Origin of the sequence: Mucilaginibacter sp. OK283 (assembly GCF_900110415.1) — a bacterium.
Lineage (GTDB): Bacteria > Bacteroidota > Bacteroidia > Sphingobacteriales > Sphingobacteriaceae > Mucilaginibacter.
In genome coordinates, this window is the sequence record NZ_FODR01000001.1 from 1 (window position 1) to 57,671 (window position 57,671).

General features: G+C 44.4%; 51 protein-coding genes, 1 tRNA gene and 1 riboswitch (1 of these 53 running past the window's edge). Of the genes, 28 read left to right on the plus strand and 24 right to left on the minus strand.

All coding sequences use genetic code 11. The features are described from left to right. Positions 1 to 306 precede the first annotated feature (306 nt). From BMX56_RS00005 to BMX56_RS00025, 5 genes are all read left to right on the plus strand, one after another. Complete coding sequence (locus tag BMX56_RS00005; RefSeq protein ID WP_090641504.1) at positions 307 to 1,017, plus strand: pirin family protein; 711 nt, start codon at positions 307 to 309, stop codon at positions 1,015 to 1,017. Positions 1,018 to 1,108: 91 nt separating this feature from the next. Further along, complete coding sequence (locus BMX56_RS00010) at positions 1,109 to 1,885, plus strand: MlaE family ABC transporter permease (protein ID WP_090637821.1); 777 nt, start codon at positions 1,109 to 1,111, stop codon at positions 1,883 to 1,885. 1 nt (position 1,886) lies between these two features. Then, positions 1,887 to 2,678: an ABC transporter ATP-binding protein gene (locus BMX56_RS00015; protein WP_090637828.1), complete on the plus strand. Its 792-nt coding sequence runs from the start codon at positions 1,887 to 1,889 to the stop codon at positions 2,676 to 2,678. Next, a complete protein-coding gene (locus BMX56_RS00020; protein ID WP_090637831.1) occupies positions 2,675 to 3,463 on the plus strand; it encodes an MlaD family protein in 789 nt (262 codons plus the stop codon). The genes BMX56_RS00015 and BMX56_RS00020 overlap by 4 nt, the downstream gene beginning before the upstream one ends. A 167-nt stretch (positions 3,464 to 3,630) precedes the next feature. Further along, positions 3,631 to 4,626 carry a virulence RhuM family protein gene (locus tag BMX56_RS00025; protein WP_090637837.1) on the plus strand — a complete coding sequence of 332 codons (996 nt, stop codon included), beginning with the start codon at positions 3,631 to 3,633 and terminating at the stop codon, positions 4,624 to 4,626. A 123-nt stretch (positions 4,627 to 4,749) separates the two neighbouring features. On the opposite strand, the gene BMX56_RS00030 is transcribed toward BMX56_RS00025, so the two are convergent. Then, a complete protein-coding gene (locus BMX56_RS00030) occupies positions 4,750 to 6,174 on the minus strand; it encodes a DNA/RNA non-specific endonuclease (RefSeq protein WP_255369730.1) in 1,425 nt (474 codons plus the stop codon). A gap of 525 nt (positions 6,175 to 6,699) precedes the next feature. On the opposite strand from BMX56_RS00030, the gene thiL reads away from it, so the two are divergent. Both thiL and BMX56_RS00040 read left to right on the plus strand, forming a co-directional pair. After that, on the plus strand, positions 6,700 to 7,746 hold the full coding sequence (gene thiL / locus BMX56_RS00035) for a thiamine-phosphate kinase (protein ID WP_090637842.1): 1,047 nt from the start codon (positions 6,700 to 6,702) through the stop codon (positions 7,744 to 7,746). After that, complete coding sequence (locus BMX56_RS00040; RefSeq protein ID WP_090637847.1) at positions 7,747 to 8,172, plus strand: hypothetical protein; 426 nt, start codon at positions 7,747 to 7,749, stop codon at positions 8,170 to 8,172. Positions 8,173 to 8,244: 72 nt separating this feature from the next. Here the strand turns inward: BMX56_RS00040 and BMX56_RS00045 are convergent, their stop codons facing one another. The 4 genes from BMX56_RS00045 to BMX56_RS00060 all read right to left on the minus strand — a co-directional run bounded on the left by BMX56_RS00045 (position 8,245) and on the right by BMX56_RS00060 (position 14,821). Continuing rightward, positions 8,245 to 9,897 (minus strand): M28 family metallopeptidase, encoded by a 1,653-nt coding sequence (locus BMX56_RS00045; protein WP_090637851.1) that lies wholly within the window; start codon positions 9,895 to 9,897, stop codon positions 8,245 to 8,247. A 162-nt stretch (positions 9,898 to 10,059) separates the two neighbouring features. Next, entirely contained in the window at positions 10,060 to 11,472 is a 1,413-nt protein-coding gene (locus tag BMX56_RS00050) for a glycosyl hydrolase 53 family protein (protein ID WP_090637856.1), read from the minus strand. A gap of 101 nt (positions 11,473 to 11,573) precedes the next feature. After that, positions 11,574 to 12,914 (minus strand): APC family permease, encoded by a 1,341-nt coding sequence (locus tag BMX56_RS00055; RefSeq protein ID WP_090637860.1) that lies wholly within the window; start codon positions 12,912 to 12,914, stop codon positions 11,574 to 11,576. A gap of 104 nt (positions 12,915 to 13,018) precedes the next feature. Continuing rightward, positions 13,019 to 14,821, minus strand: coding sequence for a M61 family metallopeptidase (locus BMX56_RS00060; protein ID WP_255369731.1), 1,803 nt, complete (start codon positions 14,819 to 14,821; stop codon positions 13,019 to 13,021). A gap of 70 nt (positions 14,822 to 14,891) precedes the next feature. On the opposite strand from BMX56_RS00060, the gene BMX56_RS00065 reads away from it, so the two are divergent. Genes BMX56_RS00065 through BMX56_RS00090 form a run of 6 tightly spaced genes read left to right on the plus strand, consistent with a single transcriptional unit; the run spans position 14,892 to position 22,225 of the window. After that, entirely contained in the window at positions 14,892 to 15,398 is a 507-nt protein-coding gene (locus BMX56_RS00065) for a MarR family winged helix-turn-helix transcriptional regulator (protein WP_090637864.1), read from the plus strand. Between the two features lie 13 nt (positions 15,399 to 15,411). Continuing rightward, entirely contained in the window at positions 15,412 to 16,491 is a 1,080-nt protein-coding gene (locus BMX56_RS00070; RefSeq protein ID WP_090637871.1) for an efflux RND transporter periplasmic adaptor subunit, read from the plus strand. A gap of 4 nt (positions 16,492 to 16,495) precedes the next feature. After that, positions 16,496 to 19,624, plus strand: a complete 3,129-nt coding sequence (locus tag BMX56_RS00075; RefSeq protein WP_090637875.1) for an efflux RND transporter permease subunit — start codon at positions 16,496 to 16,498, stop codon at positions 19,622 to 19,624. Between the two features lie 5 nt (positions 19,625 to 19,629). Beyond that, positions 19,630 to 20,949, plus strand: a complete 1,320-nt coding sequence (locus BMX56_RS00080; protein ID WP_090637879.1) for a TolC family protein — start codon at positions 19,630 to 19,632, stop codon at positions 20,947 to 20,949. A gap of 44 nt (positions 20,950 to 20,993) precedes the next feature. After that, entirely contained in the window at positions 20,994 to 21,374 is a 381-nt protein-coding gene (locus BMX56_RS00085; protein WP_090637883.1) for a response regulator, read from the plus strand. Further along, a complete protein-coding gene (locus BMX56_RS00090) occupies positions 21,371 to 22,225 on the plus strand; it encodes an N-acetylglucosamine kinase (RefSeq protein ID WP_090637891.1) in 855 nt (284 codons plus the stop codon). Before BMX56_RS00085 ends, BMX56_RS00090 begins: the two co-directional genes overlap by 4 nt. A gap of 678 nt (positions 22,226 to 22,903) precedes the next feature. Here the strand turns inward: BMX56_RS00090 and BMX56_RS00095 are convergent. Then, positions 22,904 to 23,419 (minus strand): DinB family protein, encoded by a 516-nt coding sequence (locus tag BMX56_RS00095; RefSeq protein ID WP_090637895.1) that lies wholly within the window; start codon positions 23,417 to 23,419, stop codon positions 22,904 to 22,906. Then, positions 23,394 to 24,602, minus strand: coding sequence for a sensor histidine kinase (locus BMX56_RS00100; protein ID WP_090641514.1), 1,209 nt, complete (start codon positions 24,600 to 24,602; stop codon positions 23,394 to 23,396). Before BMX56_RS00100 ends, BMX56_RS00095 begins: the two co-directional genes overlap by 26 nt. Positions 24,603 to 24,784: 182 nt before the next feature. On the opposite strand from BMX56_RS00100, the gene gltX reads away from it, so the two are divergent. Continuing rightward, positions 24,785 to 26,305, plus strand: coding sequence for a glutamate--tRNA ligase (gene gltX / locus BMX56_RS00105; protein WP_090637901.1), 1,521 nt, complete (start codon positions 24,785 to 24,787; stop codon positions 26,303 to 26,305). Positions 26,306 to 26,417: 112 nt separating this feature from the next. Here the strand turns inward: gltX and BMX56_RS00110 are convergent, their stop codons facing one another. The 3 genes from BMX56_RS00110 to BMX56_RS00120 all read right to left on the minus strand — a co-directional run bounded on the left by BMX56_RS00110 (position 26,418) and on the right by BMX56_RS00120 (position 29,271). Beyond that, positions 26,418 to 28,109, minus strand: coding sequence for a hypothetical protein (locus BMX56_RS00110; RefSeq protein WP_218152355.1), 1,692 nt, complete (start codon positions 28,107 to 28,109; stop codon positions 26,418 to 26,420). Between the two features lie 150 nt (positions 28,110 to 28,259). Then, the gene (locus BMX56_RS00115; protein ID WP_090637905.1) at positions 28,260 to 28,682 is read right to left on the minus strand and encodes a hypothetical protein; all 423 of its coding nucleotides are present in this window, start codon (positions 28,680 to 28,682) and stop codon (positions 28,260 to 28,262) included. A 28-nt stretch (positions 28,683 to 28,710) separates the two neighbouring features. Continuing rightward, the gene (locus BMX56_RS00120) at positions 28,711 to 29,271 is read right to left on the minus strand and encodes a cytochrome c oxidase subunit 3 (protein ID WP_090637909.1); all 561 of its coding nucleotides are present in this window, start codon (positions 29,269 to 29,271) and stop codon (positions 28,711 to 28,713) included. A gap of 149 nt (positions 29,272 to 29,420) precedes the next feature. On the opposite strand from BMX56_RS00120, the gene BMX56_RS00125 reads away from it, so the two are divergent. After that, on the plus strand, positions 29,421 to 32,684 hold the full coding sequence (locus BMX56_RS00125; protein WP_090637913.1) for a S41 family peptidase: 3,264 nt from the start codon (positions 29,421 to 29,423) through the stop codon (positions 32,682 to 32,684). A 114-nt stretch (positions 32,685 to 32,798) separates the two neighbouring features. Here the strand turns inward: BMX56_RS00125 and BMX56_RS00130 are convergent, their stop codons facing one another. The 8 genes from BMX56_RS00130 to BMX56_RS00165 all read right to left on the minus strand — a co-directional run bounded on the left by BMX56_RS00130 (position 32,799) and on the right by BMX56_RS00165 (position 41,541). Further along, entirely contained in the window at positions 32,799 to 33,212 is a 414-nt protein-coding gene (locus tag BMX56_RS00130) for a YeeE/YedE family protein (protein WP_090637917.1), read from the minus strand. Next, the gene (locus BMX56_RS00135; RefSeq protein ID WP_090637920.1) at positions 33,209 to 33,769 is read right to left on the minus strand and encodes a YeeE/YedE family protein; all 561 of its coding nucleotides are present in this window, start codon (positions 33,767 to 33,769) and stop codon (positions 33,209 to 33,211) included. The genes BMX56_RS00130 and BMX56_RS00135 overlap by 4 nt, the downstream gene beginning before the upstream one ends. A 38-nt stretch (positions 33,770 to 33,807) precedes the next feature. Next, positions 33,808 to 35,226, minus strand: coding sequence for an MBL fold metallo-hydrolase (locus tag BMX56_RS00140; RefSeq protein ID WP_090637924.1), 1,419 nt, complete (start codon positions 35,224 to 35,226; stop codon positions 33,808 to 33,810). 78 nt (positions 35,227 to 35,304) lie between these two features. Further along, positions 35,305 to 36,105: a sulfite exporter TauE/SafE family protein gene (locus tag BMX56_RS00145; RefSeq protein WP_090637928.1), complete on the minus strand. Its 801-nt coding sequence runs from the start codon at positions 36,103 to 36,105 to the stop codon at positions 35,305 to 35,307. A 694-nt stretch (positions 36,106 to 36,799) separates the two neighbouring features. Continuing rightward, positions 36,800 to 37,315 carry a glutathione peroxidase gene (locus tag BMX56_RS00150; RefSeq protein ID WP_090637932.1) on the minus strand — a complete coding sequence of 172 codons (516 nt, stop codon included), beginning with the start codon at positions 37,313 to 37,315 and terminating at the stop codon, positions 36,800 to 36,802. A 41-nt stretch (positions 37,316 to 37,356) separates the two neighbouring features. Further along, positions 37,357 to 37,788, minus strand: coding sequence for an rRNA maturation RNase YbeY (gene ybeY, locus BMX56_RS00155; protein ID WP_090637937.1), 432 nt, complete (start codon positions 37,786 to 37,788; stop codon positions 37,357 to 37,359). Then, positions 37,788 to 38,210 (minus strand): ATP-binding protein, encoded by a 423-nt coding sequence (locus tag BMX56_RS00160; protein ID WP_090637941.1) that lies wholly within the window; start codon positions 38,208 to 38,210, stop codon positions 37,788 to 37,790. Before BMX56_RS00160 ends, ybeY begins: the two co-directional genes overlap by 1 nt. A 1-nt stretch (position 38,211) precedes the next feature. Next, complete coding sequence (locus BMX56_RS00165; protein ID WP_090637946.1) at positions 38,212 to 41,541, minus strand: DUF4175 family protein; 3,330 nt, start codon at positions 41,539 to 41,541, stop codon at positions 38,212 to 38,214. A 256-nt stretch (positions 41,542 to 41,797) separates the two neighbouring features. Here BMX56_RS00165 and BMX56_RS00170 point away from each other — a divergent pair. After that, positions 41,798 to 41,871 (plus strand) — tRNA-Pro (locus BMX56_RS00170). A 147-nt stretch (positions 41,872 to 42,018) separates the two neighbouring features. On the opposite strand, the gene BMX56_RS00175 is transcribed toward BMX56_RS00170, so the two are convergent. Next, positions 42,019 to 43,398, minus strand: a complete 1,380-nt coding sequence (locus tag BMX56_RS00175) for a voltage-gated chloride channel family protein (protein ID WP_090637949.1) — start codon at positions 43,396 to 43,398, stop codon at positions 42,019 to 42,021. Between the two features lie 213 nt (positions 43,399 to 43,611). Continuing rightward, positions 43,612 to 43,676: riboswitch (Fluoride riboswitch) on the minus strand. 380 nt (positions 43,677 to 44,056) lie between these two features. On the opposite strand from BMX56_RS00175, the gene BMX56_RS00185 reads away from it, so the two are divergent. Further along, the gene (locus BMX56_RS00185) at positions 44,057 to 44,536 is read left to right on the plus strand and encodes a hypothetical protein (protein WP_090637957.1); all 480 of its coding nucleotides are present in this window, start codon (positions 44,057 to 44,059) and stop codon (positions 44,534 to 44,536) included. A gap of 15 nt (positions 44,537 to 44,551) precedes the next feature. On the opposite strand, the gene BMX56_RS00190 is transcribed toward BMX56_RS00185, so the two are convergent. Genes BMX56_RS00190 through BMX56_RS00210 form a run of 5 tightly spaced genes read right to left on the minus strand, consistent with a single transcriptional unit; the run spans position 44,552 to position 48,041 of the window. Beyond that, positions 44,552 to 45,220, minus strand: a complete 669-nt coding sequence (locus tag BMX56_RS00190; RefSeq protein WP_090637962.1) for a 4'-phosphopantetheinyl transferase family protein — start codon at positions 45,218 to 45,220, stop codon at positions 44,552 to 44,554. Further along, positions 45,217 to 45,474: an acyl carrier protein gene (locus BMX56_RS00195; RefSeq protein ID WP_090637967.1), complete on the minus strand. Its 258-nt coding sequence runs from the start codon at positions 45,472 to 45,474 to the stop codon at positions 45,217 to 45,219. Before BMX56_RS00195 ends, BMX56_RS00190 begins: the two co-directional genes overlap by 4 nt. After that, on the minus strand, positions 45,449 to 46,750 hold the full coding sequence (locus tag BMX56_RS00200) for a beta-ketoacyl-[acyl-carrier-protein] synthase family protein (protein WP_090637971.1): 1,302 nt from the start codon (positions 46,748 to 46,750) through the stop codon (positions 45,449 to 45,451). Before BMX56_RS00200 ends, BMX56_RS00195 begins: the two co-directional genes overlap by 26 nt. Beyond that, on the minus strand, positions 46,747 to 47,205 hold the full coding sequence (locus BMX56_RS00205) for a 3-hydroxyacyl-ACP dehydratase FabZ family protein (protein WP_090641519.1): 459 nt from the start codon (positions 47,203 to 47,205) through the stop codon (positions 46,747 to 46,749). Before BMX56_RS00205 ends, BMX56_RS00200 begins: the two co-directional genes overlap by 4 nt. A 20-nt stretch (positions 47,206 to 47,225) precedes the next feature. Beyond that, the gene (locus BMX56_RS00210; RefSeq protein ID WP_090637976.1) at positions 47,226 to 48,041 is read right to left on the minus strand and encodes an SDR family oxidoreductase; all 816 of its coding nucleotides are present in this window, start codon (positions 48,039 to 48,041) and stop codon (positions 47,226 to 47,228) included. Between the two features lie 312 nt (positions 48,042 to 48,353). Between BMX56_RS00210 and BMX56_RS00215 the strand changes: the two genes are divergently transcribed. The 11 genes from BMX56_RS00215 to BMX56_RS00265 all read left to right on the plus strand — a co-directional run. Next, positions 48,354 to 48,866 carry a hypothetical protein gene (locus BMX56_RS00215; RefSeq protein ID WP_090637980.1) on the plus strand — a complete coding sequence of 171 codons (513 nt, stop codon included), beginning with the start codon at positions 48,354 to 48,356 and terminating at the stop codon, positions 48,864 to 48,866. Beyond that, complete coding sequence (locus BMX56_RS00220) at positions 48,866 to 49,768, plus strand: hypothetical protein (protein WP_090637985.1); 903 nt, start codon at positions 48,866 to 48,868, stop codon at positions 49,766 to 49,768. Before BMX56_RS00215 ends, BMX56_RS00220 begins: the two co-directional genes overlap by 1 nt. An 8-nt stretch (positions 49,769 to 49,776) precedes the next feature. Further along, a complete protein-coding gene (locus tag BMX56_RS00225; RefSeq protein ID WP_090637990.1) occupies positions 49,777 to 50,925 on the plus strand; it encodes a dialkylresorcinol biosynthesis protein DarB in 1,149 nt (382 codons plus the stop codon). Positions 50,926 to 50,943: 18 nt separating this feature from the next. Further along, positions 50,944 to 51,351 carry a flexirubin biosynthesis protein DarG gene (locus tag BMX56_RS00230; protein WP_090637995.1) on the plus strand — a complete coding sequence of 136 codons (408 nt, stop codon included), beginning with the start codon at positions 50,944 to 50,946 and terminating at the stop codon, positions 51,349 to 51,351. Then, on the plus strand, positions 51,341 to 52,351 hold the full coding sequence (locus BMX56_RS00235) for a BtrH-related acyltransferase DarH (protein WP_090637999.1): 1,011 nt from the start codon (positions 51,341 to 51,343) through the stop codon (positions 52,349 to 52,351). Before BMX56_RS00230 ends, BMX56_RS00235 begins: the two co-directional genes overlap by 11 nt. Positions 52,352 to 52,353: 2 nt before the next feature. Beyond that, the gene (locus tag BMX56_RS00240; RefSeq protein ID WP_090641522.1) at positions 52,354 to 53,100 is read left to right on the plus strand and encodes an ABC transporter ATP-binding protein; all 747 of its coding nucleotides are present in this window, start codon (positions 52,354 to 52,356) and stop codon (positions 53,098 to 53,100) included. Further along, positions 53,100 to 54,383 (plus strand): ABC transporter permease, encoded by a 1,284-nt coding sequence (locus BMX56_RS00245; protein WP_090638004.1) that lies wholly within the window; start codon positions 53,100 to 53,102, stop codon positions 54,381 to 54,383. Before BMX56_RS00240 ends, BMX56_RS00245 begins: the two co-directional genes overlap by 1 nt. Positions 54,384 to 54,390: 7 nt before the next feature. After that, on the plus strand, positions 54,391 to 54,654 hold the full coding sequence (locus tag BMX56_RS00250; protein ID WP_090638009.1) for a phosphopantetheine-binding protein: 264 nt from the start codon (positions 54,391 to 54,393) through the stop codon (positions 54,652 to 54,654). Between the two features lie 13 nt (positions 54,655 to 54,667). Beyond that, positions 54,668 to 55,858, plus strand: coding sequence for a beta-ketoacyl-[acyl-carrier-protein] synthase family protein (locus BMX56_RS00255; protein WP_090638013.1), 1,191 nt, complete (start codon positions 54,668 to 54,670; stop codon positions 55,856 to 55,858). Beyond that, positions 55,858 to 56,916 (plus strand): beta-ketoacyl-[acyl-carrier-protein] synthase family protein, encoded by a 1,059-nt coding sequence (locus BMX56_RS00260; RefSeq protein WP_143065335.1) that lies wholly within the window; start codon positions 55,858 to 55,860, stop codon positions 56,914 to 56,916. Before BMX56_RS00255 ends, BMX56_RS00260 begins: the two co-directional genes overlap by 1 nt. A gap of 222 nt (positions 56,917 to 57,138) precedes the next feature. Then, positions 57,139 to 57,671 carry the 5' portion of a serine hydrolase domain-containing protein gene (locus BMX56_RS00265; protein WP_177183672.1) on the plus strand. Its footprint extends 529 nt past the window's final position, so the window shows 533 of its 1,062 coding nt (coding positions 1-533); the start codon lies at positions 57,139 to 57,141; its stop codon lies off the right edge, out of view.

The following is a 57,671-nucleotide window of genomic DNA, read 5'->3' on the forward strand; positions in this document are numbered from 1 at the left end:
TGTGAACTTCCTAACTTCGTTTTAATCAATAGTTCAAAGAACGGACGAACAGGCTCACGTCTGTATAATAGTCTCAATAGTTGCGCAACGACCACCTTTGCCGGAAAGAGGGGGCTCGAATACGGATAAATTACCGGCAATTAGTAATAGTAGTTAATATTCAAGCCCCTCTTTCCACCCGCAGGGTGAAGAGAGGGTGACGGGCGCAGCCTCGTCGGGTGAGTCTTCGTCGCCATATTAACACGCCAGGCCAGCCTCTTGGCACGCCTATTGATGTTTAAACATATAAAAAAGGAACATATAACAATGAAAACAATATTTTATCCCGAAAACGAACGTGGAAAAAATGATATAGGCTGGTTAAAGGCAAATTTCTCTTTCAGCTTTGGCCCTTACTATAATCCCGAACTGATGAGTTTTGGAGCTCTTCGGGTTTTAAATGACGATATAATAGCCGGGGGCAAAGGTTTTGGCTTGCATCCGCATGATAATATGGAAATTGTTACCATCCCGCTGGCAGGCGGCCTTGAACATCAGGATAATATGGGCAACAATGGCGTTATTAATGCCGGTGATGTACAGGTAATGTCGGCCGGAACCGGTGTTTATCATTCAGAATATAATGCATCTAAAACAGATGCCGCTAAAACATTACAGATATGGTTGTTTCCTAAAGAGCGAAATGTAGCACCAAGATACGATCAAAAGAGTTTTAGTGGTCAGTTTAAGTTAAATGAACTAACCGTGCTGGTATCACCGGATAGAAGCGAAGGCAACCTTTGGCTGCACCAGGATGCCACTTTTAGCATGGGTACTTTCGAGGCAGGAAAGGCCTTAAATTATGCTATAAAAACACCCGGTAACGGCGCTTATGTGTTCTTGTTAGACGGCCTTGCTAAAATAAATGGCACCCTACTAAACAAACGGGACGCTATAGGTGTTTATGATGGTAGTTCATTTACAATTGAAGCCCAAGAAGAATCCCGTTACCTGATCATTGACGTACCCATGTCATAAATCCTGCAAGCCGACCGCCAAGAGCCGATTTTTTCTGAACTGCAAAACATTTTGACAATACGTTGTTGTATGTCAAATTATAACCTAATATATGGCAGAACAGGTAATTACCGGCTGGCGAAGGTGGATGCTAAACATTGGCGAACAATGTGTCTTCTTCGGCAGATTTTTTAGAAATATTTTTGCAGGCGGCTTCGAGTGGTCGGAGTTTGTGCGGCAGTGTTACGAAATTGGCTACAGGTCCCTGATGTTGGTGGGCATTACCTCCTTCATCATGGGCTTTGTCCTAATTCTTCAGCTCAGGCCATCGCTGGTCTCGCTTGGTGCGGCAAGCATGCTGCCTAAAACCCTCGCCGTATCGTTTGTGCGCGAAATGGGCCCTGTTATTACCGCCATTATTTGCGCCGGTAAAATAGCCTCCAGTATTGGCGCCGAATTGGGCAGTATGAAGGTTACCGAGCAAATAGATGCCATGGAAGTTTCCGGCGCCAACCCCATACAATACCTGGTAGTAACCCGCATTATAGCAACCAGTTTAATGGTGCCATTATTATCGGTAATTGGTGATGTAATAGGCTTAGCGGGTGGTTTCCTGGCCCTTAACACCAACGACAAAATAAGCTTCACCCTGTATTTTCAGAAATGTATTGGCTCGCTTGATTTTTCAGACTTTTTACCAGCTGTAGTTAAAACAGTATTCTTTGGCTTCGCGATAGGCTTTGTGGGATGCTACAAGGGCTATCACTCCAATAAAGGAACTGAAAGTGTGGGCATTGCCGCAAATTCTGCTGTGGTAACCGCTTCGCTTTGGATCTTCGTTATCGACGCTATTGCTGTACAAATCACCAGTATGTTATATTATAGGTAAGATGGCAGTAGCAAAGGAAAATATTGAAAGGGCAGAAAAACCACTTGAATCTAAGGATGAGGTGGTTATACACGCCAAAGGTATAAAGAAGTCGTTCGGGGAGAAGGAGGTATTAAAAAATATCACTTTCGACCTGAAGAGGGGCGAGAATATGGTGGTGCTGGGCCGATCGGGTCAAGGCAAATCGGTTACCATACAATGTGTGGTTGGCATGCTAAAACCCGATGGCGGAGAATTAATGGTTTTTGACGATGAGGTAGCCGAAATGAGCGACGAAGAGCTTAAGCAGCTGCGTATTAAAATAGGTTTCCTGTTCCAGAGCGGTGCTTTGTATGATAGCATGACCGTACGCGAGAACCTCGAATTTCCGCTCACCAGGGTACTTAAACTAAAAGACCAGGCCGAGATTGATAAAAAAGTAGAAGAGGTATTAGATAACGTAGGATTGCTTGATGCGATTGATAAACTGCCCTCTGATCTGTCGGGCGGGATGCGCAAGAGGGTGGGCCTGGCCCGTACGCTTATTGTGAACCCCGAGATTATGTTATACGATGAGCCCACTACGGGATTAGACCCAATAACTTCCCGCGAGATAAGTGAGCTGATACTCCACATGCAAAAAAAATATAAAACATCATCCATCATCATTACCCACGACCTGGAGTGCGCCCGCATTACAGCAGACAGAATTATGGTTATGAACGATGGAGAATTTATAGCCGAAGGCAGCTGGGCAGCGCTACAAAAATCAGAAAACGAACTTGTCCGATCATTTTTTAACAAAACAACATGAAAACCACATCATCACAAAAAATAAAAATCGGCCTTTTTACATTTCTTGGCCTTGTAATACTGGCACTCGCCGTATTTTTCATCGGGAGCCAGAAAAGTATGTTTAACTCCACCTTTACTGTTTATGGCACCTTTAAAAATGTAAACGGATTGCAGGTGGGCAACAATGTACGCTTTGCGGGTATTAACGTTGGTGTGGTTCAATCCATCAACATCATAACCGATAGCTCTGTACGGGTTGATCTTACCCTGAACGATAAGGTAAGGCAATTTGTAAAAACCGACTCGAAACTGAGCATCGGCAGCGATGGTTTAATGGGCGATAAGCTGGTTGTTTTGGCTCCCGGCGGTATCGCCAGTAACCAGCAGGTTGCCGATGGTGGCCGGCTTGCTTCAGTAAACCCGGTTGATGTGGATAAAATAATAACCAAACTAACTAAGGTGGCCGATAATGCCGAAGAGATGACCGGCGACTTAGCTGAAATTGTAGGCAAAATAAACAGTGGAAAAGGGAGTATTGGCAGGCTATTAAATAACGATAACCTATCCAGGAGCCTGGAAAGCACTGTTGCCCAGGCCCGTACAACTATGAAAAATGTGCATGCTACCACAGGCACCTTAAATGAGGATCTGAAAGCTGCGCAATCAAACTTTTTATTAAAGGGTTTCTTCAACAAAAAGAAAAAAGCAGCCAAAGCCAAGCAGGACTCTATCAAGAAAGCCCAGGAAAAATTGCAGAAGGGCCAGGATAAGGCCGCGAAAGAAAAGGCAGACGATAATAACTAAAAAAGATTCAATTAAAAGGGCTGTGTTGTACTGTAAAAGACATTAATTGGGAAGGAACCTATTTCAGATATGTTGCGGCAATCGGAACGGGTGTTATAGGTAAAAAGCCTTTACAATGCTATTGTTTTTAGTATCTTCGTTTAAACCTTGAACGGAGATACTAATTCATGGACGATAGCAATATTATTATATATCAAACCGAAGACGGCAATACAAAAATTGAAACGCGCCTGGAGGGCGAAACCGTTTGGCTTACGATTGATCAAATGGTCGAACTTTTTCAAAAATCGCGATCAACAATTAATGAACATATTTTAAATATTTTTGAAGAACAGGAACTCAATAGTGAGTTATCTATAAGAAAAATCGGAATTTCCGATTTTTCTACCAAACCAACTAATTACTATAACCTCGACGTAATCATTTCCGTCGGCTACCGTGTAAAAAGTCACCAGGGTACCAAATTTCGTCAATGGGCCACTGCCAGGCTAAGGGAATACATTGTAAAAGGTTTTACAATGAACGACGATATGTTGAAGCAAGCCGGAGGCGGAAACTACTTTGAAGAGTTACTTGCCCGCATCCGCGATATCCGGTCGTCCGAAAAGGTATTTTGGAGTAAGGTACTTGATATTTACGCTACCAGCATAGATTACGATCCCAAACTCGAAATATCAGTCCTCTTTTTCCAAACGGTACAAAATAAAATGCATTGGGCTGCCCACGGCCATACCGCAGCCGAAATTATTTATCAGCGTATTGATGCCCAAAAAACAAACCTTGGCCTTACCCATATCAAGGGGAACAAACCAACACGGCAGGAAATAGAAGTTGCAAAAAACTACCTTAACGAAAATGAATTGAACGTACTTAACCGCATGGTAACAGCCTATTTAGAATTGGCCGAGCTGCAGGCGCTTAACCGGAAACCTATGTACATGAGTGATTGGATAGCACGTTTAGACGAATTTGTAAGAATGACCGGTAACGACATTTTACAAAATGCCGGCAGTATCAGTCACGATCAGGCCTTAAAAAAAGCGAAAGAGGAATTCGAAAAATATAAAGAGCAAACCAAAAATGGCCTTTCTGAAGTCGAAAAGCATTTTTTGACCCAGATTGACAAGACCATTAAAAAAATAAAACCTAAAAAAACCGGATAAGCACGGTGTTATCCAATTAAGGTATGCAAACAACCCCGCTTTTATTTTCAATTAAAAAAAGGGCCCATCCTTTATACTATACTGTTAGTTAAAGTAGGCCCTCTTTTGTGTTTGTGGATATTGTTACAGGTTATCCTTTTTAGTTTCTACGGCATCCTGTACCGCTTGCGGCAGGTTTGATAGCAGATTATAACCGGTGGCTTTCTCAATGTCCCGCACGGTTACGCGGTATTGTTTCCAATCGGCATTAATGGTGTTAATATTGGGGGTATTTACGGCGATTACCCTTGTCGATGTTGTAATCCTGTTAACGTCGCCATCGCCGGTTGGCACAACAACAGCCACTTTCCACACGTTACTTGGCACCGTTACATGGCCGCTGGTAATAGTACTTACAGACCCATTTGAGCCCGTTCCGCCGGTTCCGTAACTTCCCATTACTATGTATACTTCATTCCCGGCAACAACCTGCTCGCGCAGGTAATTTTCAAGATTGGCCCAGGTTTGCTGGTTGTTTTGCGGCGCCTGTGGTATCATATTGGTCATCAGGAATGTGGCCGAATTGGCGTTAACCGAGCTTGTACGGTCGGCCGAAGGGCAGTTATGTCCCCTATCGAACCCGGAGCCAGAATAGCTGTTGCTTTCTACCTCGTAAAAACCTGCAGGCAAGCCGTTAAAACCTGCAAAATTGTCAAGTCGTGCGGTGGCATTGGTAATATTGGTAGCATCAAGATGCCAGCTTACCCAATTTGGTGTGCCGCGTGTGCTGTTATACGATTCTTCGTAATATTTTTGATCGATGAGGTAGTTGTTCGCCATAACAATAGCTGGCTGTGCATCTGAGGGATTGCCCAGCAAAATGTTGCTATTGTCGCCGGTTGCCGGCTGCGCATCGGTGCCTGCAATAACTCCCCTGTCGGGCGCTGCTGTACCGGTGTTGCCCGTAGTATCGCTGCCGCCGGTATCGGGTGGGCCAACAATAATTCCAGGATCGCCAAGGCCTTTAAAGGTTATATCATCAATGTTAATGCGGGTTGTACCCAGTTTCCTGATCTGAAAACGGACTTTTGCTGTTGTAGTCACCTTAAATGAGTCGGTAACCAGGCTGGTGCTGTTTTCGGCGATGTCCGTACCCAGCTGCGTAAATGTCGCACCGCTATCTGTCGAGATCATCAGTTGCCAGGTTGATGCTGCATCATTCCCGTATTTGGCATGTTTGATGCTGATTTGCTTTAAGCCTTTCACATCAAATTTCATAGTGATATCGCCGGTGCGCAGCCTTACTGCTTTATTGCCGTCTTTAACATCAGCAGCCAGGCTGCCGATCAATGCATCGTTAAAACTCCACAAACCAGTACTTAGCTGGACGTTTGCAATTGCATAGGCCATTTTGCTGCCGTTTTCAAAATTTTCAACAACTGTATAAGGCACAGGCTGTTGTATAACCGTGGTATCACCGGGCGGGATGTGCGGATTTTGAAGGTCTTTTTTACAGCCGGCCATAGCCAGCATTAAGCCAATGCAGATAAATAAATTTCGTAATTTCATAGGATAGTTTTTAATGAGGCAAAAATCAGCTATTTATATTAACTAAATATTAATAAACTATAGTAATGCTATAGTTGCGAGTTGTCTACCGAAATAATCACAAATTCAAGGCCTTACTAAGGCAAATGCATCTAAATACTTAGCACGATGAACCTTTATTTAATAGTAGTTGACGGAGTAAACTTAGGAGGTGAAGAAGATATAAGCATCAACCATAACTTGCGTTATTCCCCGGTTCTGATTAAAAAATCCATGTCCATCCGGTACTTGTTTTAACCAACAACAGACGCAAATATTTGTATGCGCTTACATTGCGTAAAGTACCCGTTTTTGTGTTAACCATGCAAAACAATAAGATATTGATAATCAAATATTTGAAAAGAATTTTACTCGAAATGTGTTAAGTTATGTTAACCCAACTTAGATGCGTTTGCCCCGAAACCGTTATCTTCTATCGCTTTACCTAATGGGAATAATTGTATTTTTGCCAATTGATGGCAAGATGCCGGCGTAATTACAAAAAACATGTTTGAAAATCAGGAAAGAACAAATCTGGAAGAATTAGGCGAATTTGGCCTGATAAGCCATTTAACCAAAAATATAAAACTAACGCAGCCAAGTACCAATAAGGGAGTAGGGGATGATGCCGCTGTGCTTGATTTTACAGGTAAAAAAGTGCTGGTAAGCACAGACATGCTGTTGGAGGGCATTCATTTTGATTTGGCTTACACACCCTTAAAGCATTTGGGTTACAAGGCGATACAAGTTAACCTGAGCGATATTTACGCCATGAACGGCACGGCTTCGCAGGTTACAGTATCTATAGGCATGTCGAGCAAATTTCCGTTGGAAGCCATTGAAGAACTGTACGAAGGCATTTACATAGCCTGCGAAAAATATAACGTGGATTTGGTTGGCGGCGACACCACATCATCAAAACAGGGTCTGGTAATCAGCGTAACATCTATTGGTTATGCCGACGAAGCCGATGTTGTTTACCGCAATGGAGCCGGCGAAGGTGATTTGATTTGCGTATCAGGCGATTTGGGCGGCGCTTACACCGGCCTGCAATTACTGGAACGCGAAAAGCTGATTTATTTGGAAAATCCCAATATTCAGCCCGACCTGGAAGGCAAGGATTACATTGTAGAGCGCCAGCTAAAGCCGGAAGCCCGCCGCGATATAGTGGAGCTGCTTAAAAGCATCGAGGTAAAACCTACGGCGATGATAGATGTATCTGACGGCCTTGCTTCCGAGATACTGCACATTTGCAAGCAAAGCGACAAAGGCTGCAATTTATACGAAGAAAAGATCCCGCTTGACCCGATGACCTACGAAACAGCCCGCGAGTTTAACCTCGACCCAACGGTTTGCGCTTTAAGCGGCGGCGAAGATTACGAACTGCTGTTCACCGTAAAACAATCAGACTACGATAAGATCAAGTTTAAAATGGATATCACCATTATTGGGCACATCACCGAGGCATCTGCAGGCTGTAACCTGGTTACAAAATCCGGAAATTCGCACCCCCTGAAAGCACAGGGATGGAACGCGTTTAAAAAAGCAGAATAAATGTTGAGGAGGCTTTTAGATAGGTTTTATTTAAATAATCACCCCGAGGGCAATGTACCTGTAGTCGTAAAAAGGGGCGTAGCATTGCTTTATTTAGCATTGATTATTCAAATGGCCAATAACTCGCTTGATCATATCCACCTGTTTGAATTTATTACCGAATTGCTTTTGGCTATCTATATCATATTTGCTACAGGTGAGGGTCGCAAATGGGCCAGGATCGTAACATTGATTTTTATTGTTTTTAATTTACTATCGTTCATATGGGCTGCGATAGTTTTCTTTCAAAAAAATCCGGCTGTAAAATTAAGTCCGGTAGTAATGGGGTTGTTTTTAGCAGAGATCCTGTTAGAAGTTACTGCCATTACCATGCTTTTTTCAAAGAGCGTGTCCGTTTGGTTTAACAGGCCAAGGGTTGTCTTATAAATATAAAATGGCCGGGTGCTATAGCACCCGGCCATTTTATGTTGCTTTAAGCCTTCGGCGTTCTGCTGAAGCTTATTTACCCATAGATTTATCCCTTATCGCTTTAAACTCCGAACCAGGCTTCCAGCCAGGGAAGGTGCTTTCATTACCCAGTTTGGTACCTATCCTGAAAAGAATATCGGCAATTTGGGCCATACCTGTTGCATCCATATCCGGCATGTAATTATCGGCCTGCTGATGGTAGCGGTTTTCGTTATAATCTTTTTCTTTATCGGCACCATAGGTACCATCATGTAACTTGCTGATGCTACCTATATTAATATCAAGCGCAGGCACACCGAGTTTGGCAAAATTGAAATGATCTGACCGGTAATAGCTTCCGGAGCCGGGTGTACGGTCACCAACCGTGGTTAGCCCGTCCTGCTGTGCGATAGCTCCGACGTAGTCTTCCAGTTCATTTTGCCCTTTACCGGTTATGGCTATGTCTTTAGTTTCGCCATAATCGCCAATCGCGTCGATGTTTAAATCGGCTACGGTTTTGTTAAGGGGATAAATAGGATGGGTTGCATAATATTCAGATCCTAATAAACCCTGTTCTTCGCCAGTAACCGCTAAAAATACAATGGAACGCTGCGGTTTTGCCGCCGATTTTTTAAACGCGTTGGCTATCCCGATAATGGATGCCACGCCATCAGCATTGTCAATTGCTCCATTGTAAATGCTATCGCCCCTGGCGTTGGGTTTGCCAATGCCCAAATGATCCCAATGGGCAGTATATAGTACGCATTCGGTGGGCCTGGCGCTACCTTTTAAAATGCCAATGACGTTATGAGATGTAGAATATTTTAGTTTGGTGTTAACGGATAAGTTAACAGTCCTGTTAAGTGGAATAGCCTTAAAATTTTTATCGCGGGCAATGGCGCGAAGATCTCCGTTTATACCGGCATCTGCGAAAAGCTTTTTGGCGGCGTCTTCTGTAATCCATCCCTCAACCTTACAGCGGTTCATGTGCTTGTCGGGTTGTGTTAAATAAAGTTTTGCTCCCGAGTTACTGTTTGAAACAACATTCCAGCCATAGCTTGCAGGCGCTGTTTGGTGAATAATGATAACCCCGGCTGCGCCCTGGCGCGCGGCTTCCTCAAATTTATAGGTCCAGCGGCCATAATAGGTCATGGTATCCCCCTTAAACAAATCTTTCCGGCCCGATTTAAAGCCCGGATCATTTACCAGCACCACTACCGTTTTGCCTTTTACATCCAGCCCTGCGTAATCATTCCAATGATATTCGGGTGCTACAACACCATATCCGGCAAAAACCAAAGGAGAGTTTTTAAGCTCAACAGTAGCCACCTCGCGGCGGGTGAAAGCTACAAAATCGCTGGTAACATGCAGGCTTAACGGCGATTTGCCTCCGCTGATCTCCATGGTTGGCGATGGCGTACTGGTAACCTCAACCATAGGAACATCCTGGTAGTAACTGCCATTATTTCCTGGCGCTAACCCTGCTTTTTTAAACTCAGATGAGATGTAGGCAATGGCTTTGTCCTCTCCGGCGGTAAACGGCTTGCGGCCCATCATCGAATCGGCTGCCAGTACCGCTATTTTTTCTTTGATTTCTTCGGGGCTGATGGCCTTGGCTGCCTCTTCCGTTTTTTTATCGTGTTTACAACCCGTAAATACAACGGCGCCGAATAATAATAAAAAACAAGATTGTTTAATATTCATATAGGTGGTGTTTTGTCAAATGTAATTAATTGGGGTTGATTATAAAAGCCGCCCCAATTGTCGTATCAACGATAAATTGACGGATTGTATTTAGCCCAAAGCCCTAAGTGCTAATTCAAAAAATCAACTTTAGACTTACGACTTAGTACTTTAGACTTACCACTATTGCTTAATGCCGTATTTGCGCGCAATTTGCGGGTACACATCAATCAGCGCGTTTGATTTTCCGTCCCTGTCAAAAATCTGTTCCCAGGTGCTCAGCGGTTCCCATATAAATGAACCGATACCTTTTCCGCCAGGTACAGTAAATGCAATATCGTTAACTTCTTTTTTTAGTTGAGTATACTCGGCAACCATAACCTGTTTATGATAACGAAGGGCCATATCGGCCATGTTGGCTTTCAAATCATCCGGGGTGCCATGCCATTTGGGATAGTATGACAGCCCTATCACATCAAACGGCAAATTTCTCGCTGCCATGTTATCCATAAAAAAGCGGGACTCGAGGTTTTGACCGCCCAGGGCAATATGCACCATGATGATGGTTTTCGGGCTAACGGCCTTTACGCCTTTTATCCCGGCATAAATGAGCTGCGCCAGGCTATCCAGGTTGTTAATCTGCCCTTCGGGCCAAATCATTCCATGATTAATCTCGTTGCCAACCTGTACCATATCGGGCGTGGTGTGTTGATCTTTCAGCTGTTGCATCACCATAGTGGTATAATCCTGCACCGATTTTTTTAGGGTCATAAAGTCCTGCCCAACCCAGGCTGCCGGTTTGTTTTGCTGCTGCGGATCGGCCCAGTAATCGCTGTAATGAAAATCCAGCAGTAGCTTCATACCCGCAGCTTTTACGCGTTTAGCCATTTGCCTGGTATGCTCCAGGTCGCAAAATCCTTTTGTTGGCGAATATCCTTTGGGCCCGGCAGGGGCATTAAAAATACGCAGCCGGATGTAGTTGAAGCCATGCTCCTTCAATATCTGAATGGCATCTTTTTCAACGCCTTTATCACTGAATTTAACCCCTTTTGCTTCCAGCTCGGGCAGGAAAGATATATCTGCACCCAATATTTTGTCTGTCACGGATTGGGCGACATACTTATTATTGGTTACCCTGTGTGGCCTTCCGGGCTGCACGGTATGTATTTCGGTTGATCCGGTCCATAAACTGTCGCTTTTCGCTTCAAACTTTATACGGCCACGGGTACTACCGGCAATAAGCTTTACCCAAAGCTCGCCGTTTTTCATGATAGCCCGCGCCGATGTATCAGTTATTGTAGCTGCAGCATCGGCTTTGCCGGACGTTATTATCGCCGCTATCCGCGCATCACCCAGTACCGAAAAACGGATAAGGTTACGGGCCGTTTTTACTTCGTCGCCTTTACTGTCAATTACCACCACTTTAATCATTACGTCGTCGGTACCATTGGCAATAACTGTAGTTTTATAAGGGGTAATTTGTACCTCGGCCGGCTGACCGGCGGCCTTCACCGCCCGGCGACGCTGGCCAAACGAAGCAGAAGCTAATAAAAGCAAGGAACCAATGACAATAAAAGAGAAAGAGGATCTTAACATAACTTTATAAATGGTTAATAAAGATAATGCTTTGTAGGCCTCGATGTAAAACTATCGGCAATGGATAACATGATCTTTACAAAGGCTATGTTCGGATTGTTTTATGACCAGTTTCTTTTGTACCATCGTTTTAGCCTGGCGAAAAAGGCAATGCGCTGCCAGGCAACCTCGGCACTAAGCAGGGCGATGATTGCGAATACAGACGCCTTTATGGCATCGCCCTCTGAAGAGAAGGTTCCGGCCAGGGCTATCACATATACCAGAACTGGAAGCATTAAAAGGATACAAAGCCCCGGCACGCCCAGGGGGATTTTGAATGGCCTTGCCCTGTCGGGTTCTTTTATGCGCAGTTTTACCAGCGAAATATATTCTAATGAAAGACCTGCCCCATACACGGTTACGTCGATAATAAACAATTCGCCCAATTTCCATAATATCATAAAACTCACCACCAGCGAGCAAATAATGATGGATACAAAGGGCGTGTTAAACCGTTTATGTAAACGGTTGATCCCTGCGGGCAGCAGCTTGTCCTGGGCCATTACGTGCGGCACCCGCGAAACGGATAATAACACAGCCGCATAAATACCTAAGGAACTCGCCATACCGCCTACGGCAACAACAACGCCAAGCCAATGCCCGGCTATCAATTCGCCCAGGGCCGGCATCCCTTCATCGGTAAATTTGGTATGATTGATGCCCGATTGCTGGGCTACCCAGGTTATAAAAAAGTAAACCACTATAACCAGCGTAAACGCGATGATTATGGATAGAATATAGGAGCGTACCGGCCGCTCTACTTCTTCGGCATAGGTTGTCACGTTGTCCCAGCCCAGGCAATTCCACATCACGGTATACAATGCCATCCCGAACGATGGAAATGTGAGGCCCTTAAAAGATGGTGCAGGCAGCGTTAATGGCCCGCTATGGTGATGAAGGGCCAGCACAATTACTATAACCACGGGAGCCAGTACAATGGCGCTTAAAAATAAGCTTGCTTTGCCCACAGGTACAATACCCAATATATTTAAGCCCGCTGATGCCCAAATGACAATTAAACAAACCTGTATTTTATATTGGGCAAGTTCGGGGTAAAAAAAGGAGGCGTACATAACAAACAACACGGGGTAAATGGCCAGGTCTACAAATGTATAAAGCCAGGTCCACCAGCCTTCATAAAAACCCCAGCGGATGCCAAGTGCGTGTTTTACCCATTTATAATAACCGCCATTAACGGGCATCATACTGTTTAATTCCAATACGGTTAATATGGCAGGCACATCCCACAAAAGCGGCGTAATTAACAGGATAATCAATGCGGCATGATCGCCGGCATAGCTTAACAAAGGTTCCAGGCCGTAAGGCCCACCGGATACGGTAAAGAAGATAACAGCAATAAGCTGTATGGGCCTTATCTTTTTTAATGCGGCGGGTGATGGCATAGAGTATAAAAATATAACTTAAGTGGTAATAAGCGAAGGGTGGGCTTTTTATTTAACAAAAAAGCCCCGATATCCCGGGGCTTTCAACAATCTAAATTGCGTAATTACAAACTCAGCCACTTCTTGCGCACAGCCAGCTGCTGTGCCGATGGGCTGTCAACAGGTACTATTTTATATTTTACCCTGTTGCTTTTCAACAGCGTTACCGGCAAGGTAACAGATTGCCCGTCGCGGTTAACGGTTACCTGTATTTTGTCGCCTGGTTTTTTGCCGGTTATCAGGTTTGAGCCATCGGATATCGGGTTGTCGTCAATTGCGGTTATTTCGTCGCCAACGTTAACCCCATCTATATATGCTGCAGTGCCACGGGTTACGCTGGTAACCATTACTTTTTTGGCTGCGGTGGTGCCGGTGGTAATGCCCAGGGCCGCATCATTGTTATCGGCCAGTTCATCAACTATTTTGTATCCGGCGTAACCCAGGTATTTGTTGTAGTCAACAGGGTCAAGGCCGTTTATGTATTTTTTATAAAAATCATCCAATTTTTTACCTGCAAACATTTCAAATCCTTTTTTAAACTCAGCATCGGTATAACCACGTTTTTTGGTTTTGTAATAGGTTACATACATGTACTTCATTACATCGTCAAGATTGTGTTTTTGGGCCGAGTTGTTAATGATCTCCAAATCCAGCATCATGCCAATTATTGCGCCCTTGGTGTAATAAGAAATGGTGGTATTGTTTGAATTTTCGTTGGGGCGGTATGCTTTTATCCAGGCATCAAAACTCGATTCGGCTACGGTTTGCACGTTTTTGCCGGGCAGGTTTTCTAATACGTTAAACTCGTTGGCAATTTGTTCCAGGTAGTTTTCGGGCGGATAAAGATTGGTGCGACGAACGGCTACCTCCTGGTAATATTCGGTAAAGCCCTCGGCAATCCATAGGTTTGTGGTATAATTTTCATTGTCGTAATCAAATGGGCCTAATACTATCGGGCGCAAACGTTTCACATTCCAAAGGTGAAAGTGCTCATGCGCTACCAGCCCCAAAAAACCCTGGTATCCTTTTTCGTTACCGTAATTATCGCGGCCAATACCCAAAACAGTCGACGCAAGATGCTCTATGCCGCCTCCGCCACGCAAATGATTGTGGATAATAAAAGTGTAATGCTTATTAGGGTTTTCGCCAAATATGGCCGCTTCCTGCTGAATAATTGCATGCATGTCTTTTTTAATGCGCTCTTTATCATAGTTGCCGCCGCCGTACATACATACTTCATATTTAACGCCGTCAACGTCAAACCCAAAAATGTCCTGGTTGCCCACTTCAATAGGCGAATCGAACAAAATATCAAAATTTGGCGAGTGGCGTACAAAAGGGTTGCCGTTAACCATCTCCAAACTGGATGAAACTTTTGCCCAGTCACTATAGGGTGTTATGGTGATGCTTGCCGGCGAGTGCAACATATTGGCAGGATAAATAAATATCCCGGATGTTGATAAAAAAGCGTGTGTTACATCAATATAACTGGTGCGAACCGACACCTCGTTGGCGTAAACGCGGTACCTGATGGTAACGGCGGCTACACCTTTGGTAGTAATGCGCCAGGTGTTTTTATTGATTTTGGGCGAGGCTACTATTTTGCCGTTGATGCTGGCGCTAAAGGCCTCGATGTTTTTGGCAAACTCTCTCACCAGGTATGAGCCGGGTGTCCAAACGGGCATTTTCAGGTCAAGGGTGGTTTGCTTAAGCCCGGTGATATTCATCTCTATTTCGACATAATGAGCCTGGGCTTCGGGGAACGAAACGGTGTACGATATATTTGTTTGGGGTTGCGCCTTACTGGCGTTTACATTCATAAAAAGTAAAATTAATGATACAGTCGCGGTCAGCTTAATTGGTTTCATGTGTGCAAGTTATAAAAATTATAGTTTTTTAAAATATCGGGCTGTTTTACACTTGTAAAATGGTTGATACATGCAACTAATTAACGCGGTGGCTCAGTATGTTTGCTGCCGCTTATTTAAAATGCAGCTGATAGAACCCATATCCCGAAAACTGATACGTTTAGGTAAGTTATACCTTAACGTGCTGGCAAAGCATACCGCACACCTGGATGTTACCCGGTACCATTTTATTCTATCGCTTATATATTACCATGACGGGCAGCTTACCCAGAACGCGCTGGCGCAAATACTGGATAAGGACAAATCGGCGATGGTAAGTATTATTAATATGCTTACCGCGAAAGGTTTTGTTTACCGAGAAAGCAACCCTAACGACCGCCGCGAGCATTTGCTGCGGGTTACCGAAAAGGCAAAGCTGGCAGTGCCGCAGATTGTGGAAACTTTTGAGCATATCAACGCGGATATTACCAGGGGCATATCGGCCCATGAAATGAAAATATTTGAAAGCGTATTGCAAAAAATGCAGGCGAACATAAAGCCAAGTACAACCGAACCCAATTTAAAAATCACAAAATGATTGTTGATTAAATATGAAAGCAAAATATATCATTTACACGGCGCTGGCCTTGCTGGTTGCTTATTTGGTTTACAACAAATTCTTTAGCAAAAGCGCTAAAGAAAGCGCGGCTGCCGAGGCTGGGGGCAAAAGCGGCAAAAAAAAGAACGGCCCGGTAAACGTTAACATCATGATTGTGAAGGATACCACCGTAAACAATATTATTGATGTAACCGGCAGCATTGATGCCAACGAAAAAGTGAGTTTGGTAAGCCAGACTGCAGGCAACATCACCGGCATTTATTTTAATGAAGGCAGCAAGGTGCAAAAAGGACAGCTACTTGTTAAAGTATACAACCAGGATTTAGAAGCATCATTGGCCCAAAACCAATACCAGGTAACACTGGCCAAACAGGTGGAATACCGTAATAAGGTATTGCTGCAAAAGGAAGCTATAAGCCAGGAAGAATACGATACTTCGTTAACTTCACTGAACTCATTAAAAGCGGCGGCCGACGTAATTAAAGCACAAATATCCCGTACCGAAATCAGGGCGCCGTTTTCGGGCACCATTGGTTTAAGGAATGTGAGCCCTGGCAGCTATTTGTCGCCGGCATCGCCTATTGCGCAGCTGGTAAATATCGATCCGGCAAAAATCACATTCTCAGTTCCTGAGCGATACCTAACCATACTCGGTGTAGGCAGCAAAATAAGGTTTAATACCGAAAGTTCGAGGGAAAACTTTACCGGAACAGTGTACGCCATCGAGCCATCTATTGATGTAAACTCGCGCACCATTACCGTACGGGCGAAAGCGCCAAACCCCAAAGGCTTATTAACCGCGGGCGGTTTTGCTAAAATTAATTTAACACTCGACCAGATTCCCAAAACCATCCTGTTACCAACGGAAGCCGTTATTCCTGATCTGAAAAGCAGTATTGTATATGTTGCCCATAACGGCATTGCTGTAGCAAGACCGGTAAAAACCGACATGCGGACAGACACTAAAATACAGGTTATTGATGGTTTAAAGCCTGGCGATAGCGTAGTGGTTTCGGGCTTGATACAGATGAGGGCTAAAGTTCCTTTAAAAATTATTAAAGTAATAAAGTAACACCATGAGTTTATCCTCAGTTAGTATAAAACGGCCGGTATTGGCAACAGTAATGTCGGTAGTTATTGTTGTGTTTGGTATTATCGGCTATAAATTTTTGGGAGTGAGGGATTTTCCCTCGGTCGATCCGCCAATTATTTCGGTATCTACCAGTTACTCGGGCGCCAATGCCGATGTAATTGAATCGCAGATAACCGAACCGCTGGAAAAATCAATCAACGGGGTACCGGGTATCCGTAATATTTCATCAACCAGTTCGGTTGGATCAAGTAATATTACGGTGGAGTTTGACCTGGATGCCGATTTGGAAACTGCCGCTAACGATGTGCGTGATAAAGTATCGCAGGCGCAGCGCCAGTTGCCGCAGGATATTAACGCCCCGCCGGTGGTTACCAAAGCTGATGCCAGCGCCGACCAGATCATCACCCTGACGGTAAGCAGCGACAAACGTAATATTAACCAGCTGGATGATTATGCCGAAAACGTATTACAGGAAGGTTTGCAAACTATCCCCGGCGTAAGTACCATCAATATACAGGGCCAGCGCCAGTACGCCATGCGCTTATGGATAGATCCTAACAAATTATCAGCACTCGGGCTAACGGCTACAGATATCGGAGCCGCATTAGCCAAGGAAAATGTTGAACTGCCAGCCGGTAAAATTGAGGGCAATAATACCGAGGTGACTATCAGAGCGCTTGGCAAGCTATCAACCGAAAAAGATTTTAACAACCTGATCATTCGTGCCGATAGCAGCCGGGTTATCCACCTGAGTGATATCGGTTACGCTGTTTTAGGCTCGGCAAATGAAGAAACGATATTCAAGGAATCTGGAGTGCCCATGGTGGGCCTGGCTATAGTACCGCAGCCCGGAGCTAACTACGTGCAAATAGCCAAAGATTTTTATGCCCGGTTAAAACAGATCCAGAAAGATTTGCCGCCCGATATTAAGGTAAAAGTGGCCTTGGATAATACACGGTTTATTAACCAGTCAATCACCGAAGTGCAGGAAACCTTAATTATTTCTTTTGTGCTGGTGGTTATTATTATTTACCTGTTCTTCCGCGATTGGCTTATTGCCTTCCGCCCGCTGATAGATATCCCGGTATCACTGATCGGTGCTTTTTTCATTATGTATGTGTTTGGTTTTTCAATCAATATTTTAACCCTGCTGGGTATTGTACTGGCCACGGGGCTGGTGGTTGATGATGGTATTGTGGTGACAGAAAACATTTACAAAAAAGTAGAGGCGGGCATGGCTATCCGCAAAGCCGCCTTTGAGGGTTCGGCCGAGATCTTCTTCGCGGTAGTATCAACTTCGGTTACTTTGGCGGCTGTGTTTTTACCCATTGTGTTTTTGCAAGGCTTTACAGGCAGGCTGTTCCGCGAGTTTGCGGTAGTAGTGGCCGGGGCGGTTTTAATATCGGCCTTTGTGTCGTTATCGTTGACACCCATGCTGAATGTAAAGCTGATTCGTAAAAACAATAAAAAATCAAGGTTTTATGAAAAAACCGAGCCGTTTTTTGTTAACATGACCACTTCCTATACCGAAACGCTGGTTAAATTTATGAAAGTGCGTTGGGTTTCATTTGTTATCCTGGCGGTATCGTTGCTTATAATTGGGATATTGGTGAAAGTTATCCCATCAGAACTGGCCCCGCTTGACGACAGAAGTTTATTGCGTTACAGCGTAACCGGATCTGAAGGCGCGACATACGAGTACATGACCCGGTATATGGACAAGGTATCTAACATGGTGGCCGATTCTATCCCGGAAGCCAACATTAACCTCGAGATCGTTTCGCCTTCATTCGGTGGCGGCGGCGCGTCAAACACCGGTTTCGGGCGTGTTGGTTTGGTGCCGCCAGATCAGCGTACCCGAACCCAGCAGCAACTGGCCGATTGGATGAACAAAAAACTAAGCAAAATGCCCGATGCCCGGGCCATTGTAGTGCAGGAGCAAACCATAAGCGGCGGTGGCAGCGGCGCACGTACATCGTTACCGGTGCAGTATGTTATACAAAACCAGGATTTTGAAAAGATAAGAAAAGTACTGCCCAAGTTTTTTGCCGAGGTATCCCGTAGCCCTGTTTTCCAGGGAACGGATGTGAACCTTAAATTTACCAAACCCGAATTAAGGGTAGTTACCGATCGCGACAGGGCAAGAGACCTGGGGGTGTCGGTAGATGACATAGCGCAAACCCTGCAGTTGTATTATAGTGCCGGCCGGTTAGATTACTTCCTCATCAACGGCAAGCAATACCAGGTAATAGCCCAGGTTGACAGGGCCAACCGAGATCAACCACTCGACCTGAAATCGGTATATGTGCGCAGCACCAAAGGCAACCTGGTACAATTAGATAACGTGGTAAAAATAACAGAGGGTGCTACGCCGCCGGCCATTTACCACTTTAACCGCTATAAATCGGCCACCATACAGGCTGGCCTGGCGCCGGGCAAAACGGTTGGCGATGGTATTGCCGAGATGGACCGGATTTCCAAAAGCCTGCTCGATGAGACATTCAGTACCGCCCTTAGCGGCCCATCGCGGGATTATGCCGAAGGATCATCAAATATCTTATTTGCTTTTGGCTTTGCCCTTTTGCTGATATACCTGGTTTTGGCAGCCCAGTTTGAAAGCTTTATGGATCCATTCATCGTGATGCTCACGGTGCCGCTGGCAATCTCCGGGGCGTTTTTATCATTATGGTTGTTCAATCAAACGCTGAACATTTTTAGCGAGATAGGGATCATTACCCTGGTTGGACTGGTAACCAAAAACGGGATCCTGATAGTAGAGTTTGCCAACCAGCGCATGGAACATGGCGTTGCTAAATATGAAGCCGCTGTTGAAGCCGCCACAGCCCGCCTGCGCCCGATATTGATGACCAGCCTGGCCGTAGTATTAGGCTCGGTGCCAATTGCTTTCGCATTGGGCGCCGGCGCAAAAAGCAGGGTGTCATTAGGGATTGTTATTATGGGGGGGATGTTGTTCTCGCTGGTATTAACACTTTATATTATCCCATTAATGTACGTGATCTTCGCATCAAAAACCCGCCGCGACCCTGAAGAAGAGCCGGAGGAAGAAACTGCGCCAGAAAAAAAAGAAATAAAACTGATTGAAAACCTTTAAGCGATATGATCATTAAAAAAACAGCTTTCCTGGTTTTTTGCTGCATCCTGCTGCGGATGTACACCCGGGCGCAGGATGCCCCGATGCTTACGTTAAAAGAAGCGGTGGAAATAGCGTTAAAAAACAATTACAATATAAAGCTTTCACAAAATAACAAAACCATCGCGGCCAATAACGTCACATTGGGCAACGCAGGAGTTTTGCCAAAGGTTAACGGTAATTTTGCATCAACCAACAGCCGGTTAACTACCAAACAAACCCGTACAGATGGTACGGTTAATAATATTCACAATGCCCCCAACACAGGTATCAACTACGGTGTTGCCCTTAACTGGACAATTTTTGATGGTTTTAACATGTTTGCCACGTACGACCAGTTGAAACAACTTGATCAGCTGGGTGCACTACGCTTGCAGGATACCATTCAGCGCACCGTGGCCAGCGTAATTACTACTTATTATGATCTCATCAGCCAAAACGAGCAGATTAAGGCTTTGAAGGGCGCGATAGAGATTTCGCGCACCCAGCTGCGTTATGCCAACGATAAATTTCATGTAGGGCGGGCTTCACGGCTTGATGTTTTAAACGCCCAGGTAAACTTAAATACAGATACAGCCAATCTGGTTAACCAATACCAGGTTTTTAAAACAACCAAAATCCAGCTTAACCAAATCCTCATTCGCGATTTGCAAACCGATTTTTCTGTTGCCGATACCATTGTGGTTGATGACAAATTGTTGCTGGGTAATATTTTAAGCAGCATGCAATCGCAAAATCCAACCATATTATCCGCCCAGTTAAACCGCCGCCTTGCCGAAATTAATCTTAAGCAGGTAAAATCAACCCGCTATCCGCAGGTGGCCGTAACAACAGGATATACTTTTAGTGATAATAAAACGCCGGCTGGTTTTACTTTACAGCAAAACCAGCATGGGTTAAATTATGGCCTTACCGCAACCATTAATATTTTTGATGGCTTTAATCAAACCCGCAGGGAGCGGAACGCCAAAATACAGATAGATAATGCCAACATTAGCGCTAAACAGGTGCAGCTTAATATCGAAGCCCAGGTAAATAGTTTATATGCTTCATATTTGTCGGGCCTTGACCTGATGGCTTTAGGCCAGGCAAACGTGGTTATCGCTAAGAAGAATCTCGACATATCCTTAGAAAAATATAAGCTGGGAAATATCACTCCGCTCGAAATCCGCGAGGCACAGCGCAACTATCTTGCCGCCCAATCAACTTTTTTTGCCGCCCAGTATCAATCCAAACAAGCAGAAATCACACTAAAACAGATAACCAGCAGTATAAATATTCAGTAGCGGATTATTTTATTTTAAATATAAAAACACATATATTTGAAAACATGTCAAATCCCTACAAAACCTGTCTGTTGATTGACGATAACTACATCGACAACTTTGTTACGCGCAAGGTTTTGGAGGCAAGTAACTTTGCCGAAACGATAGTTGTGCGCCAATCGCCAACAGAAGCGATTGATTCCCTGAGATTTGGTATTGTTAAGCCCGATGTGATTTTTCTTGATATCCGGATGCCCACAATGAGCGGGTTTGAATTTTTAAAGGAGTTTGATTTGTTGGATATTGATAAAAAGGGCATTAAAATATTTATGCTTTCATCGTCACTTGACCCTGTTGACATGAAACAATCAGCCAATAACAAATATATTACCCAGTTTATCCATAAGCCATTAACTTTAAAGGCCCTTGAAGAACTTAGTGCATGATTTTAGTAGCCGATAGCGGATCGTCAAAAACAGACTGGTTACTACACATTCCTCAACAGCAACCGGTATCATTTAAAACAGCGGGGCTAAACCCGTACTTTTTGGGCGAAAAAGAGATAGCCAAGATAATTGCCGACCAGGCGCCTGCAATGCTGGCTTATGGGGATGCAATTGAAGAGATTTATTTTTTTGGTGCCGGCTGTTCCAGCCCAGACAGGCATGAGATTGTTTCAAATGCTATCAGTCAGTATTTTCCCAAAGCTTATGTATCCGTTGATAGCGATCTATTGGGCTGTGCTTATGCAACCTGCGGCCACGAGAAGGGAATTTGTTGCGTGATGGGTACCGGATCAAACATCTCGTTTTTTGACGGGGAAGAAATTTTTGAGGGCCAGCACGGCTTAGGCTACGTTTTGGGCGACGAAGGGTCGGGCACCTGGTTTGGTAAAACCCTGATTACCGATTTTTTATATGGCCGTATGCCTGCCGAAATCAACGGGAAGTTTGAAAACGCCTACCACCTTAATAAAGATATCGTTATCAAAAATGTATATCAAAAGCCCAACGGGAATACCTATTTGGCTTCTTTTTCAAAATTTGTAAGCGAGATAAAATCAACACCTTACGGGCAGGAGATATTGGAGCGCGGCCTGTTGGAGTTTATCGAAACTAATATCAAATCGTACCCCGAATACCACAAATACAAATGCCATTTTGTTGGATCGATAGCGTACTTTTTTAAAGACGAACTTGCCGCGCTCTGCCATTCGCATGGCGTAAAAACAGGCAAAATCATTAAACAACCGATTACCGACCTGATGGCCTTTATTTTGAAAAGGAACGAAGGGTAGAAGTGCAAATATGAGGCAAATGTGCAGATTTCAAATTACAGATGTGCTGATGGCCGGGCCGTGCAAGATTGAATTGTCTTTATTTATCGGTCTTTAAATGACAATCAAATAATTTACGCTTAAGGTTAGTTACCATTAATACTTTTTCACAGTTGAATAAAAATCGCGTTTTTTGGTAAAGAAGACCGCATAATAAAACCGGGCTTTATATTTTGAATAATCAACAAAGTGTGTGTACCGGTACGGGGTGGTACGCCCTGACACACCCAGGTACGGCCTGAAACACCCTGGTACAGGGTGGTACACCACCGATAGTTAATTTTTGTAATTCAAATTAAAAAATCCATTTCGCACAAAGAAGGTGAAAGGCAAAGTAGCTTCTTTTTTTGCTTCTTAGCCTCCGTATAAATTTGGTTTACTAATGTTTTATACTTCTAATGAAGGGACAACGGCGTAACTCGCATGTCGGCGACGACTCACCCCGGCTACGCTGCGCTGGCCGACCCTCTCTCCGGCTTACGCCGCAAAGAGGGTAAACTTCATTTTTTATTTTTTCGCCCCTCTATGCGATGCAGTCGGAGAGAGGGGCAGACGGGCGTAGCCTCGTCGGGGTGAGTCGTCGCCGCCATGCGATATACCCCCTTCAGCATTTCGCTGGTTTTACCACTCTTGGCAAGGTTACGCAATGCCATACCTATCCCTAAAAATATTCAGGTGATGCAACTCGTGTCCGGCCAGCATATATACAAAAGCCCGTACGGTAAAGCGGCTGCTGCTGGCAATGCCATCGCGCAATAGCTGCTCATCACTAAAACCCTTAATCATGTAAAGGTTTGACAGGCGGGTAGCCCTAAACTCTTCGGCCAGGTTTTTAACGCTAATGTTGTTTACATCGTGATTTGCAACGTAAATATCCTGGTCAAAACCGGGCAACTCAATATGGTTGCGCGAAAAAACCAGGGTGCGGTATGCAAAAGTGCGCTCGGTATCAATCATGTGGCCAAGCGCTTGTTTAACTGTCCATTTGCCGGGAGCATAGGTGTACGCGCCCTGTTCTTCGGTCAGGCCGCTAAATAACTGATAGCTTGATGCCATTAGCTGTTCAAGCTTTTCAATTACATTTTCATCGGGTACCAGCCCTATATAACCGGCCGCGAATGGCGAATATTCATCGCTCTTTGGTCTGCTTATCATTGCGTGTGTTTTTTAATACAATCCTAAAAGTTGTGCCCTTGCCCAGCTCCGAGTCTTTTACAAATATCTGCCCGTTATGGTAGTTATCTATCATCCTTTTGGTGAGCGAAAGGCCCAGGCCCCAGCCCCGTTTACGGGTGGTGTAACCCGGTTGAAATACGGTGTCGAACTTGGAGCGGGGAATGCCTTTGCCTGTATCTGTTACATCAATAAACACCTGGTTTTTTACTTTATTACCGCTGATTTCCACTTTAATAGTGCCTTTGCCATCAATGGCGTTAACGGCATTTTTTAGCAGGTTTTCAATAACCCAGTCAAATAGCGGGATATTAAGGCCGGCCTTCAAATGCGGATTCCCGCTCATTTCAAAAGTGATATTTTTACTTACACGTACCTTAAAATAATCAACAAAATCTTTAACCACTGCGTAAACGCCATGCTCTTCAAGTACAGGTTTCGAACCGATTTTTGAAAAACGGTCGGCAACAATTTCCAGTCGCTTTACATCGTTTTCCATTTCGGCAACCAGCACGTCATCCTCGGCGTTAAACTTCTCTTTCATCAGCTCAATCCAGGCCATCAGTGAAGATATCGGGGTGCCTAATTGATGAGCTGTCTCTTTGGCCAGCCCCACCCAAACCTGGTCCTGTTCCGATTTACGCGACGAGCTGAACGCGGTATAAGCCATCAGCAAAAACACGGCAATAACAGATAGCTGTACATATGGAAAAATCTTGAGCTGCGTTAAGAGTGCCGAATCTTTATAATAAACAAAGTTTTCTTCGCCTAATATTTGCAGCCTGATAGGCTCGTGCTGCTTTTTCATGTATTCCAGTTCGTCCTTAAAATACTGAAGGTCGTATTTTTTGCCGGGCGAAGGCAAATCAATATAGGTTTTGGTGGTATCCAGTCCGCGTGATAAACGAATATCGCCTTTGGCATCGGTAACAATGGCAGGCACCACCAGGCTATCGCGAACGGCAATAGTATATTTCAAAAAGTCGTTATCGTCGGAGTTCAGGATCTGCCGCATGCTCATGGCCCAAACCTGCGCACGGGTACGCTCGGACCGGGCTATATTTTTAACCAGGTAGCTGGTGTAAAATAACGAACCGCTGGCAATAACAGTCGCAAATGCGAGCAGTAAATACTTCCACCTTTTTTTTTGCTGATACGGGTTTATACTGGCCACGGTTCAAATAACGGGATTTTTTTAGATTTCAGATGTGCAAATTTCAGATATGCAGATGAATGAACGGTTTTAGGGCATTTTTCATATTACTATATACCAGGTAGTATCAAAAAAATCTGCACATCTGAAATCTGGAATTTGCACATCTAAAATAACCTTATCTTTGCCCAACTATGACCGATAAAAAAGTAAGAGTACGTTTTGCGCCGAGCCCTACAGGAGGTTTGCACCTTGGTGGCGTACGCACCGTGTTGTTTAATTATTTGTTTGCCAAAAAACACCACGGCGATTTTGTTTTGAGAATTGAAGATACAGACCAAACGCGTTATGTGGAAGGTGCCGAAGAATATATTTTAGATTGCCTTAAATGGTGTGGCCTGCAGCCCGACGAGAGCCCCGTTGTTGGCGGCCAATATGCCCCTTACCGCCAAAGCGAGCGCAAAGCCATTTACCGCGAATATGCCGAACGCCTTGTAATGCAGGGCCACGCATACTATGCATTTGATACCGCAGAAGAGCTGGACAAAAACCGTAAGGAAATCCCCAACTTTCAATACGGGCAGGCGTACCGGGATACATTACGAAACTCGGTATCGTTGCCCCAGCATGAGGTAGATGCACTGTTAGATGCGCATACCCCGCACGTTATCCGCATAAAAATGCCGGCCGATGAAACGGTAAGCTTTACCGATATGATTCGCGGACATGTAAGCTTCGAAACCAACCTGGTTGATGATAAAGTATTACTAAAAGCCGATGGCATGCCAACCTACCACCTTGCGGTTGTGGTTGATGATTACCTGATGAAAATTTCGCACGCTTTCCGCGGCGAAGAATGGCTGCCATCTGCACCGGTGCATTTGCTGCTTTGGGAGTATTTAGGCTGGAAAGCCGATATGCCGCAATGGGCGCATTTACCGCTGATATTAAAACCGGATGGCCATGGCAAGCTAAGCAAACGCGATGGAGCCCGCCTTGGTTTCCCGGTTTACGCTATGAGTTGGTTTGATGCCAAAACCGGCGAATTAACACCGGGCTTCAGGGAGCTTGGTTTTTTGCCTGAAGCGTTTTTAAACCTGCTGGCTACCCTTGGCTGGAACGACGGCACCGGGCAGGAGTTATTTACGCTGGATGAACTGGTAGAAAAGTTTTCAATAGAACGTGTGAGCAAAGCCGGCGCTAAGTTTGATTTTGAAAAGGCCAAATGGTTCAATGCCGAGTGGATAAAAAGGCTGAAAGCTGAAAGCTTAAAGCCGAAAGTCAAAGCAGTGCTGGCCGATAAAGGCATTGTTGTAACAGATGATGCTAAGCTGGAAACGGTTATCAATTTAATAAAAGACCGTTGTGTGGTATTGCCTGATTTTTACTTGCAGGCGGGTTACTTTTTTGAGCAGCCGAAAGAATATGACCTTAACGCCGTAAAGCCTAAATGGACAGATGCAAAAACCGGATTTTTTAACGCGCTGATTACTTTATTGACAGCCGAAGCCGGCATTGAAGCCCATGATTTTGAAACCAAATTTAAAGCCCTTGCTGAAGAAAAGGCGCTGAAGGTTGGGGATGTAATGTTGCCATTTCGCATTATGCTGGTAGGCGGTAAATTTGGTCCGCATGTATTTGATATCGCGGCCTTGTTGGGAAAGGAAGAAACGATTGGCAGGATTGAGAAAGCGTTGGCGGCGTTTACCCTGTAAGTGCCATCGCCACCAATAAACGCAGGTTACTAACCGAAATTAGTTGTCGAGATCCAGACTTACGAAGTTTTTAAAACTTCGTAAGTCTTTTCCGGGCCATTAAGCTTCATCTCTATGGCCGTGTAAGATTCCCCAAATCCAGCACAATTGCATCCCCTTCTGGTGTTAAGCGCCAGGCAGAACCGTTGGCCGGTTTCGAAAGAGTTCCTTGCAAAGCCTTTAATTTATAATTTGTATTTTCAAACCTGCAGTTCAGTTGTTTCGGGTTGATGTTAATATAGGGTGTTGCAGCACCGGGAGCTACATCCATATCCAAACACCAATTATAGCTGGCCTTGTTATCCATGTATATTTTAATTTGCTTCTCGGTCAAATCAATTTCCAGCATGCCGCCTTCATTCAGCCGCCATGATATGTGCATGCCGCTTTTTCCGGTATTTGTAAACACCGGCGAATATCCTTTTACCAGGACTTCCTTTCCATCCACCATTTTTTTCAGCCTTAAGCCGGCAATATGATCGGGCTTGCTCCAAATGTATCCATCCACAACAGGCAGGGTAAAAAAGGTGCATTCGTTTGATGTCGCAGCTTTGGTTTCGTATACCGATGGGAATTTTTCGTCAAACAAATGAATGTCGCGAATGCGCAGACTGCCATCTTCCCACAGCATATTGATACGATAAAAGCGGCTGTTGTACCAAACGGTTTTCAAATCGCTGCCCGGGATGTCGTTGCTTACTGTAAATGAAGTTGCCGGGGTAACCGGGTATTTCTTTTTAAACCAGCGGCCCGATTGTTCGAGGGTTTCAACCCTCACTTTATGCTCATCGCGTAGTTTGGCAATCAGTGGCATCTGCATTTCGAGGCCTTTGGCCATGGCATCCCAGGTAAAAGAGTTTTCCTGTCCGGCCTGGGTATAATTAAAGCCGAGCGAAGGATCATCGGTAAATGATTTGAAAAACCAGTTTACCCAGGTTGAATCGCCGCCGCCAAATTTGTAAACGGGCTCCAATGTAACAACGCGTTGCCGGGTTGTACCAAGGCCGTTATCGTACTGCCGTACCGGATCGCTGCCCAGCATCCGGAAGATGGGAACAGGGATCTGGTTCTGCGCGTGCTGGGCCGGCATATACGAGTTTATTTTACTTGGATAATAGGCCTGGTTCCAGTAGCCGCCCCACAAGGTATACCCGTCGGTGCCATACTGATCTTTACAGTTTGCCGAAGCCACGATATGGTATTTTTGATACATATAGTTAATGCTGTAGGCATCAATAAACCACGAAGCCACCGATTGGGGGTAATAGCCAAAAATCTTTTTAAAATCGCGAAAGTATACATCTATCAGTTTTTCGCGCTCCTTTGGTGTATAGCCGGTAGAAAAGCCAATGTTGGCCCGCCAATCCCAGGGGTAGCGGCCGCGCCATTTAAGGCCAGCATTTTCCACCATAGGCTGCGGGATCTCCCACCAGGCGCCAATCTCGAACATCCCCTTTGGCAGGCTTGCCAGTAGCTTTTGATATCGCTTATCCATCAGCGCATCATACTGTAAAAGGAATGTGCCACCCAGGTGATACTTTTTCATGATCTCCACCTGTTTTACCACAGTTTGGTACAATACATCTTCGGTAATTGCCGGATCCCGTGGCTCCAGCAGGCGAATGAAGTTAACAATGTTAACAATTCTGGGTGTACTATCGGCGGGTATTGGTTTTTTATTTTGGGCGAGGGCAGTTATCGCCATTGAAATAAACAAAGTGCAAAAAATGAATTTGCAGGCAGCATTAGCTTTTGTAAAAATCATAGGGTAGGTAAATGTATGGTCAAATTGGATATCAACTCACTAACGTAGTGAATTGATTGGCGTTTGGCATCCCTATCTGTCTGATGTTGGAAAACAGTTATATATGAGAGAGTAACGTTCAGCTGACGGCTAAGGAAATATGTAACCGGTTTATATAAAATCAAAATAGCCCCTTTTGAATATAACTACTGATTGAGGAATAGTATTTTCTTCGTCAGGATCGTCAATTGTATTAACACCGATACCATATTTAAGAGAAGTAAATTCATCATGGTTAATTGTTAATTCAGGATCGAAACGTTGAAACAGGGAGACCAGATCGCGGTAGCGCGTTTCTAAAAGATTAACATTATTAAAAACAGGATTGGGCCTGAAATACTCGAACGCGTTTATATTTCCTTTTTCATCATAATAAACAAATAGCTCGCTTTGCTTAAAGTGATCGTAATAATCCTTGTAGTTATCTTTCCCCTTAACGCCGGATGTAAATTTTTCATTTAGTTTTTTCCTTATATCTTCCCGGGTATCGGAAAAAAGCAAATAACCAACAGATTTAAATGGAACTATTATCATAACTCAGCATATTATGTAATCGATTTTATTATTTCAACACCAAAAACAAATAAAGATACACCCACAAAATATCTATAAAATGCCAAAAGGTGGTGCTCATTTCTATGCGGTACAAAATTCTGTACCGGGGCTTGTTTTTTAACGAGCCGGATAGGGTGTAGCCCAGCAGCGCAATGCCGGTTATAATGTGTAAAAGATGAACGGCCACAAAAACATAAATAAACGATTGATAGCTTTTATGCATATCAAAATAAACTTTTTGATGAAGCAAAATACCCCAGGCAACAGCCTGCAGTAACATAAACAGTAGCCCCAACACCATCGTAATTTTTAGGTACAGGTGGAATTTGGCATTTTGCAATTGCTTTAAACTTTTGCCGGCTACATGTAAAGTGCCACTGCTACCGAGTATAACAACGGTACTAACGATAAAAACAAACGGCAATTGAGTATGTATGACATCGCCTGCCGAGGTTGATATCAGGAACACGCTGGTTAGCCCGGCAACCAGCATAAACGAAGATGCTATGGCCAGCCAAACCATAAACTTGCGGGCATTCAGGTTTTGTATATCCTTGCGTTCATCCATGCCGAAAATTAGCGAATTGTTGTGTTAAAAGTGCAATTGCCGGCGTATTTTCCGCAACTGGCATTAAACAGGCCGGGTACTTTTACGCGTAAAATCAATCAAATTGCTTTTGAGGTCCCCATTATTTATATTTGGTAAAAAAGCTACTTATGCGTACCAAACTTATCGCTCTAACTGTGTTAACACTCAGTTTTTCATTTGCTTACAGCCAGCAAAAAGGATATTACCGAACGCCCTGCATCAGCAAAAACACCGTTGTATTTACTGCCGAAGGAGACCTTTGGAAATACGACCTTGCCAGTAATGCATCAACCCGGTTAACCACCAATGCCGGGGTTGAACAAAACCCGGCTATATCGCCGGATGGAAAGCAGCTGGCTTTTACGGGGCAGTACGAAGGTGTTGCCGAAATTTACCTGATGGATATTAATGGCGGCGTGCCTAAACGACTCACTTACGACTATGACGGCCGCAATGAATTTATTTCTGGCTGGACAAAAGAGGGCGATATTTTATACCGAACCACAGCTATAAGCGCGCTGCCCAATCCGCAGATGGTAAAGCTGAACCCGGCTACAGGCAACAAACAGATTATACCGCTATGGCAGGCCTCGTTGGGATGCTATGACGACAATGGCGTGCTTTATTTTACCCGTTTCCCTAACCAGGGCAGTAAAACAAAACGATATAAGGGCGGCCTGATAGAGCAGGTGTGGAAGTTTGATGGCAGGCAGGAGGCCACAAACCTCACCGGCGATTTTGACGGAACCAGTACCAGCCCCATGTACTACAATGGCCGCATCTACTTTTTATCAGATAGGGACGGCACCATGAACCTATGGTCGATGGATACCGGCGGCAAAAACTTAAAGCAGCAAACCTTTTCAAAGGGTTGGGATTTGCAAACGCCGGGCATTTACGAATCAAAAGTGGTTTACCAGAAGGGGGCCGATATTTGGCTGTACGATATTAATACCAAACAGGAAAGGCTACTGGACATTAACCTCACCTCTGATTTCGATCAGCGCAAACCCCGCTGGATAAAAGGACCGGTAAACAGTATCAGCTTTTCGGATATCTCGCCAAATGGTAACTATGTGGCTATCGTAAGTCGTGGCCGCGTGTTTGTATCGCCGGCTAAAAGCGATCGCTGGGTGGAGATCAACCCCAAAAGCGGCATCCGGGCAAAAGACGTTCATTTTATAAACGATAAAAGCATAGCCGTACTATCCGACCAGAACGGCGAATTTGAAGTGTGGAAGATGAGCGCCGACGGCATTGACAAGCCGGTGCAGATGACCCAGAAAAGCACCACCACCATCTCTCTTTTCAAGGTATCGCCTAATGGTAAGTTTGTGGCCTACAGCGATAAAAACGAAGTGCTGCGGATAGCCGATGCTACAACAGGCGAAATAAAGTTTACTTACGATAAGACTTACGGAGGCATAGCTGAGCTTTCATGGTCGCCGAATAGCTTATTGCTGAACGTTACTGAAAGCATTGAGAATACCAACATGCAGATAAGCATGGTTGATACGCGCACCATGAAGATGAAAGCTGTTACCACAACCCGGCTTAACAATTATAGCCCGGCCTGGTCGGCAGATAATAATTGGTTGTATTTTGTGAGCGAGCGTAATTTATATTCAAAAACCCGCAGTCCCTGGGGGCCGCGCCAACCCGAGCCGTATTACACACAAACCGCAGGCATTTACGCTATGCCGTTAGATACAGGCGCCAAATTCCCCTTCCTGCAAACAGATTCATGGCTTACCGATTCGGTTTTTACGGCGATGGAAAAAAAGAAGATGGAGAAAAAAGCCGATAAAAAAAGCAAAGGTGTGGTAGCGCCGTCTAAGGTTTATGACTGGGCAACGGCCATGCAAAGCGTTTACCAGGTGCCGGTAAAAAGCGGCAATATAGCATCGGTAGCTATTGCCAACGGATTTTTGTACTGGCTGGATAGCGGCCCCGAGGGTGAGAACGATGGCGGCAAAATATTCGCGCTGAAAATTGAAGAGAGTAAAAAGTACGAGCCTACCGAGGTGGCATCGTTTGTACGGGATTTCAGCGTATCGGCCAATGGCAAAAAAATACTGATCCAGTTTACCAATAAATCGTTGGCTGTAGGTGACGCCAATGGCCAGAAAATGGAACTGGAAAAAACAAAAGTCGATTTGGCTAACTGGAGTTTTTCCATCAATCCGCAGGAGGATTGGAAAGAGATGTTTGACGATGCCTGGCGCATGATGCGCGATTATTTTTACGACCGTGATATGCACAAAGTAAAATGGGCCGATGTGAAAAAGCAGTACGAGCCCTTGCTGGCGCGCGTAACCGACCGTTATGAACTTGACGACCTGCTTGGCCAAATGGTTGGCGAACTATCGGCCTTGCACACCTTTGTGTATGGCGGCGACAAACGTACAGCCGTAGATAAGATACCCACGGGCTTTTTGGGTGCTACATTTAGCAAAGTTGCAGCAGGTGTTAAAATAGAACATATTTATAAAGCCGACCCAGACTATGCTTTTTCTTCGCCGCTGGATAAGCCGGAATTAAAAATTAAAGAGGGCGACATCATTACCGCGGTTAATAACATACCGCTTACCGGTGTAAATGATATTGGCGAGGTACTGGCCGATAAGGTGGGCATCCCCGTTAAACTGAACCTTTTAAGCAGGACCAAAAAGCCGTACGAGCAGGTAGTAAAGCCATTTTCTGCAAACGATGCCTACAAATTGCGTTATGACGAGTGGGAGTATAATACCCGCCAAAAGGTAGATAGTGCAAGCAATAATGATATTGGCTATATCCACCTAAAAGCCATGGGGGGCGATGATATGGATGCCTTTGTAAAACAATTTTATCCGATTTTTAACCGCAAGGGGCTGATACTGGATGTGCGCCAAAATTTTGGCGGTAATATAGATAGCTGGGTACTTGAAAAACTGTTACGTAAAGCGTGGATGTACTGGCAGGGCCGCGCGGGCGGGCCAACCTGGAACATGCAGTATGCTTTCAGGGGCCATATGGTATTGCTTTGCGATCAGCAAACCGCATCAGACGGCGAAGCAATCAGCGAAGGTTTCCGCAGGTTGGGCCTGGGCAAAGTAATAGGGATGCGCACCTGGGGCGGCGAGATTTGGTTATCAAGCGATAACAGGATGGTTGATGGCGGTATAGCATCTGCTGCCGAGATGGGCGTGTTTGGTCCCGAAGGTAAATGGCTGATAGAAGGGCACGGCGTTGATCCGGATATAGTTGTGGATAACCTGCCTAATGAATCATTCAAAGGAAAAGATGCGCAGTTAGAGGCCGCGCTGGCTTACCTGAAAAAACAAATAGCCGATAAGCCTGTAGGAGCGCCAAAGGTACCACAACACCCGGATAAATCATTTATATATAAATAGTAACGGTGTTGTTTTAAGTTTAACTTAATAATTAAAAACGCCTTCGCTTATTAATGGCATTAACAGCCAATAAGTTAAGGCGTTTTTTTAATTGACGATACTTTATAACTGGTTTTAATGTGGCAACTTATGCCGCAACAAACCATAGAGGTAAGTACCCGCCAATGCCCCGATAACCACGATGATAAAGGATACATACCCGTAGCCGATATTTACAAACATAGGGCCGGGGCATGCGCCGGTAAGCGCCCAGCCAAGACCAAATATCAGGCCGCCGATGATATACTTTGCCCTGCTTTTTTCTTTATCGGCAAATATGATGGGGTTGCCCTTCGAGTCTTTGATGTGAAACCTTTTAATAATGTAAACAGCCAATGCCCCTAAAACCACAGCGGTGCCAATAATGCCATACATATGAAACGACTGGAAGCGAAACATCTCCTGGATGCGGTACCAGGACACCGCTTCAGACTTGGTCATGATGATGCCGAAGATGATGCCGGCGATGATAAATCTTAATCCTTTCATATCGATAATATCAGCGGTAACAAAAAGTGTGTCATGATAAGCCCGCCGGCAAAAAAGCCAATGACCGCAATTAATGAAGGCAATTGCAGATTTGACAGGCCACTAATGGCATGCCCCGATGTACATCCGCCCGCATACCTGGAACCAAAGCCCACCAGTAACCCACCGGATAACAGGATGACAATGTTTTTGAAAGAAAGGCTATGAACCCCAAAAAGCTGTGTGGGATTTAGCTGACCGTCAAAATTTATACCGATAGTTTTAAGATCGGTAACGGTAGAGGCGGCCAGTTTTAATGGCGCATCGTTTTTTAACAGGGTCGCGGATATCAATCCGCCTAAAACCGAGCCCAGCAAAAACAGCAGGTTCCATTTTTGTGCCCGCCAGTCGAAATCAAAAAGCGATACTTTTTTACCCGCACCGGCCATGGAGCAGATGGTGCGCAGGTTTGATGAAAAACCAAATGATTTTCCGAAATAAAGCAATAAAACCATGATAGCTGCAATTGCAGCCCCCGAAGTATACCAGGGCCAGGGTTGTTTGAGCAAATTAAGCATCGTTATATATTAATCCTTATTATTAATTTACAAATTAATCAAGGCATTGTGCTTGGACACACATACGCGCTTATATTAAACCTGCCTGAATCTTTTATAGCTTTAAAGCCGCCCTGAACATCAACCAGGTTTGTAAAGCCCCGCGCCCTCAGCATCGAATTAAATATCATTGAACGATATCCTCCGGCACAATGCACATAGTAAGTCTCATTTTTATCCAACCGGGCCATATTGCTGTTGATGTCATCCAGCGGCAGGTTTTCGGCGTCTAATATATGTTCGGCATAGTACTCTGGTGCTTTACGCACATCAAGAATTTTTACCGGGCTATGGTTGCTTACTTTATCTGCAAGTTCATCAGCAGTTAAAGATACAATGCTGTCTGTTTCGTTACCGGCAGCCTGCCACGCCGCAATGCCGCCCTTTAAGTAACCAATGGCATGGTCATAACCTACACGGGCCAGGCGGGTAACTACCTCTTCTTCGCGCCCGTCTTCGGTAATCAACAAAATTTGCTGGTTAATATCCGGCACCAACGCGCCAACCCATGGGGCAAAGCTCCCATCTATGCCAATATTGATGGAGTTAGGCACAAAGGCCTTTGCAAAAACCTGGGGATCGCGCGTGTCAAGCAAAATGGCGCCGGTGCTGTTGGCCGCGGCTTCAAACGCGTCGGGGGTTAATGGCTGGGTTCCCTGGCTCAGTACTTTTTCAAAGCTTTCGTAACCCTCCCTGTTCATTTTAACATTTAATGGAAAATATACCGGCGGGGCGGTTAATCCACGGGTAACCTCAGTTATAAATTCTTCACGCGTCATGTTGGGGCGCAAGGCGTAGTTGTATTTTTTTTGATTGCCTAAGGTGTCAGTGGTTTCCTTGCTCATGTTTTTGCCGCAGGCAGATCCGGCACCGTGGGCGGGGTAAATAATAACATCATCGGGCAATGTCAGGATGCGGGTGCGCAACGAATCGAACAAAATACCTGCCAGGCCTTCCTGTGTCAGCCCGGATGCTTTTTGTGCCAGGTCGGGCCGGCCAACATCGCCAATGAATAAAGTATCGCCAGAGAACAACGCGGTTTCTTTGCCAAATTCATCACTCAAAAGGTAACAGGCGGATTCCATAGTATGGCCGGGTGTGTGCAGCACTTTTATGGTGAATTTGCCAACTTTAAAGGTTTCGTTATCTTTAGCTATATGCGCTTCAAAGCCGGTTACTGCGTTTGGCCCATAAACAATCTGCGCGCCGGTTTCCCGTGCCAGGTCGATGTGGCCCGATACGAAATCGGCATGGAAATGAGTTTCAAAAACATACTTGATGGTGGCGCCGGCCGCTTTGGCTTTAGCTATGTATGGCTTCACCTCCCTTAAGGGATCAACAATGGCAACCTCATTTTCTGATTGGATGTAATATGCACCCTGGGCCAGGCATCCGGTATATATTTGTTCTATATGCATGATATATTCTTTATACTTTAACAAAGTTGCGGTTTCGTACGCAAACAGATGGTAACCAAAGTCACCGCCGCATTAAATTTACTTAAAAAACAGTTCTTTGGCCAGTATATAAATACCCATTACCAATACAAACCAGCCAAAGGCTTTTTTTAATTTGTTGGCATCAACCCGGTGGCTAATTAAGCCGCCTGCAAATATGCCGGCGATGGCTATCGCGGTTATTTTTATCAGAAATGCCCAGTCTATAGTAAAATGACCCAGGTCGCCGGTAAAACCAATCAGCGAATTCATGGCGATAACGAGCAGCGAGGTACCAACAGCCTCTTTCATGGGCAAGCCAACCAGTAAAACAAGGGTTGGGATAAGCAAAAAGCCGCCGCCTGCCCCTAAGAAGCCGGTGGCCAACCCTATGGCTATACCATAAAGTAAAAGTTTGGTAATGTTGCTTTTTTTTTCGCCCGTGTTTTGTGGCACTTCCGTCTTACTGCCGCTTTTAATCATTGCTGTTGCCGCGGCCACCATCAACAGCGCGAAAAGCACCATGGTAAGGATATTTTCGGTGAGCTGAAATGAACCTATCTGTAAAATGTTATGGGGTATTAAGGGCAACAGGAACTTACGGGCGATAAAAACCGTGCTGATAGATGTTAAACCAAAAAGCAACGCTGTTTTCACATTCACCAGTCCCTTGCGGTAGTTGGTAAAAGCGCCAACCAAACTGGTTGAGCCAACAATAAACAGGGAGTAAGAGGTGGCCAAAAGCGGGCTGGCACCAAAAAGGTAAACCAGCACCGGAACCGTCATGATTGAGCCGCCCCCACCAATAAGGCCAAGCGAAATTCCGATTAAAGCAGATGCGAGGTAAGCGAAAGCGTGCATGTTTAAAACTAATTATTAACACAAAAGTAAATGATTTGCCCTCCTGCTGCGGTGACTTATGTCACCACGGATTTTTATTTTTTCCAATGCAATCCCGATATGCTTCCGGGATAGGACGCAAAGAGGTAATGATATTTTCAAACCAGGGGGTAAATCGAAAAGGGGTTATTTTATTTGCGGTTAAAAGGTGCCGGATACTATGGGTTGCCAACATGCGATAGCCCGACCCCGGTTTTATAGTAAATTAACCAGGCCGGGAAAAATAAAAAGCGCCGCACTCCGAGCAGGCGCTGATTAATTAACTATTAACTGAAAGTATCTTCTTAACAAGTATGAAGAAACAAGTAAAGAACGACAAGAGTATGATGATTTGCCAAAGCAAACCTCCCTTTGGGATTATAGTAGTAGTTTATTCATGCACTATTAAATTAACCGTTTTAATTTCAGCGCTGAAATTAGACTAAAACGTTTCCATCCGCATACTAATATCGGTGGATGCCCTTTTTATATCGATGAATAGCGTTCTCCGGGGTCCCCGGGCAGCATTAGGTATAAGTAGTAAACAGCTCGGGAATATGTTAAAGGCAGAAGCCCTTTAATTTCGCAAAAAATTTAGCACGGGCCCCGGCAGCGGATAAAAAAAAGCCCCGGTAAAACCGGGGCCCCTGGAATATCAGTTATATCTAAAATCTAATTAAAGGTATTTGGTAATATCTTCAGACATTGGCGTGGTTGCCGACCTGAAACGGTGGATGAGTTTGCCATTTTCGTCGATCAAAAACTTTTCGAAGTTCCATTTAATGTCGCCTGTAAAATCAGGGTTCGGTGCTGTTGTAAGATATTGGAACAATGGGTCGATATCTAAACCTAATACGCTAACTTTTCCGCTCATTGGGAAAGAGACGTTAAAATTGTCATGACAAAAGGTCTTGATGTCTTGATTTGTCCCAGGTTCCTGGCCACCAAAGTTATTTGCAGGAAAGCCAACTACAACCAATTTGCCTTTGTATTTTTCGGCCAATGCTTCTAAATCTTTGTATTGTTTGGTAAAGCCGCATTTTGAGGCTGTGTTTACAATCAATACCTTTTTGCCTTTGTATTTGGCAAGCGAAAAGTTATCCCCGTCGATAGTTTTCAGTTTAAAATCGTAAACCGACGATGGAGCGGTCGTCATCAAAACGAAGCCCAATATTAAAGAAAGTAATTTCATGGTTTTAAATAATTGATGGTTAAACAAATATGCAGGTAAAATTAGCCAATAAAACTACGCTTAGCTAAATACTCATCCTCTTTTTGTGTCATTTTTTTCTTTGTAACAACACTTTTATCTGTATAGCCTAACAGGTGCAATGCGCCATGAATAATTACGCGATGAAGCTCTTCTGTTTCTGAATGGCCAAACTTAACGGCGTTTTCACGGATGCGCTCTATCGATATAAAAATATCCCCCACAATATCGCCTTTAACCTCGCTGTTATCAAAAGTGATGATATCGGTGTAGGTATCATGATCAAGATATTGCTGATTAAGCGTAAGCAGGTAGGCATCAGAGCAAAAAATGTAGTTTAGCTCTTTCAATTTAAAACCCTCGGCAACAATGGTTTCTTTAATCCACTGGCGCACAAGGGCTTTGTTTTTTAGCTTATATTTAATGTCTTCTTCAAAAAAACTGATGGCGGGCATTATATTTTAAAATGTAGTTCAATTTCGTTACCCGCTGCGTTAAAAATGCATTGGTCGGCCAGGTGTTTAATAATAAAAACGCCACGGCCGGTAAGGCTCTCCAGGTTTTCTGGCGCTGTAGGGTCGGCCAGGTGATTATAATCAAAGCCTTCACCTTCGTCGGTAACCGTCCATATAACGCGCTTGGGGGCAACATCGGCATTAATAATTACCTTTTTGGTTGCATCAAGTTTGTTGCCATGTATAATAGCATTTATAGCGGCTTCGTTTAAGCAAGTCATCATGTTGGCAAAAGTATCATCTGCAACATGGTATTTATCAGCAATCTCTTCTATCAGCGCTTCAAGCTGCGTTATGCTCTCCGGGTTCGACGGTAGCTGTAACGTGAATAATTCGCCGGTTTGAACATTTGCCTGTTCCATATTATTTGGCATTAAGTTGATCAAAGTAAGATTTAATTTTTTGCTTGTAATACAAATTAAGTGCCGGAGATACTGTTTTTACCTGTTCTGTCTGTTTTGCCCGTTGTTGCTGGTAACCCTGCAACGCTTTTATGTATCCCGGAGGTATATTTTTGCCGGCCTGGCTTTCTCGCTGCTGATCCTGCTCACGCTCCTGTTGCGCTTTTTCAGCTTCCAATAACCGGCTTTGTATTTGTTGTTGCCTCTTTAACGCCTCGTCTGTAATCTTCTTGTTTACGAGATCTCGCTCAGTTTGTTCCATTTCTTGCGAAATTTTATCTAAATTACCTAATTTACCTGTACCATTGTTATTTTCTTCACGATTTATCTGCTCCAGCTGTTGTCTTATCTGTTGTTGCTGGCGCGCCATGCGGGCCAATTGTTCGCTCATGTTGCCTTGCCCGGGTTGGCTCTGTCCTGGTTTATTGCCCTGTTGCTGCATTTGCTCCCGTGCTTTTTGCATATTTTTGTTTAACTGCTGTTGCATTTTATTCAGTTGTGATATTGACTGCGGCTTGCCCTTGCCGCTTTTGCTTTTATTCATCATTTTTTGCAGTTGGTCCAACGCTTCGCTCAACATCAGGGCAAGGTTGTTCATGGATGTCATGGCATATTGTTGGTTGCGGTTGGCTTCGGCCGTGCGCCTGTCGCCCAGGTTATCCAGGGCCTGGTCTATATGGGTGTTTATGCTGCTTATCTCGGTATTAACGGTTGATTGAATTTGCGGGATGCGCCTGCTAAGTGCGTACAAGCTATCTTCGGCCGTTTTAAGGTTATCTTTAATATCTTTTTGGCTTTGCGACAGGGTAACGTAAGCCGGATCTGTGGGGCTGGTAGTCTTTAGTGTTTGCATCAGCTTTTCCTGGCTAAATGAACTGTTTACCAGGTTTTTCAACAACTCGCGTAGTTGCTGGGCATCAACCGCGTTTTCTTTGCTTTCGCCCTCCTGGTCTTGTTGCTGTAACTTGCCGGCCAAATCCTTCATTTCATCAGCAGCCTGCTTTTGCGATTTACTGGCTTTGTTTTTATCGTTTTTTTGTAAATCGCCGGCGCTTTGTTCCATTTTTTGCGCTATGCTTTGTGTTTCCTTTTCGGGATTCTGAAAATCGCTTTTGTGCTCGGTTTGTTCATTTGTTTTTTGCAGATCGTCAAATCCTTTTTTTACATCGTCAAATTCCTTTTTCAGGTTATCCTGCTCCTGCTGCAATTGTTTTTTATCGGCACCCTGTTGTTGTGTTTGTTCAGACAGCTTTTGTTCCTTATCAGCAAGTTTGTTCAACTGATCAATCTGCTGGTTTAGTTTCTGATCAAACTCCAGCTTTTTATACAGCTCCAGCATCCGGTCAAGTTCCTTTTTTAGCGATTTATTGTCCATCTGCATTTTAGACAATTCATCACGGGTGGCATCTTTTTGTTGTTCGTTTAGCAGTTGTTGCAGGTTTTGCAAAAGCTCCTTTGTTTTTTTATCAAGTACGTTGTTAAATAAATCTTCAATTTGTTTTTGTTTGGCCAGTATCTCTTCATTTTGCTGCTGACTTTCCTGGCGGTTGTACAGATTTTTTTTGTTATCGTCCTTTATTTCCTTCACAAGGTCTTCCAGGTCTTTTCGTTTTTGCAGCAAATCTTCTACCTGTTTCTTTTCGTCAAACGAAAGGGTGTTTTTGTTCAGCAGCATCTGGTTCAGCTTCTGCGACTCTTTTTCAACCTGCCCGGCCAATTTAATGGCCGATTGCATTTTTTGTTTGATGGCCTGCGTACCCGAGTTCAATTGCTCCGCTACTTCGTTGGCATCCGGTACATGAAGGCTGCGTTCGGGGGTGCGGGCTTTTTTGGGCCCGTTTATGCCATCATTATCTGCCACTTCAAAAAAATAGGTAACCTGGTCGCCCGGCTTAATGCCCATATCTTTTAAATTCCAAAAATAAAAGAAATCGGCCTGCGCTTGTGCCATATCGGCCGCCACATGTTTTACAAACGTTTTTGGATTGCCGCTATTGCCGGGTGATTGTACATTGTAATGGAAACTCAAAGCAGAAAAACCATGATCATCCTGAATTTTACCATTAAAATATAACGATTTCATACTTACCGAGTCGGGCTTCTCTTCAACACTTATTACCGGCGGCTCATCCAAAATCACGTTAATATGATAAGTGGCCGGGTCGGTGTGGCTTACCTGGATGTTTATTGGGGTAAGGCTGTAGGTGGCATTTTTGTAAACTTTTTCGCTATGCTCAAATAATCCGGCACCGCCGGCTATGGCCAGGCGTGGTTCATTGTCCATAAAAAAGCGTAGCCCGGTTGCATATTGGGTATGCAACAGCCACCTGACGGCCGTTCCTGCGGGTATTACCAAATCGCCGGCATTTAAAAATGTTTCGTTTTTTTTATGCAGGTAGGCGGGATAATTTAATTCCACATCAAAGTGAAGTAAAGCCGGTTTCTGGCTTACCTTAATCTCGTACGGCGCCGATGTAAAACCATTGCCAATGAGCCTGAATTTGGTGTTTTGCTGCAAATTTGTAAATTGATAATGAAAGCGGCTGATATTCTCTTTATCAAGCTTAAATGTGTTGTTGGCGGTTTCTACATATACATCAGCTGGCAATTTATCGCCATCAAGCCTCAACTCCAGCTTCAGATCATCGCCTTGAACTGCCGAAAGGGTTTTATTGAGCAGATTGAATTTAAAGGGCGCAGCAGGTATAAAATACTCATTATGCCTGATGAGCCTTTTGGTACTTTCGGTTAATACGGATGGGGCGGCCAATGCGATAACCACGATAACGGCAACCGGCACCAGGATATACCTGAGGTATTTAGCATTCTCGCGGATGTTGATAGCCGATGGAAAGCTCACAGGTTTTAATGATTCGATTTTTTGATTAATGCTGGCTTCGATAAGCGCGCGGTGGTTTTCATCGCCCGCGGCCAGTTTTTTTAGCTGCAGGGTGTTCAGCAGCTTATCATTTACATCCTGAAAATGTTTGCCTATAATTTCGGCGGCTTCGTCGTGGCTTAACGACTTGCCCAATTTAAGCCATGATAACAGCGGCGGCAATATAAGCCAGCATACCAGGCCCGCGTTGAGCAGGATAAAAAAATAAAAAAGGATAGTGCGGAAAAGAATATTAAAATTTCCAAAATATTCGCTCAGCGTAATTATAACATAAGCGCTAAACAGGCCGGCGCCCAAAAATATCAACCCACGCAAAAAATTATTAAAATAATACTTCCTTATAAAGATATTTATCTTTTCAATGAGTAATTCATAATTCCCGGCAGCTGACATAGTTCGGCGCTAAAGTATCAAATACATAATTAAACGGAAAATATTGGCGATATTATATTTATCGAGGGTGTTAAGATAAAAAATCAAAGCCGAATAAAAAGCAACGTTATAATATTTAACAATATAATGGCCGAAACCCCTTTAGCCGCGTTGCAGAATGGCTGGCAGCGTTTCTTTTGACGGAAAAGGGATTGTATTTAATTTACAGTTTTGAATTAAATCTGCAAATTATATATTTGCACTCCCTACATTATTTCGGGATGTAGCGTAGCCCGGTATCGCGCCAGCATGGGGTGCTGGAGGTCGGAAGTTCGAATCTTCTCATCCCGACTTGAAGAAGAAGCAATAGAGAGCATATCATAGGTGGTTTTGGCCTTATATGATGTGCTCTTTTTTGTTTGTTGACCCCTTGTGTTTCCCAAACACGGTTATAAAAACCGACGCTACAGTACAAAACCACGAACAACCCCGCCAACGCTATTTTCCCTTTAACCTATACTTTGCCAATTTCTGCCGCATATATCCCCGCCTGCGTTTATCGGCTTCGGCCAGCGTTGCTGCATCGGCGTAGCGGCCCGGTGTTTTAGCAATGCCAATGCGTTGCGAACCATAAATGCCCGTGTGCCCGCTAAAAAAATAGGCCGTAAAACAAGCTACTGCAAAAAACAATGCATACTGGCTGCCAAAAAGTTCAATCCCCATAAAAGTACAGGCCAGCGGGGTGTTGGTTGCGCCGGCAAATACCGCTATAAAACCCAGGGCAGCAAAAAGGCCGGCCGGGGCGTCCATTAAAACCGATAAGGTATTGCCCAGGGTTGCCCCGATGTAGAACAAGGGCGTTACCTCGCCGCCTTTAAAGCCGCTTGCAAGGGTAACGGTTGTATATATGGTTTTCCACAGCCAGCTCCAGGTATCGGCCCCACCCACCTTAAATGCCGATGGTATGGTGATTGCGCCGGTATGTTCAGGGTCGACCCCGAGGCCCAGGTAATCTGGTTTGCCCAACAGGATGGTAAGGCCAATAATGATCAATCCGCCAAGGACGGGAACGAGCCATGGTTTTGGAACGATTGCTCCAAAAAAAGATTTTAGCCCATGCACCAGGTAAGCAAACAGGTAACTGGCCAGGCCAAACGCTACCGAAGCTAAAACGATTTTGCCCAGCAATAAAAAATCAAAGGCCGTATAAGTAGCGTACCAGCGCGGCACGTTTGCAAAAACATCAATATGGTAAGCGGTATGGTGAATGCCCCAGGCGGCAACAGTAACATCGCCAATAATACTGGCCATTAAACAGGGCAGCAAGGCATTGTATTGTATGCGGCCAATGGTTAAAACCTCCATAGCAAATATGGCCCCGGTAACAGGCGTGCCAAATACAGCGCCAAAGCCCGCGGCTATGCCGGCAATAAGTATGGTGCGGGTATCGGCCGGGGTTAGCTTAAACCATTTAGCAAAAGCCTGCGCTATGCTGCCGCCAATTTGTACCGCCGTACCCTCGCGCCCGGCCGATCCGCCAAATAAATGGGTGATAACCGTGGTAAGCAATACTACCGGCGCCATCCGTTTGGGCACACCGCAATCGGGCTGGTGGATTTCGTCAATAATGAGGTTGTTTCCCTTTTCTGCCGATTTTCCGGCCAGTTTATATATGAAATGGATGGCAACGCCCCCAACAGGCAATAAATATAAAAGGTAAGTATGGGCAAACCGGAAATGTGTTGCCCAGCTCAACAGCCATAAAAACAAAGCCACCATGCTGCCGATAACTATGGCGATGGGGATGATGATAAGTGTCCACCTCAGCAGGTTTTTCACTATCGAAAAATGTTCGGACGTAAAAAGGTTATCGTTCATTTTATAGCGATGCTAATTTAGTTTTTAAAATTGATGGATTGTAAACGATGGAGCAAAACAACACCATAATAGCATTGATGCTTACCTGTTGATGCGCAGATATGTTATACAAAGGGAATACGGGCCGTGAGCAGCAGCCTGTTTTTGACTGGGATTTGATCTGAAAAATTTTCACCTGCAAAAAATTAGCGCGGAATATCGTTCCACGGGTTAATTAACGCAGGCGCCATCAGCTTTTTAGGGCGGTTGAGTAGGAAGACTCCATTTCCTTTGCAACAAATATAATAAAAAGAGGGAGTGTCTCAGCTTGAAGTTTAATTTTCGCTGGAAATCCCGCCTCCATATTGTATTGCCGCTTCAGGTATATCAAGCCAACACCAGGCACAAATATTTGGAGGCGCTTAAATTGCGCAATCGGTTTAGTGTTAACCATGGTAAGACATAAAGCACTTATTGTCAAATATTTATGTTAAAAAACATCCAAAATATGTTAAGTTATGTTAACCCAATCAGATGCGTTTGCCCTGCCGGTACACTATATAAAGATATACGCATTGTAACGGCATGGAAAGTGTGCGTTTAATTTCCGGGCAAAAACGTTTTTTTGCTGATTTAGCACGGCGTTTTCGGTCTGAATAATCTTAAATTCACACCCATCATGCAAACCGAACCTCAACTACGCAAAAAAGTAAAAACCTGGATCATTGTATTTATTATAGGGCTGGTATTAAGCGGCGTAACCGCTTTCCCGATAGAAACGGAGCTGGCTTTCCTGGCCGGTGTGAATATATTCCCCGCTTTTATGCACAATTGGATTGCACAGGTTTACCTGGCCGTAAAAACAACCAATCAAAACTACCCTTACTTAAGTTATGGCACCGATTGGTTGGCATTTGGGCACCTGGTTATCGCCATGGTTTTTATCGGCCCCCTGCATAATCCGGTAAAAAATATCTGGATAATACAGTTTGGAATGATAGCCTGCGTTATGGTTTTTCCGCTGGCGTTTATTGCCGGGCCTATACGTGGTATCCCCATTTATTGGCGGTGCATTGATTGTTGTTTTGGCATTTTCGGTTTTATCCCATTATACATTTGTTATCAAGATATCAAAAAATTAGAAGCATTAGCTAATTGAGCGCCGGGCAGCATCCTATGCGCCGGCTAAATGGAATGCATAAGCCACATATTGGCCATGGTGCGCCAATGAAACAGGTATGGTTGTTTCGGCCAATCCATCGTGCAAAACAGGGCAGCCTGACGAGGTTTTAATAATATTCAGCTGGTTGGATTCAAAAAAAGCACCGAGTTTTTTTATGATAAATTCCCGTACTTGTATTGATTGATATGCGGGGCTGCTATTGTCAATCGGCTTAACACCCCAGTACATATTTTCGAAATGATCACTGTTGTTAACTACAGTTACGATATAACGGTTGGTAATTATCGACCGGGAATAAAACGTATGTTGGTTAAAAGCCATGGTGCTTTTGTAGCAGGGCTGCTCATCAAACCCTTTACCTTCAATTGGCCCGTTGGTGGCGAGGGGCATGCTCAAAACGGGGGTAATATGCCCGACAATAATTTTTGAGGGAGAAAAAACAAGCCCGGGGTTATGCCTTTGTTCAAATTTGTAAACCGACTCTTTAACCGACCATAAAAGCCACACAAAACGCTCAGTTGGCATATCAGCCAGTTCGGGCAGGCTGCGTAATTCAATTTCGGGGCCGGTAATGAATTTGCTGTAAAACCTGGGGTCGCTTGTCCGCGCGGTGTCGATGGCCTGGAGGTCTACAATATCATTACCGGCGCTTATTGTCATGTTTGCTGGTTAGTCTTTTCTTCAATCACATCAATACAGCCGCCCACGTTCACCATTTTATCAGCAGCATCGTAATCTATTTCGATATTGTATTTAGTTTCCGCATCAATAATGATGTCAACAAGATTGGCCGAATTGATTTTCAGGTCCTTAATAAGGTCGGTATTTTCGTCTATGCCGGCCAGGGCTTCTTTATCAAGGGTATATGGCGATAAAACTTTTTTTAGTTCAATTAAAATCTCTTGTCGTGTCATTAGGGTTAAATTTAGAAAATATTAAGCAGGAATTGACGTCGCCGAAGCCAAAATTAGCTTTAGCAACGATATTGATGTCTTTTTTGACTATCGAAACAGGCAAACGGTTTAAATTGATGTAGTTGCCTATTTCGGGATTCGGATCATCCAGGTTTATATTAGGATGAACAAACCCGTGTTCCATTTGCAATATTGATGCCACAGCCTCGATAGATCCCGCTGCGCTTAAGCAATGGCCAATCATCGATTTAAGCGAATTCATCAGCGGGAAATCGTCACCGCCCCGGCCAAGCGCTTTGCACCAGTTTTGAATTTCCTGCATGTCGGCATTGGTGGCAGTCAGGTGGCCGCTAATGAGGTCGATATCATTAGGGCTGATGTTGGAGTTGGCTATGGAATCTTCAATGCATTTGATAACACCCTGCGGGTTAGCCGCCGTCATGGAGCCGCCCATGCGCTGGCCGCCGCTATTGGTTGAGCCGCCCAAAACCTCGGCGTAAATTTTTGCGCCCCTGGCCAAAGCAAATTCCAGGTCTTCCAAAACAAGGGCGGCCGAACCGGAGCCCGGTACAAAGCCACCCGCCGATATACTCATCGGCCTTGATGCCTTTTCGGGCTGATCATTATATTTACGGGATAACACACGCATAGAATCAAACGAGCCAAATACATAGGTGTCAACATATTCGCTGCTGCCAACCAGCATTCGTTTGGCGTAGCCATCTTTAATGGTTTCGTAGCCCATTAAAATAGCCTGTGTGCCGGTAGCGCATGCCGCCGAGTTAGTAATTACTTTATTACCCAACCCTAAACGGCCCGATACATAGGAGGTAACCCCGCTGTTCATGGCTTGCTCCACCACACGCGAACCTAATTTTTTGGCTTCTTTGTTATCAACGCGGGTTATTACGTTTTTCATGGCCTCTGTATCAGATACGCTGTTGCCAAAAATGCAGCCTGTTTCCCAACGGGGTTCGTCGGTATCATATTCCAGGCCGGCATCAGCCCAGGCATCAAGTGCGGCCATAAGGCCATAACCAATATTGGTGCCCTTAAGGCCGTGAAAAACAACCTCGGATATGTAGTTTTTGGTTTTAAGATCTTCCAGTACAAAATCGGGCTTGCCCGCAACATGACAGCTAAATTTCAATTCCTCGTACAAGGGCTGAAATTTAATGCCCGACACGCCGTTTTGTATAGCCTCAAGGAACGTGCTGATCCCGATGCCGTTTGGCGATACCACCCCCATACCTGTAACAACAACGCGCCTGCTCATTTTAAGTCAAGATGTTTAATAATGCCGGCAAATGTACCCCTTGCAACGATTTCCTTTTCGCTGTTCAGCATCTCCACAATGCATTTTAACTTACCAAAACGAAAATATTGTTTTTTAGAAATAACCGTAACCTTTTGGCCGGGTAAAACCATTTTGTAAAAAGAAACATCTGTTGACGTAAGCACCGGGTATAACGATGTATCGCTGGTAAAATCATTGTCTGGCTCTTTCATAATCAAAAATATACCCAGCACAACCAAACCAATCTGGGCCATAATTTCGGTAATGATAACGCCGGGTGTTACAGGATTACCTTCAAAATGGTCTTCATAAAAAAAGGCATCCTGTTTAAGCGTAAAATCGCCGGTAACCCCGTTTTCATTTAATGATGTAATGTTATCAATAAAGCGGAAAGTAGATTTGTATGGTAAATGATTAAGTATATGGTTATTCATGTTTTTAAAAATCAATATAGTTACAAACAATGTTCGCCACCGTCAACATGAATCAATGCACCATTTATCCAGAAGGCTTCGTCGGTACAAAGCATATATATTACGTTTGCAACATCTGCGGGCTTTGTTAACCGGCCCATCGGGTTGTTTGCAGTGGCCAGTTCAATTAATTTATCGCTGCCCGGTATTCTTTTTAATGATGCCGTTTCGGTAACCCCGGCCTGTATCAGATTGGTTTTTAAACCAAAACGGCTGAATTCAACAGCCATGTATTTTGCAAGGCTTTCTAACGATGCCTTGGCGATAGATACCGCCGCGTAGCTTTCCCAATATTTATGCGCCCCATCGCTGGTAAGGCCTATAATACGGGCATCGGCTTTAAAAAGTCCGGCGTTAAGCAACAACCTCGTCCAGTCAAGTAAACTATTGGCCATGGCATAGCTTGTGGCCTGTATATCATCAGTTGAAAGAACTGCGGTGCTGTCGGCGTTTTCTAATTCGGTAGCCAGCGGTTTTAAATTGCCCCGGGCTATTGAATGCAGTAATAACTTAACACAATGTTTATGTACAGCAACTTCGGTAAATTGTTTTAAAAATAAATCGCGCCCGGTTTGTTCAAGCGCATTTATGTTAAACGGCAGTATGGTTACCCCGTTTGCTTCAGCAATCTGGCTAAGTTTTATTTTGAGTGGTTTTTCGGTAATGGAGGTTTCCCGGTACAAAACCGCTACGTTCATACCATGTGCGGCAAGCTTTTGCAAAGCCCCAAACCCGAAGCCGCCAGACCCCCCTAAAATTACAGCCCATGAACCCGAAAACTGTTTAGTTTTATCCATGTAAATTGCTGATAGTTAATTTTGTCATTTATGGTACGGAAGATAGTGTAAATTATTTCGCTATTAAATTTCCGAAAAAAATTCAAACCCCAAAGTAAGCGAAAGAAAACCGGATTTTAATGGCGCAACCGCTATTAATTGGGCGTGGTTAAACCATTACAGGCAAAAAGTATCATATACAGTGACACATGGGTTTAAGTTATTAAAAAAATTTAAAACTAAATGAAGCAAAAACGGTTGCGCTTATGCTTTATGAGTAAAGAGCAAAGCTGTTTGCAGGGCACGTAATATTTATTACATTTGGTAAGCTTTATGAAGAATTATATTGAAAAGCGCATTGCTTTTGTTTGTTTTGTGCTGATAATTATGGCGGGTAGTAACACCACGCTTTATGCGCAGAAATTAGAAAAAGCTGCTTTTTATAAAGCAATGGCAAGCGATAATATTGACGAAATTAACCAGGAACTGGCCACATTTGCTGATGCCGGAACCGAAACAAAAAGCGGCTATGAGGGCGCTTTATTAATGAAAAAAGCCAGCCTTGCCGGCAAGCCAAAAGATAAGCTAAGCTTTTTTAAAGCCGGCCGAATTAAGCTGGAAACAGCCCTGCTGGCCGAGCCCGACAATACAGATCTGCATTTTTTACGTTTGGTTATCCAGGAAAAAGCACCAAAAATTGTGCATTACCGTACAGATATCGAAAAGGATAAAACTGTGGTAATAAAAAACTTTAAAACCTTGTCGCCTGTAGTACAGCGCGCAATAGTTGATTATACCAAAACATCTAAAGTTTTGCACACTGAAGACCTTAAACCGGCAGAATAATGAGTAAGAAGATCTTAGCTATTTACTACACCCAATCGGGTCAAATGCGTGATGTCATCGACTCGTTAACACAGCCTATTATTGACGCAAGGGCATCGGTTGAAAAGGTGGAGATAAAAATGGTAAACGGCTATAATTTTCCATGGACAGGTTCGAACTTTTTTGGGGTTATGCCCGATTGTGTTTTGGGCGTACCTGCCGAAATTCAACCATTCGTATTAAAGGAAACTAAATACGATTTGATTATTGTTGGTTACCAGCCCTGGTTTTTATCGCCCAGCATCCCTTCAAATTCACTGCTTAACCACCCCGACTTTATTAAAGTAGTACAAGATACGCCTGTTGTAACCATCAGTGCTGCCCGTAATATGTGGCTAAACGCCTTTGTGCGGGTGCGCAAATCTATTCAGGATGCCGGCGGAAGGCTGGTTGGTAATATTGCCCTGGTTGACAGGCACCTTAACCCAATAAGTTTTGTTACTATTTTTTACTGGATGCTTACCGGTAAAAAAGAAAGCTACCTGAATATATTCCCCAAGCCAGGTGTTGATGAGCAGGAAATAAAGGACACCAGCAAATTTGGCAGGGTTATAGCGGCCAGGCTTAATATGGTTGACTATTGGGATAGCCTGCAGGACGAGCTAATGCACAACGACGCCGTAAACATTAAATACCCCCTGATGTTTATAGAAGGGAAGGCCAGGATTATATTTTCGGTTTGGGCAAAAATTATTTCCAAACGCAAAAATAAGGGTGCATGGCTTGCAGCTTTTAAATATTATCTTTTTTTTGCCTTGTTTATTGTTGCCCCTATAGCATTAACGGTTGATATGATTTTAATACGTCCGTTTTTTGGTGACAGGATCCAGGAGAAAAAGAACTTTTACTTACAACTAAATTAAAAATATACATGTCTTTTAATCAGGTTTATATAAACGCCACATCTGCTTTTCTGCCCAACGAGCCCGTTGCAAATGATGATATGGAGCAGTATCTGGGTTATATCGACAATAAACCCTCTAAATCAAAAAAAATAGTACTGCGCAATAATGCCATAACCACCCGGTATTATGCTTTAGATAAAAATAAAAAGGCTACGCATACCAATGCCGAGATGACTGCATTGGCCGTTAAGGAACTGTTTAAAAATACCGATGCTAAAATAGAGGAAACCGATATCCTGTCATGCGGCACCTCATCGCCCGATCAAATGATGCCAAGCCACGGCGTAATGACGCATGGCTGGCTACCCGAGGCTGGCGCAATTGAGGTGGTATCGCCGGCTGGGGTTTGCTGCGCCGGGATGCATGCTTTAAAATATGCTTTTATGGCCATCAAATCTGGCGATGCCAAACAAGCGGTGGCTACCGGGTCTGAAAGGTTTTCGGGCTTGCTGGTATCTGATGTGTTTGAAGAAGAAGCGCAAAAGCTAAAGGAACTTACCGAAAACCCGTATATCGCGTTTCATAAAGATTTTTTAAGGTGGATGCTTTCTGACGGGGCATCGGCATTTTTAATGACCGATAAACCAAATGAAACAGGCCTGAGTTTGCGGGTTGACTGGATTGAAGGTGTATCATACGCCAACCAGATGGACGCCTGTATGTACATGGGGGCCGAAAAACAGCCGGATGGCAGCCTGAAAGGTTTTATGGACTTTACGCCCGAAGAGATTAAAAATAAATCCATCTTCAGTGTAAAGCAGGATATTGGATTGCTGAGTGACAATATTGTGCCTTTGGGCGGAGCCAAGATTAAAGAAATTTTTGAACGACGTGGGTTAACCACCTTGGATATCGACCACTTTTTACCCCATATCTCCAGCGACTTTTTCAGGCCGAAAATTTATGATATGGTGGAGATTTATGGCGGCGGCATCCCTTACGAAAAATGGTTTATGAACCTTTATACCGTAGGTAACGTTGGCGCGGCATCTGTTTATTTAATGATAAACGAGTTGTTCCACAGCGGCAAACTAAAAGCAGGCGAAAAAATATTGCTGTTGGTGCCCGAAAGCTCCAGGTTTTCATATATGTATGCTATGCTAACAGTTGTTTAATCGTTTTAGCCGTTTGCAATGAAAAAGGAAAACGTACCTCAGGACCTAAGTTCGCTTGGTAAAATTACCAAGGAGGTTTGCTATGCTACCGATAGCGACGGGAGGTATGTAACCCAGCTAAGCGACGGATGGGATGTAAAAATAACCGCGCTTGATGTAGCCTGGCAGGAAATTGATGGCCGCATTGCCAACGCTAAACAAAGGGTTTTAAATGGAGAGGCCAGTCCGCTGTTGTTTTTTATGGAATTGCGGCTAATGGACCTTGGTATTTTAGCCGATTATACCGGTTTTTGGAAATGGCAGATAAAACGCCACCTGAAACCCGGTGTGTTTAATAAACTATCGGAAAAGGATTTAAAAAAATATGCCGAAGCCTTTAATGTAAAGGTCGACGAGCTAAAAAGTATAGATGTGCATGAAGATTGATTTTGAACACGGACAAGCTGCACATTGCGAATCGGGGGTTACCAGTAATTTATTAAAAAAGATCTCGAACGGCAAAATAACCGAGCCTCTGGCTTTTGGTATTGGCGCCGGGCTGTTTTTTGTATACGTACCGCTAATAAAAATAAACAATGGGCCGGCAATTGCTTTTCGCTCTATGCCCGGCTTTATATTTAACCGTACCTGTAAATCACTGGGGATACCGGTGATACAGAAAAAATTCAGTTCCAAAGAAAAGGCCGAGGCCGCTTTAATGGAAAGCCTTGAAGCCGGGCAGCCGGTTGGCGCACAGGTTGGGGTTTATTATTTATCTTATTTCCCTAAGGAATACCGTTTTCATTTTAACGCCCATAACCTTATTGTTTTTGGCAAGGAGGGGGATAATTACCTGATTAGCGATCCTATTATGGAACACGCTACAACGCTTACCAGCTATGAGCTGGAGCGCGTGCGTTTTGCCAAAGGGGCTTTGGCGCCAAAAGGACAATTATACTATCCTGCCAATCAAACGGAAATTACCGACGACCAGATCAGGAGTGCTATTAAAAGCGGCATCAAAAAAAATGCTTTTAACATGATCTCCATCCCCGGGCCTTTCGCTGGTGTAAACGGGATAAGATATACAGGCAATAAAATAAAAGGCTGGCGCGACAAGCTGGGCCTTAAAACCGCGGGCTTGTACCTGGCGCAATTGGTGCGTATGCAGGAAGAGATTGGTACAGGCGGCGGCGGGTTCAGGTATATTTATGCCGCGTTTTTACAACAGGCTAATGATTACTTGCCAAACCCGGTGTTGCTACAGGCGTCAGAAATGTTTACCCAGGCCGGCGATATGTGGCGAACAGCCGCCGTACAGGCCGCGGGTATTTACAAAGGCCGCATAGGCAGCCAGGAAGATTTTAATGTGATGGGCAACTATTTGTTAGAAATTGCCGAAATAGAAAAGAAAGCGTTTACGCTGCTGAAAAATATTAAATGGTAACCATGAAATCCCTCGCCGTAAATATCGAAAACCTCTGTTTTCATTATCCGGGCAACTCGGGGGTGACTTATGATGGCCTGAATTTAAAGATAGCCGAAGGTGAACGTTTTGGCTTGTTTGGGCCCAATGGCGCCGGTAAAACCACGCTCATGAATTTGATGACCGGCCTGCTGGTTGCCGAAAAAGGCACGGTTGAATTGCTGGGGCATAAAATAGGTACCAAAAGTAAGGCTGTAAATAAGCTGTTTGGTTTTGTTCCGCAGGATTTTTCCTTTTACCAGGAATTAAGCCCGATAGAAAACCTGGAGTTTTTTGGGGCCTGGTACGGCTTAAGCCGCAAACAGATAGCCCATCGTTCGGCAGATTTATTGGAGATATTGGGGCTTACAGATGTAAGCCACAAAGCCGTTGAAAATTTTTCGGGAGGAATGAAACGACGGGTGAATTTGGCCATAGGGGTTATTCATAATCCGAAGATTTTGTTTTTGGATGAACCAACTGTTGGTGTGGATGTACAAACTCGCCACGCTATCATTGATTATTTAAAACAGCTGAATAAACAGGGCACCACATTGATTTATACCTCGCACCAGTTAGCCGAAGCCGAGGGGCTGTGCGAGCAGATAGCCCTGGTTGATAAGGGCGAGATTGTTAGGGAGGGAAAACTGGATAGCTTGCTGGAAGAGTATGGCCACCAGGACCTGGAGGAACTGTTTTTAAATTTAACAGGAAAGGATTACCGGAACTAATGTTTAAGCTTTGGGCCTCCATAGTAAAAGATGTAAGGATATTGCTGCGCGATAAGGTGGGCATATCGCTCATGTTTATCATGCCCGTCATTTTGGTTATTGTGGTTACGCTTATTCAAAACAGCACCTTTCAGCTGATGAACAAAAACAAGCTCACCGTAGTGGTTTCTAATAATGATGCCGGTAAGCTAAGCAAACAACTCACAACCACCATCAGCAAAATTGGCATGTTTAAAGTGGTGCAGGCAGCATCAAAATTAAACGAACAGCAAATTGGAGATGCCATGCACAACGCCGATGCCATGCTGGCCATTACCATTCCGTCCGATTTTTCGGCGAAGATTGAAGCAAAAGCCAAATCATCATCAAATAAAGCGCTGAAAAGCTTTGGCCTGCAGGCCGATTCTGCTAAAGAAGAAAAACTGACGGCACCTACGCCATTGATCTTACATTACAACCCATCCATTCCCGAATCCATTCGCTTTTCGGTAAACGGAGCCTTAACCAGCGCCTTACAAATTGTAGAAAGCCGGGAAACCCTGCGCACGCTCTACTTTGCTATAAACGAAAAGGAGATGCCCGAAAAGCTGGAACAGGAAATGCTGAACGGAAAGGCCGAAATAAAACAGGTGCCGGTATCAAAGGGCGGCAGCATAACCGCACCAAACGCCACCCAGCACAATGTACCCGCCTGGACTATATTCGCCATGTTTTTTATCATCATGTCGTTAAGTGGCAGTGTGGTGAGGGAAAAGGTTAGCGGCAGCTTTATCCGTTTAAAAACATTGCCTACTAATTTTGCTGTAGGCCTGTTATCTAAGCAGATCACCTATCTGTGTGTCACCTTGTTCCAGGCTATGGTAATTTTTTCGTTGGGATTATGGTTTTTTCCGTATATTAATTTGCCCGCGTTAAACTTACCGGCAGATATCTTCGGTTTGATATTGGTAACGGTTGCCGTTGGCTATTGCGCGGTAAGTTACGCCATTTGTGTGGGCGTGTTTGCCCATACGCAGGAGCAGGCAAACGGCTTTGGAGCGGTATCCATAGTGATACTATCGGCTATTGGCGGCCTTATGGTGCCTTCATTTGCCATGCCGGGGGCATTAAAAACAATAAGCTCATTATCGCCATTGCATTGGTGCATTGAAGCCTATTATGGCTTATTTTTAGAGGGCGCGGGATTAAAGGATGTTGTTATCAGCATTATTCCGTTGGTTGGAATTACATTTGTATTCCAGGCGCTAACATTTATTGGTTTAAAAAGAAAGAATTTAATATAGATACCAAATGGAAACTACAGAACTAAAAGAGAAGTTAAAAGTTCAGATCATTCAGTTCCTGAATTTAACTGATCTTACCCCGGCAGACATTAAAGACGATGAGCCGTTGTTTGGCGATGGCCTGGGGCTTGATTCCATCGATTCACTGGAACTTATAGTACTGTTAAAACGCGAGTACGGCATCAACATTCAAGACCCTAAGGAAGGCCGCAAGGTACTTGTAGACGTGAACACCATGGCAAGGTATATTGAGCAAAACGGGCAAAAATAAACACCGATAAAAATTGGACAGGATTGTAGTAACCGGGATTGGAGTGATCAGCGCTATTGGCCACTCGGTAGCTGAAAATCATACTGCATTGGTACAAGGCAAAACCGGAATTATTAAGGGAGGGGGCAATTTCCCTTCGCGCTATTCGGGACTTCTGCCTTTCGGCGAAGTATTGACCGGCACCCAGGAATTAAAAACAAAACTTGGCGTAACAGAACCGGGTGTTACCCGCACTACCCTGCTTGCCTTACATGCGTTTAACGAAGCTATTGCCGATGCCCGGTTAACCCAAAACGAATTAACGGCCGCCGATACTGCGCTTGTGGGTGCTACAACCGTAGGTGGCATGTGCCTTACCGACGAGTTATATGCCAATACCCATGGCGATGCCGAACATATTGAATACGTAAAATCATACGATTATGCATCGGTAAACCTATACATACAAACGCGTTATGGGATAACCGGAGTAATTAATACCCTGAATACGGCATGCTCGTCATCAGCAAATGCTATTATGTACGGTTGCAGGCTGATTAAGAACGGACTGGCAGATCGTGTAATTGTAGGCGGGGCCGATAGCCTGGCCAAATTCACGGTTAATGGTTTTAACGCCCTGCGGATTCTTTCGGATGAACCTTGTGCCCCTTTCGATCAAAACCGTAAAGGCCTTAATTTAGGTGAAGGCGCAGCATTTTTAGTATTAGAGAAAGAGGCCGATGCGACAGGAAAAAAGATTTATGCCGAGGTGAGCGGTTATGGAAATGCCAATGATGCCTATCATCCATCTTCGTTATCCCCGGAGGGCGATGGCCCGTACCTGGCTATGAAAAATGCATTGGATAATGCCGGGTTAAAACCAGCAGATATCGACTTTATAAATGCCCACGGCACCGGCACCGAGAATAACGACGAGGTTGAAAGCCGCGCTATGCTGCGCCTGTTTAACACCCTGCCCGGTTTTGCATCTACCAAAGGCTTTACAGGGCATACGCTTGGTGCAGCCAGCGCTATCGAGGCGGTGTACAGCATTCTGAATATCGACAGACAGGAACTATACCCTAATTTGAATTTTAATGAACCGATAACTGATATTGGCCTTGAGCCCGTGCAGGCTTACAACACCGGCACTATAAAACATGTAATGAGTAATTCGTTTGGTTTTGGCGGGAATTGTACATCATTAATTTTTTCAAAAGCTTAATGATGAAGTTGTATATCCACAAAACCACCTGTATTTCGCCCCAGCAAACCTTTGGGGATAATATCGACATTGAAACGCTTCGCCCTTCGGTTGAAAACAAGCTGTATGCCATTGAGCCTGCTTATCCGCAGTTTAAAGGCAATGCTTTACGTCGGATGAGTAAAAGTACCCGCATCGGCTCGGGAGCCGCCCTGCCGCTGCTTGCAGATGCCGTACAGCCCGATGGCATTATCATAGGCACCCAGGTAAGCGGAATGGAGGAGAACGGCAAGTTCCTGAACCAGATTATTGAGTACAATGAAGATATGCTTACACCCGGAAGTTTTGTGCAGGGTACACCCAATACCATATCATCGCAAATAGCCTTTATCAGCAATAACAAAAACTATAACCTTACCCACGTTCATCGCGGGCTGGCTTTTGAAAACGCGGTTATTGATGCAGCCATGCTGCTGAGTGAAAACCCCCAAAGCAACTATTTATTGGGCGGCGTTGACGAAATTTCGTTTAACAACTATACCCTTGATACCCTTGCGGGCTGGTTTAAGAAAGAAGATTGCCTGAACAGCGACATGTACAGTTCTACAACCGACGGTAGTCTGTCTGGCGAAGGAGCGGCCATGTTTATGGTTAGTCGTAATAAACAAAACGCCATGGCGCAATTGAAAGCAATAACTACCATACATAGCGCCGATGTTGAGGTGATTAAAATCCGCATTAAAAAGTTTGTTGAAGAAAACCTTGCCGAAGGCGAAAAGCCAGACCTGCTGTTAACCGGCGAAAATGGCGATAAGCGCTCGCTCCCTTTTTATACTTCCTGCGATAGCTTGTTTGATAAATATACCACGATAGCGCGCTTTAAGCACATGTGCGGCGAGTATCCAACGGCATCGTCATTTGCACTTTGGCTGGCCTGCAATTTTGTTAGCGGGGCGTTAATCATGCCGCAGCATATGATAAAAAGAAACGGCGAAGCAAGTAGCTTTAAAAATATACTGATATACAACACCCATAAAGTTGGGCAACATAGTTGTATGCTGGTGAGTGTGCCCGCATAAATTTCCGTTTTTCTGTAGAGACGCATAATTGCGTCTCCCGTGTGCAAATCACACATGCAAATCGGCCCTGCACAAATCCTGAATGTCCTGCGGGAGACGCAATTATGCGCCTCTACAATGAATCCATTTTAAATTATTAAAATTCATCCTGCAACGCACCGTTATCCCATGCGTCTTATCCTCTGAATGGTTAACATTATATCAGCCATTATCAGCAGAAATATGCCACCTCCATTGAAGTTTTTGACTCTCATTTTCTTCTTTCTATCCAATTGGACACATGCACAAACGCATGCTTTGTTAGATTCGATGACCCACGCCATCGAAAAGCAGGAATACACCGGCATCCACAGCATATTAATATCAAAAGGAGGCAAACTTATTTACGAGCAATATTTTAACGGTTACACGGCCGATTCGGTGCACGATTCGCGGTCGTCATTTAAATCGGTTACCAGCCTGCTGATGGGCATTGCTATTGATAAAGGCTTTGTGAAAAATGCAGACCAAAAGGTTTATCCGTTTTTCCCTGAGTATAAATCATTCGCTAACAACGACGCGCGGAAACAGCTTATCACCATCAAAAACCTTTTAGAAATGCGATCGGGCTTTGATTGTAATGAATGGGATGATGACGGTAAGGATTGCGAAACCGAAATGGTTGAAACCAAAGATTGGGTTAAGTTTTCGCTGGATTTGCCTATGAAAAACGATCCCGGTACAGTTTGGAACTATACATCATGTAACCCAATGAT

Bases quoted from the DNA above. Each gene is read 5' to 3' on its own strand.
- BMX56_RS00005 (WP_090641504.1), top strand. From the start codon at position 307: ATGAAAACAATATTTTATCCCGAAAACGAACGTGGAAAAAATGATATA.
- BMX56_RS00010 (WP_090637821.1), top strand. From the start codon at position 1,109: ATGGCAGAACAGGTAATTACCGGCTGGCGAAGGTGGATGCTAAACATT.
- BMX56_RS00015 (WP_090637828.1), top strand. From the start codon at position 1,887: ATGGCAGTAGCAAAGGAAAATATTGAAAGGGCAGAAAAACCACTTGAA.
- BMX56_RS00020 (WP_090637831.1), top strand. From the start codon at position 2,675: ATGAAAACCACATCATCACAAAAAATAAAAATCGGCCTTTTTACATTT.
- BMX56_RS00025 (WP_090637837.1), top strand. From the start codon at position 3,631: ATGGACGATAGCAATATTATTATATATCAAACCGAAGACGGCAATACA.
- BMX56_RS00030 (WP_255369730.1), bottom strand. From the start codon at position 6,174: ATGAAATTACGAAATTTATTTATCTGCATTGGCTTAATGCTGGCTATG.
- thiL (WP_090637842.1), top strand. From the start codon at position 6,700: ATGTTTGAAAATCAGGAAAGAACAAATCTGGAAGAATTAGGCGAATTT.
- BMX56_RS00040 (WP_090637847.1), top strand. From the start codon at position 7,747: ATGTTGAGGAGGCTTTTAGATAGGTTTTATTTAAATAATCACCCCGAG.
- BMX56_RS00045 (WP_090637851.1), bottom strand. From the start codon at position 9,897: ATGAATATTAAACAATCTTGTTTTTTATTATTATTCGGCGCCGTTGTA.
- BMX56_RS00050 (WP_090637856.1), bottom strand. From the start codon at position 11,472: ATGTTAAGATCCTCTTTCTCTTTTATTGTCATTGGTTCCTTGCTTTTA.
- BMX56_RS00055 (WP_090637860.1), bottom strand. From the start codon at position 12,914: ATGCCATCACCCGCCGCATTAAAAAAGATAAGGCCCATACAGCTTATT.
- BMX56_RS00060 (WP_255369731.1), bottom strand. From the start codon at position 14,821: ATGAAACCAATTAAGCTGACCGCGACTGTATCATTAATTTTACTTTTT.
- BMX56_RS00065 (WP_090637864.1), top strand. From the start codon at position 14,892: ATGCAACTAATTAACGCGGTGGCTCAGTATGTTTGCTGCCGCTTATTT.
- BMX56_RS00070 (WP_090637871.1), top strand. From the start codon at position 15,412: ATGAAAGCAAAATATATCATTTACACGGCGCTGGCCTTGCTGGTTGCT.
- BMX56_RS00075 (WP_090637875.1), top strand. From the start codon at position 16,496: ATGAGTTTATCCTCAGTTAGTATAAAACGGCCGGTATTGGCAACAGTA.
- BMX56_RS00080 (WP_090637879.1), top strand. From the start codon at position 19,630: ATGATCATTAAAAAAACAGCTTTCCTGGTTTTTTGCTGCATCCTGCTG.
- BMX56_RS00085 (WP_090637883.1), top strand. From the start codon at position 20,994: ATGTCAAATCCCTACAAAACCTGTCTGTTGATTGACGATAACTACATC.
- BMX56_RS00090 (WP_090637891.1), top strand. From the start codon at position 21,371: ATGATTTTAGTAGCCGATAGCGGATCGTCAAAAACAGACTGGTTACTA.
- BMX56_RS00095 (WP_090637895.1), bottom strand. From the start codon at position 23,419: ATGATAAGCAGACCAAAGAGCGATGAATATTCGCCATTCGCGGCCGGT.
- gltX (WP_090637901.1), top strand. From the start codon at position 24,785: ATGACCGATAAAAAAGTAAGAGTACGTTTTGCGCCGAGCCCTACAGGA.
- BMX56_RS00110 (WP_218152355.1), bottom strand. From the start codon at position 28,109: ATGATTTTTACAAAAGCTAATGCTGCCTGCAAATTCATTTTTTGCACT.
- BMX56_RS00115 (WP_090637905.1), bottom strand. From the start codon at position 28,682: ATGATAATAGTTCCATTTAAATCTGTTGGTTATTTGCTTTTTTCCGAT.
- BMX56_RS00120 (WP_090637909.1), bottom strand. From the start codon at position 29,271: ATGGATGAACGCAAGGATATACAAAACCTGAATGCCCGCAAGTTTATG.
- BMX56_RS00125 (WP_090637913.1), top strand. From the start codon at position 29,421: ATGCGTACCAAACTTATCGCTCTAACTGTGTTAACACTCAGTTTTTCA.
- BMX56_RS00130 (WP_090637917.1), bottom strand. From the start codon at position 33,212: ATGAAAGGATTAAGATTTATCATCGCCGGCATCATCTTCGGCATCATC.
- BMX56_RS00135 (WP_090637920.1), bottom strand. From the start codon at position 33,769: ATGCTTAATTTGCTCAAACAACCCTGGCCCTGGTATACTTCGGGGGCT.
- BMX56_RS00140 (WP_090637924.1), bottom strand. From the start codon at position 35,226: ATGCATATAGAACAAATATATACCGGATGCCTGGCCCAGGGTGCATAT.
- BMX56_RS00145 (WP_090637928.1), bottom strand. From the start codon at position 36,105: ATGCACGCTTTCGCTTACCTCGCATCTGCTTTAATCGGAATTTCGCTT.
- BMX56_RS00150 (WP_090637932.1), bottom strand. From the start codon at position 37,315: ATGAAATTACTTTCTTTAATATTGGGCTTCGTTTTGATGACGACCGCT.
- ybeY (WP_090637937.1), bottom strand. From the start codon at position 37,788: ATGCCCGCCATCAGTTTTTTTGAAGAAGACATTAAATATAAGCTAAAA.
- BMX56_RS00160 (WP_090637941.1), bottom strand. From the start codon at position 38,210: ATGGAACAGGCAAATGTTCAAACCGGCGAATTATTCACGTTACAGCTA.
- BMX56_RS00165 (WP_090637946.1), bottom strand. From the start codon at position 41,541: ATGTCAGCTGCCGGGAATTATGAATTACTCATTGAAAAGATAAATATC.
- BMX56_RS00175 (WP_090637949.1), bottom strand. From the start codon at position 43,398: ATGAACGATAACCTTTTTACGTCCGAACATTTTTCGATAGTGAAAAAC.
- BMX56_RS00185 (WP_090637957.1), top strand. From the start codon at position 44,057: ATGCAAACCGAACCTCAACTACGCAAAAAAGTAAAAACCTGGATCATT.
- BMX56_RS00190 (WP_090637962.1), bottom strand. From the start codon at position 45,220: ATGACAATAAGCGCCGGTAATGATATTGTAGACCTCCAGGCCATCGAC.
- BMX56_RS00195 (WP_090637967.1), bottom strand. From the start codon at position 45,474: ATGACACGACAAGAGATTTTAATTGAACTAAAAAAAGTTTTATCGCCA.
- BMX56_RS00200 (WP_090637971.1), bottom strand. From the start codon at position 46,750: ATGAGCAGGCGCGTTGTTGTTACAGGTATGGGGGTGGTATCGCCAAAC.
- BMX56_RS00205 (WP_090641519.1), bottom strand. From the start codon at position 47,205: ATGAATAACCATATACTTAATCATTTACCATACAAATCTACTTTCCGC.
- BMX56_RS00210 (WP_090637976.1), bottom strand. From the start codon at position 48,041: ATGGATAAAACTAAACAGTTTTCGGGTTCATGGGCTGTAATTTTAGGG.
- BMX56_RS00215 (WP_090637980.1), top strand. From the start codon at position 48,354: ATGAAGAATTATATTGAAAAGCGCATTGCTTTTGTTTGTTTTGTGCTG.
- BMX56_RS00220 (WP_090637985.1), top strand. From the start codon at position 48,866: ATGAGTAAGAAGATCTTAGCTATTTACTACACCCAATCGGGTCAAATG.
- BMX56_RS00225 (WP_090637990.1), top strand. From the start codon at position 49,777: ATGTCTTTTAATCAGGTTTATATAAACGCCACATCTGCTTTTCTGCCC.
- BMX56_RS00230 (WP_090637995.1), top strand. From the start codon at position 50,944: ATGAAAAAGGAAAACGTACCTCAGGACCTAAGTTCGCTTGGTAAAATT.
- BMX56_RS00235 (WP_090637999.1), top strand. From the start codon at position 51,341: ATGAAGATTGATTTTGAACACGGACAAGCTGCACATTGCGAATCGGGG.
- BMX56_RS00240 (WP_090641522.1), top strand. From the start codon at position 52,354: ATGAAATCCCTCGCCGTAAATATCGAAAACCTCTGTTTTCATTATCCG.
- BMX56_RS00245 (WP_090638004.1), top strand. From the start codon at position 53,100: ATGTTTAAGCTTTGGGCCTCCATAGTAAAAGATGTAAGGATATTGCTG.
- BMX56_RS00250 (WP_090638009.1), top strand. From the start codon at position 54,391: ATGGAAACTACAGAACTAAAAGAGAAGTTAAAAGTTCAGATCATTCAG.
- BMX56_RS00260 (WP_143065335.1), top strand. From the start codon at position 55,858: ATGATGAAGTTGTATATCCACAAAACCACCTGTATTTCGCCCCAGCAA.